The 57671-nt window shown below is 40.6% G+C and carries 59 protein-coding genes, 1 tRNA gene and 1 pseudogene (1 of these 61 running past the window's edge); 32 read left to right on the forward strand and 29 right to left on the reverse strand.

The window, feature by feature from the left end; genetic code table 11:
* Positions 1-342: 342 nt before the first annotated feature.
* A complete protein-coding gene (locus tag BM266_RS10140) occupies positions 343-540 on the forward strand; it encodes a hypothetical protein (RefSeq protein ID WP_093409136.1) in 198 nt (65 codons plus the stop codon).
* Positions 541-543: 3 nt separating this feature from the next.
* The gene (locus BM266_RS10145) at positions 544-1149 is read left to right on the forward strand and encodes an FAD-dependent oxidoreductase (protein ID WP_093409139.1); all 606 of its coding nucleotides are present in this window, start codon (positions 544-546) and stop codon (positions 1147-1149) included.
* Here BM266_RS10145 and BM266_RS10150 read toward each other — a convergent pair.
* The 4 genes from BM266_RS10150 to BM266_RS10165 form a co-directional block, all read right to left on the reverse strand.
* Complete coding sequence (locus tag BM266_RS10150; RefSeq protein ID WP_093409141.1) at positions 1141-1446, reverse strand: hypothetical protein; 306 nt, start codon at positions 1444-1446, stop codon at positions 1141-1143. The genes BM266_RS10145 and BM266_RS10150 overlap by 9 nt on opposite strands.
* A gap of 9 nt (positions 1447-1455) precedes the next feature.
* Positions 1456-3048, reverse strand: a complete 1593-nt coding sequence (locus tag BM266_RS10155; protein WP_394333123.1) for a S41 family peptidase — start codon at positions 3046-3048, stop codon at positions 1456-1458.
* Entirely contained in the window at positions 3045-3476 is a 432-nt protein-coding gene (locus tag BM266_RS10160; protein ID WP_093409147.1) for a deoxycytidylate deaminase, read from the reverse strand. Before BM266_RS10160 ends, BM266_RS10155 begins: the two co-directional genes overlap by 4 nt.
* Before the next feature lie 64 nt (positions 3477-3540).
* Positions 3541-4128: a HupE/UreJ family protein gene (locus tag BM266_RS10165; protein WP_093409149.1), complete on the reverse strand. Its 588-nt coding sequence runs from the start codon at positions 4126-4128 to the stop codon at positions 3541-3543.
* Between the two features lie 186 nt (positions 4129-4314).
* On the opposite strand from BM266_RS10165, the gene BM266_RS10170 reads away from it, so the two are divergent.
* The 5 genes from BM266_RS10170 to BM266_RS10190 all read left to right on the forward strand — a co-directional run bounded on the left by BM266_RS10170 (position 4315) and on the right by BM266_RS10190 (position 10290).
* Positions 4315-6027: a Na/Pi cotransporter family protein gene (locus BM266_RS10170; RefSeq protein ID WP_093409152.1), complete on the forward strand. Its 1713-nt coding sequence runs from the start codon at positions 4315-4317 to the stop codon at positions 6025-6027.
* A 453-nt stretch (positions 6028-6480) separates the two neighbouring features.
* Positions 6481-7941, forward strand: a complete 1461-nt coding sequence (nirK, locus tag BM266_RS10175; RefSeq protein WP_093409153.1) for a copper-containing nitrite reductase — start codon at positions 6481-6483, stop codon at positions 7939-7941.
* 10 nt (positions 7942-7951) lie between these two features.
* Entirely contained in the window at positions 7952-8746 is a 795-nt protein-coding gene (locus BM266_RS10180) for a formylglycine-generating enzyme family protein (RefSeq protein ID WP_245760419.1), read from the forward strand.
* Positions 8733-9344, forward strand: a complete 612-nt coding sequence (locus BM266_RS10185; RefSeq protein WP_093409409.1) for an SCO family protein — start codon at positions 8733-8735, stop codon at positions 9342-9344. The genes BM266_RS10180 and BM266_RS10185 overlap by 14 nt, the downstream gene beginning before the upstream one ends.
* Before the next feature lie 151 nt (positions 9345-9495).
* Complete coding sequence (locus BM266_RS10190; RefSeq protein ID WP_093409156.1) at positions 9496-10290, forward strand: cation efflux transmembrane domain-containing protein; 795 nt, start codon at positions 9496-9498, stop codon at positions 10288-10290.
* Between the two features lie 426 nt (positions 10291-10716).
* On the opposite strand, the gene BM266_RS10195 is transcribed toward BM266_RS10190, so the two are convergent.
* Positions 10717-10788, reverse strand: a tRNA-Arg gene (locus BM266_RS10195).
* A gap of 113 nt (positions 10789-10901) precedes the next feature.
* On the opposite strand from BM266_RS10195, the gene BM266_RS10200 reads away from it, so the two are divergent.
* The 3 genes from BM266_RS10200 to BM266_RS10210 all read left to right on the forward strand — a co-directional run bounded on the left by BM266_RS10200 (position 10902) and on the right by BM266_RS10210 (position 12734).
* Positions 10902-11207, forward strand: a complete 306-nt coding sequence (locus BM266_RS10200; protein WP_093409158.1) for a hypothetical protein — start codon at positions 10902-10904, stop codon at positions 11205-11207.
* Between the two features lie 116 nt (positions 11208-11323).
* Complete coding sequence (locus BM266_RS10205; protein ID WP_093409161.1) at positions 11324-12310, forward strand: DUF1028 domain-containing protein; 987 nt, start codon at positions 11324-11326, stop codon at positions 12308-12310.
* Between the two features lie 58 nt (positions 12311-12368).
* On the forward strand, positions 12369-12734 hold the full coding sequence (locus BM266_RS10210; protein ID WP_093409163.1) for a hypothetical protein: 366 nt from the start codon (positions 12369-12371) through the stop codon (positions 12732-12734).
* A gap of 73 nt (positions 12735-12807) precedes the next feature.
* Here BM266_RS10210 and BM266_RS10215 read toward each other — a convergent pair whose 3' ends face one another.
* Both BM266_RS10215 and BM266_RS10220 read right to left on the reverse strand, forming a co-directional pair.
* A complete protein-coding gene (locus BM266_RS10215; RefSeq protein WP_093409164.1) occupies positions 12808-14355 on the reverse strand; it encodes a M20/M25/M40 family metallo-hydrolase in 1548 nt (515 codons plus the stop codon).
* An 83-nt stretch (positions 14356-14438) separates the two neighbouring features.
* Complete coding sequence (locus BM266_RS10220) at positions 14439-15266, reverse strand: DUF5602 domain-containing protein (RefSeq protein WP_093409166.1); 828 nt, start codon at positions 15264-15266, stop codon at positions 14439-14441.
* A gap of 197 nt (positions 15267-15463) precedes the next feature.
* Between BM266_RS10220 and BM266_RS10225 the strand changes: the two genes are divergently transcribed.
* Both BM266_RS10225 and BM266_RS10230 read left to right on the forward strand, forming a co-directional pair.
* Positions 15464-17827, forward strand: coding sequence for a S9 family peptidase (locus BM266_RS10225; RefSeq protein WP_093409168.1), 2364 nt, complete (start codon positions 15464-15466; stop codon positions 17825-17827).
* Positions 17827-19053 (forward strand): cysteine desulfurase-like protein, encoded by a 1227-nt coding sequence (locus BM266_RS10230; RefSeq protein WP_093409170.1) that lies wholly within the window; start codon positions 17827-17829, stop codon positions 19051-19053. The genes BM266_RS10225 and BM266_RS10230 overlap by 1 nt, the downstream gene beginning before the upstream one ends.
* 59 nt (positions 19054-19112) lie before the next feature.
* Here the strand turns inward: BM266_RS10230 and BM266_RS10235 are convergent, their stop codons facing one another.
* Complete coding sequence (locus tag BM266_RS10235) at positions 19113-20255, reverse strand: cystathionine gamma-synthase (RefSeq protein ID WP_093409172.1); 1143 nt, start codon at positions 20253-20255, stop codon at positions 19113-19115.
* An 89-nt stretch (positions 20256-20344) separates the two neighbouring features.
* On the opposite strand from BM266_RS10235, the gene BM266_RS10240 reads away from it, so the two are divergent.
* The 3 genes from BM266_RS10240 to BM266_RS10250 are packed head-to-tail and all read left to right on the forward strand — an operon-like array spanning position 20345 to position 22351.
* A complete protein-coding gene (locus tag BM266_RS10240; protein WP_139220624.1) occupies positions 20345-21097 on the forward strand; it encodes a DUF3298 and DUF4163 domain-containing protein in 753 nt (250 codons plus the stop codon).
* 11 nt (positions 21098-21108) lie between these two features.
* On the forward strand, positions 21109-21462 hold the full coding sequence (locus tag BM266_RS10245; RefSeq protein WP_093409176.1) for an arsenate reductase family protein: 354 nt from the start codon (positions 21109-21111) through the stop codon (positions 21460-21462).
* Entirely contained in the window at positions 21455-22351 is an 897-nt protein-coding gene (locus tag BM266_RS10250; protein ID WP_093409179.1) for a DMT family transporter, read from the forward strand. The genes BM266_RS10245 and BM266_RS10250 overlap by 8 nt, the downstream gene beginning before the upstream one ends.
* A 92-nt stretch (positions 22352-22443) precedes the next feature.
* Here the strand turns inward: BM266_RS10250 and BM266_RS10255 are convergent, their stop codons facing one another.
* Entirely contained in the window at positions 22444-22932 is a 489-nt protein-coding gene (locus BM266_RS10255; RefSeq protein WP_093409182.1) for an acyl-CoA thioesterase, read from the reverse strand.
* Between the two features lie 85 nt (positions 22933-23017).
* Between BM266_RS10255 and BM266_RS10260 the strand changes: the two genes are divergently transcribed.
* The 4 genes from BM266_RS10260 to nadD all read left to right on the forward strand — a co-directional run bounded on the left by BM266_RS10260 (position 23018) and on the right by nadD (position 26126).
* Positions 23018-23986 carry a YheT family hydrolase gene (locus BM266_RS10260; RefSeq protein WP_093409184.1) on the forward strand — a complete coding sequence of 323 codons (969 nt, stop codon included), beginning with the start codon at positions 23018-23020 and terminating at the stop codon, positions 23984-23986.
* Positions 23987-24097: 111 nt separating this feature from the next.
* Positions 24098-24955, forward strand: a complete 858-nt coding sequence (locus tag BM266_RS10265; RefSeq protein ID WP_093409187.1) for a YicC/YloC family endoribonuclease — start codon at positions 24098-24100, stop codon at positions 24953-24955.
* A complete protein-coding gene (gmk, locus tag BM266_RS10270) occupies positions 24956-25549 on the forward strand; it encodes a guanylate kinase (protein ID WP_093409189.1) in 594 nt (197 codons plus the stop codon). It abuts the gene before it with no gap.
* On the forward strand, positions 25542-26126 hold the full coding sequence (nadD, locus tag BM266_RS10275) for a nicotinate (nicotinamide) nucleotide adenylyltransferase (protein ID WP_093409192.1): 585 nt from the start codon (positions 25542-25544) through the stop codon (positions 26124-26126). Before gmk ends, nadD begins: the two co-directional genes overlap by 8 nt.
* 18 nt (positions 26127-26144) lie before the next feature.
* On the opposite strand, the gene BM266_RS10280 is transcribed toward nadD, so the two are convergent.
* Positions 26145-26597 (reverse strand): hypothetical protein, encoded by a 453-nt coding sequence (locus BM266_RS10280; RefSeq protein WP_093409194.1) that lies wholly within the window; start codon positions 26595-26597, stop codon positions 26145-26147.
* Positions 26598-26949: 352 nt separating this feature from the next.
* Positions 26950-27453: a peptidoglycan-binding protein LysM gene (gene lysM, locus BM266_RS10285; RefSeq protein WP_093409197.1), complete on the reverse strand. Its 504-nt coding sequence runs from the start codon at positions 27451-27453 to the stop codon at positions 26950-26952.
* 350 nt (positions 27454-27803) lie between these two features.
* Between lysM and BM266_RS10290 the strand changes: the two genes are divergently transcribed.
* A complete protein-coding gene (locus BM266_RS10290; RefSeq protein ID WP_093409199.1) occupies positions 27804-28799 on the forward strand; it encodes an NAD(P)H-dependent glycerol-3-phosphate dehydrogenase in 996 nt (331 codons plus the stop codon).
* 25 nt (positions 28800-28824) lie between these two features.
* Here BM266_RS10290 and BM266_RS10295 read toward each other — a convergent pair whose 3' ends face one another.
* From BM266_RS10295 to BM266_RS10305, 4 genes are read right to left on the reverse strand one after another with little or no spacing between them, the layout of a single operon-like run.
* The gene (locus BM266_RS10295; protein WP_093409202.1) at positions 28825-29220 is read right to left on the reverse strand and encodes a hypothetical protein; all 396 of its coding nucleotides are present in this window, start codon (positions 29218-29220) and stop codon (positions 28825-28827) included.
* The gene (locus tag BM266_RS17090; RefSeq protein ID WP_175494789.1) at positions 29220-29387 is read right to left on the reverse strand and encodes a hypothetical protein; all 168 of its coding nucleotides are present in this window, start codon (positions 29385-29387) and stop codon (positions 29220-29222) included. The genes BM266_RS10295 and BM266_RS17090 overlap by 1 nt, the downstream gene beginning before the upstream one ends.
* A 55-nt stretch (positions 29388-29442) precedes the next feature.
* The gene (gene pheS / locus BM266_RS10300; protein ID WP_093409204.1) at positions 29443-30462 is read right to left on the reverse strand and encodes a phenylalanine--tRNA ligase subunit alpha; all 1020 of its coding nucleotides are present in this window, start codon (positions 30460-30462) and stop codon (positions 29443-29445) included.
* A 58-nt stretch (positions 30463-30520) separates the two neighbouring features.
* A complete protein-coding gene (locus tag BM266_RS10305) occupies positions 30521-30877 on the reverse strand; it encodes a hypothetical protein (RefSeq protein WP_093409206.1) in 357 nt (118 codons plus the stop codon).
* 46 nt (positions 30878-30923) lie between these two features.
* On the opposite strand from BM266_RS10305, the gene BM266_RS10310 reads away from it, so the two are divergent.
* A complete protein-coding gene (locus BM266_RS10310) occupies positions 30924-31469 on the forward strand; it encodes a CvpA family protein (RefSeq protein WP_093409208.1) in 546 nt (181 codons plus the stop codon).
* Between the two features lie 30 nt (positions 31470-31499).
* On the opposite strand, the gene can is transcribed toward BM266_RS10310, so the two are convergent.
* The 12 genes and pseudogenes from can to BM266_RS10370 form a co-directional block, all read right to left on the reverse strand.
* Positions 31500-32135 (reverse strand): carbonate dehydratase, encoded by a 636-nt coding sequence (gene can, locus BM266_RS10315; protein WP_093409210.1) that lies wholly within the window; start codon positions 32133-32135, stop codon positions 31500-31502.
* 41 nt (positions 32136-32176) lie between these two features.
* A complete protein-coding gene (locus BM266_RS10320; protein WP_093409212.1) occupies positions 32177-33739 on the reverse strand; it encodes a SulP family inorganic anion transporter in 1563 nt (520 codons plus the stop codon).
* Positions 33740-33899: 160 nt separating this feature from the next.
* Positions 33900-34187, reverse strand: a complete 288-nt coding sequence (locus BM266_RS10325; protein WP_139220625.1) for a hypothetical protein — start codon at positions 34185-34187, stop codon at positions 33900-33902.
* 79 nt (positions 34188-34266) lie between these two features.
* A complete protein-coding gene (locus tag BM266_RS10330) occupies positions 34267-35013 on the reverse strand; it encodes a tetratricopeptide repeat protein (protein ID WP_093409217.1) in 747 nt (248 codons plus the stop codon).
* Between the two features lies 1 nt (position 35014).
* Positions 35015-36769 (reverse strand): BatD family protein, encoded by a 1755-nt coding sequence (locus BM266_RS10335; RefSeq protein WP_093409220.1) that lies wholly within the window; start codon positions 36767-36769, stop codon positions 35015-35017.
* Positions 36770-36815: 46 nt separating this feature from the next.
* Positions 36816-37658: a tetratricopeptide repeat protein gene (locus tag BM266_RS10340; RefSeq protein ID WP_245760420.1), complete on the reverse strand. Its 843-nt coding sequence runs from the start codon at positions 37656-37658 to the stop codon at positions 36816-36818.
* A gap of 13 nt (positions 37659-37671) precedes the next feature.
* Entirely contained in the window at positions 37672-38721 is a 1050-nt protein-coding gene (locus BM266_RS10345) for a VWA domain-containing protein (RefSeq protein ID WP_093409414.1), read from the reverse strand.
* A gap of 5 nt (positions 38722-38726) precedes the next feature.
* Positions 38727-39731, reverse strand: coding sequence for a vWA domain-containing protein (locus BM266_RS10350; protein ID WP_093409222.1), 1005 nt, complete (start codon positions 39729-39731; stop codon positions 38727-38729).
* Positions 39731-41380: a DUF4381 domain-containing protein gene (locus tag BM266_RS10355; RefSeq protein ID WP_245760422.1), complete on the reverse strand. Its 1650-nt coding sequence runs from the start codon at positions 41378-41380 to the stop codon at positions 39731-39733. The genes BM266_RS10350 and BM266_RS10355 overlap by 1 nt, the downstream gene beginning before the upstream one ends.
* 6 nt (positions 41381-41386) lie before the next feature.
* Entirely contained in the window at positions 41387-42253 is an 867-nt protein-coding gene (locus BM266_RS10360; RefSeq protein ID WP_093409227.1) for a DUF58 domain-containing protein, read from the reverse strand.
* Positions 42254-42346: 93 nt separating this feature from the next.
* A pseudogene (locus BM266_RS10365) lies at positions 42347-43352 on the reverse strand (AAA family ATPase).
* 155 nt (positions 43353-43507) lie between these two features.
* Positions 43508-44341 carry a DUF4382 domain-containing protein gene (locus BM266_RS10370; RefSeq protein ID WP_093409229.1) on the reverse strand — a complete coding sequence of 278 codons (834 nt, stop codon included), beginning with the start codon at positions 44339-44341 and terminating at the stop codon, positions 43508-43510.
* 163 nt (positions 44342-44504) lie between these two features.
* Between BM266_RS10370 and BM266_RS10375 the strand changes: the two genes are divergently transcribed.
* The 7 genes from BM266_RS10375 (at position 44505) to BM266_RS10405 (ending at position 51296) form a co-directional block, all read left to right on the forward strand.
* A complete protein-coding gene (locus BM266_RS10375; RefSeq protein WP_093409231.1) occupies positions 44505-45254 on the forward strand; it encodes an SDR family NAD(P)-dependent oxidoreductase in 750 nt (249 codons plus the stop codon).
* 68 nt (positions 45255-45322) lie between these two features.
* Positions 45323-46459: an ATP-binding protein gene (locus tag BM266_RS10380; protein WP_093409234.1), complete on the forward strand. Its 1137-nt coding sequence runs from the start codon at positions 45323-45325 to the stop codon at positions 46457-46459.
* A gap of 1 nt (position 46460) precedes the next feature.
* On the forward strand, positions 46461-47189 hold the full coding sequence (locus BM266_RS10385; RefSeq protein ID WP_093409236.1) for a metallophosphoesterase family protein: 729 nt from the start codon (positions 46461-46463) through the stop codon (positions 47187-47189).
* A 163-nt stretch (positions 47190-47352) separates the two neighbouring features.
* Complete coding sequence (locus BM266_RS10390; protein WP_093409238.1) at positions 47353-48357, forward strand: acyl-ACP desaturase; 1005 nt, start codon at positions 47353-47355, stop codon at positions 48355-48357.
* A 108-nt stretch (positions 48358-48465) separates the two neighbouring features.
* Positions 48466-49407 (forward strand): EamA family transporter, encoded by a 942-nt coding sequence (locus BM266_RS10395; RefSeq protein WP_093409240.1) that lies wholly within the window; start codon positions 48466-48468, stop codon positions 49405-49407.
* A 31-nt stretch (positions 49408-49438) separates the two neighbouring features.
* Entirely contained in the window at positions 49439-50011 is a 573-nt protein-coding gene (locus BM266_RS10400) for a Crp/Fnr family transcriptional regulator (RefSeq protein ID WP_093409243.1), read from the forward strand.
* A gap of 166 nt (positions 50012-50177) precedes the next feature.
* The gene (locus BM266_RS10405) at positions 50178-51296 is read left to right on the forward strand and encodes an alkene reductase (protein ID WP_093409245.1); all 1119 of its coding nucleotides are present in this window, start codon (positions 50178-50180) and stop codon (positions 51294-51296) included.
* A gap of 77 nt (positions 51297-51373) precedes the next feature.
* On the opposite strand, the gene amaB is transcribed toward BM266_RS10405, so the two are convergent.
* Positions 51374-52927 (reverse strand): L-piperidine-6-carboxylate dehydrogenase, encoded by a 1554-nt coding sequence (amaB, locus tag BM266_RS10410; RefSeq protein ID WP_093409247.1) that lies wholly within the window; start codon positions 52925-52927, stop codon positions 51374-51376.
* A gap of 62 nt (positions 52928-52989) precedes the next feature.
* A complete protein-coding gene (locus tag BM266_RS10415) occupies positions 52990-53532 on the reverse strand; it encodes a 3-hydroxyanthranilate 3,4-dioxygenase (protein WP_093409250.1) in 543 nt (180 codons plus the stop codon).
* Positions 53533-53708: 176 nt separating this feature from the next.
* Between BM266_RS10415 and BM266_RS10420 the strand changes: the two genes are divergently transcribed.
* The 4 genes from BM266_RS10420 to BM266_RS10435 all read left to right on the forward strand — a co-directional run.
* Positions 53709-54785, forward strand: a complete 1077-nt coding sequence (locus tag BM266_RS10420; RefSeq protein ID WP_093409252.1) for an isoaspartyl peptidase/L-asparaginase family protein — start codon at positions 53709-53711, stop codon at positions 54783-54785.
* A 170-nt stretch (positions 54786-54955) separates the two neighbouring features.
* Positions 54956-55456, forward strand: coding sequence for a GbsR/MarR family transcriptional regulator (locus BM266_RS10425; RefSeq protein WP_093409255.1), 501 nt, complete (start codon positions 54956-54958; stop codon positions 55454-55456).
* A 14-nt stretch (positions 55457-55470) separates the two neighbouring features.
* Entirely contained in the window at positions 55471-56589 is a 1119-nt protein-coding gene (locus BM266_RS10430; RefSeq protein WP_093409257.1) for an efflux RND transporter periplasmic adaptor subunit, read from the forward strand.
* A gap of 6 nt (positions 56590-56595) precedes the next feature.
* Positions 56596-57671: the beginning of an efflux RND transporter permease subunit gene (locus BM266_RS10435; RefSeq protein ID WP_093409259.1), read on the forward strand. The gene runs 2083 nt beyond the window's last position; the window shows 1076 of its 3159 coding nt (coding positions 1-1076); its start codon is at positions 56596-56598; its stop codon lies beyond the right edge, outside the window.

The following is a 57671-nucleotide window of genomic DNA, read 5'->3' on the forward strand; positions in this document are numbered from 1 at the left end:
CACCTTAGAAAACTGGGATTTGATGTAAGGCTCACCCCGGTAGCCTAAAGATAAACCTGGAGCTCGTTTTTTTTACTAGGAAATTAAACCTGTGTATGAAATTGAGTCGAAAACTGGATAAGCACAAACACTTGTCGTAAAGAAAGGTAGCAATACCTTTTGGAAGCACGCATATGAAAATTTACATCTTTCTTATCCTTTTATAATCACGTACCTCTTAAATATAGATAAACCATTAAAATTGGGCCTATGGCACACTTTAATTAGTGAAAACCGATAATAGAGCAGCAAGCCCTACGGGAAGTTTTGGCCCCAATTGAAGAAATTTAAAATAAAACACATATGAAAATTTTAATTTATAGTATTATTTTACTAGCTATCGTTCTCATTGGCTATAGTTCTACTATACTTGATTTTAACAGCCTGTTTGAGGGAGATAGTTCCAAAGCTGTTATGGCAATTATTGCCAGTTTATGCGTGATTGTTTTAATGGTCATTCTATTGCTTTCCCGTAAAATATCTAAGAAACAAAACGCTTAATCTATGGATTTTGATGTGCTAATTATTGGCGGTGGTGCTGCAGGAATGTCTTGTGCTTTAATCCTGGGATCTGCCCTGGATAAAGATTTTGCGAAAGACAAGGAGGTGGGCGTCATTATGCACCAAAAAACCTCGCATCTGCAAACAGCGCTTTTTAATAATGTTTTGGGTATTCCCGCAGGTACTCCCGGCGCTAAGATCCTTAAAGAAGGGCCAAAACATTTGGCAGAGAACTATCCCGGGGTTGTACAGCTTCAGAAGGAAAAAGTAAAAGAAATTGTTTCTCAGGAAGAAGGCTTCAGCGTAATAACCAATAAGGGCACTTATTCGGCAAAAAATGTCGTAGTTGCTGTAGGCTATACCAATTCACTTACAATAAGGGGTATGGAGGAATATATTATTCCGCATAAAAAAACAAAAGCTGAAAAAGATCGCATTCAGCTTAAAAATGAAGATCACCTGGTAAAACCTGGCTTATATGTGGCCGGTACCCTTTCCGGTTGCCGAAGTCAGTTTGCAATTGCTTGCGGAAGCGGTGCCAGTGTAGCCACCGATATCCTAACGGACTGGAACGGGGAACACACCAAAGTTCACGATAAGTTAGTTTAAAAGAAAATACCCGATTAGCATAAGAGGTACAGAAATGAACATCAGGATTATAAACGCCCGGTGTAATTTTTTGTAGAGCAGCGCAGTTTTTAGTTTTTTGGTAAAATCTATATCGGGATGATTAGAGATCTGGTGTTTGATACATTCATCTGAAACATTGGAGCTGGTAACAAGTATTTCCTTCTGAAGAAACAATAAAGCACTGTTATCCAACAACCTGAAGCTTACAGCGATTATGAAGAAAAACAGGGGGGATACAATAAGAAAAATTAAGAAATTTTCATAGAGTTCGTTCACTGACGCAATTTATTGTTTTTTCTCAGACAATTCAATTACTTTTTCAATTATTTTATCCCCATTGTTTATCAATTTCTCAAAGGCATCGGTGCCGTAAAGTTGCGCAGCCATCGTAGCTTTAAGATACTTTTTCAGAACATCTTTATACCGGTAGACCCTTACATTGATATTTTCGGTTCTTCCAAACTGAAGAAAATCCCGAATCATTTCGTCACTAATCTCTATCTCTTCGTTAAAATCTTCTCTGGCAAGAGCGTTATAAAATTTCCGGTTCTTTTCTAATTCATCAAAGATAAACCGGCTCATCATACCGCTTTTATGCATCAGGATAATATTTTCCATTTCGGCATTGGTATCCCGCCCGACAAATACATCGGGGATAATCCCACCACCGCCGTAAACAACTTTACCTTCCGGAGTTTCATATCTAAGTGAATCGTCTACATCTATACTATCTATACTTTTAAATTCACCGTTTTCATAACGGTGCACATAGTCCTTAAAGTAAGATTCATTTCCATTATCATATGGTTTTTGTATAGAGCGTCCTGTGGGGGTATAGTACCTGGCAATTGTTAATCTTATTGCGCTACCATCTCCTAGTTCCATTTCCCGCTGTACAAGTCCTTTCCCGTAAGATCGTCTTCCCACAATTGTGCCTACATCGTTGTCCTGAAGCGCTCCTGCAACCACTTCACTGGCCGAAGCAGAATTCTCATTTATAATAACATACACGGGGGAATTTTCAAAAGCCCCTTGGCGATGGGCGTAGGTTTCTTCAATAGCACCACTTTTATTTTTGGTGTAGAGTATAAGTTTATCGTCTTCCAGAAACTCATCTGCAATATTGATAGCTTCTGAAAGATAGCCGCCGGGATTATCGCGGAGATCCAGCGCAATTTCTGTGGCACCTTGTTTTTCTAGCTTTTCCAGACTTTTTCTGAATTCCTTAAAAGTGGTTTCTGCAAAACGGTTAATCTTGATATAGCCTAGCTTATCGGTAAGCATATAAGCCGCATTTACACTCTTAATGGGGACTCTGCCGCGGCGAATTTTAAATGTAAGCAGGTCTTCAATACCTTGGCGAAGAACTTTTAAAGTCACTTTAGAATTCTCTTCACCTTTTAAGTATCTGGTAAGGGAATCGTTACTGAAATCTTTGTTGAATAGCTGCGCGTCATCTGCATAGAGAATACGGTCTCCACCCCTGATGCCTAATTTTTCGCTGGGTCCGCCTTCCAGGGCCTGGATAACCACAACAGTATCATTCACATTATAAAAACTCACCCCAATACCAACAAAATCTCCCTGCATATTTTCCGTGACATTGGCATATTCGGTTTGAGGGATATAAACCGAATGAGGATCGAGGTTTTCCAGGATCTTGTTTACCGTAATATCAACAATGCTGTCGGTATTCACGTCGTCTACATATTCATAATCTATGTAATCTATAAGTTTATTGAGTTTTTCTTTCTTAGGATTGGAGGAGAATAAACCTTCTGAAGGAGAGGAAAAATTAAGCTGTGTCCCGAGAAATATCCCCAGGGCGCAGGCCATTGCCAGTAACATTGGCGTATATATCTTGTAATTTCCTTTCAATCTTCCAAATCGTTTATTTGTTCAAGTTCCACTCCGGCTTTGCTTAAGAACTCAAGGCCTGAGTTGTCTTTGTAACCAATATGGTACACAAGGCGGGTAATTCCCGACTGGTGAATAAGCTTACTGCATTCTTTACACGGAGACATGGTAATGTACAAAGTTGCACCCTGGCAGGATTGGGTAGAGCCCGCTACTTTTAAGATAGCATTGGCTTCAGCGTGTAAAACATACCATTTGGTGTATCCTTCGTCATCTTCACAATAGTTTTCAAAACCGCTTGGAGTTCCGTTATAGCCATCAGAGATTATCATTCTATCTTTAACAATAAGTGCGCCAACCTGTTTGCGATTGCAGTGAGAAAGTTTACTCCATTCCCGGGCTATTCTTAAATAGGCTTTATCAAACTTAAGCTGTTTTATCTTATTCATAGTATATAGGCTAATAACCCATTGGGTTATAAAATATTGTAAGTGTGATTAACTGGCTAATTTATTAAATAGCTAGAAAATTTTCATGAAGTATGGGCAAAATAATTCCTATAACTATAGAAGAGACTACCAACACCCAATCCCGCTTCGATACCTGGAATATATTCTGAGCAATAAAAGCGAGAATCATAACACCAAGTACTACAATAATTTGAGCAGTTTCTATTCCGAGAGCAAATTCTATAAGAGGAAGAAAATAGCTGTCGGTATTGGAAGCTACCATCTTAAAATAGCTGGAAAAGCCGAGCCCGTGTATCAATCCGAAAAAAATCGTGGTGAAGTATAAAAGGTTTGCATTTTTATTGTGCTCTTTCCGTCCCGCAGTGAATATGTTATAGATAGCGGTGACAATTATCGTGACAGGGATTAAAAGCTCTACCCAGGCCGGGTCTACTTTTACGATTTCATAGACCGAAAGAAAAAGTGCCAGGGTGTGACCCAGGGTAAAAAGGGTGACCAGCCAAACGATCTTTTTCCAACTGGTAAAACTATATGCAGCCACCAGAACTATTAGAAAAAGGATATGATCGTAGGCTTGCCAGTCCAGAACGTGTTCCAGACCAAGCCTGAAGTACAACCAAAATTGGGACATAATAGTAGGGTTATGAAATGCCCGAAAATACAATATATTGGTAAAATGACAAAAGGAGCCCGAATTATAATGTTCCGGAAATAAGAGAAGTTATTTTAAGGTCTGCTGGCTTTCCCGCGCGAAAATGTGGAAGTAGAGTTTTTAAATCTATTACTTTAAGTATCTTTATTATACGCAAAAATAGATATGGAAGCTACCAGTTTTGATTTCTGGATGTTCGCAGCAGGCCTGGGGATTTTTCTCTTCGGGATGCATCATCTTGAGCAAGGGCTTAAAGGTTTAACCGGCAAAGCATTTAGAAAGTTGCTTCAGCGTTTTACCAATAAAAGTTGGAAAGGGATCATAACCGGCACCGTAGTTACTGCCATCTTACAGAGCAGCTCTATGGTTACCCTTTTAGTCCTGGCATTCCTGGGAGGAGGAATGATAGGATTAAAGAATTCCCTTGGGGTTGTGTTGGGGGCAAACCTGGGTACTACTTTTACCGCCTGGATGGTGGCTGCCCTTGGTTTTAAAATGAATATTGCCGACTTTTCCTTTCCTTTCCTGGCCGTAGGGATTTTAAGCTACCTGTTCTTAAATTCCAGGCCGGTTCTTAAAAGCCTGGGCGGTTTTTTAGTAGGCTTTGGTTTGCTTTTCCTTGGGCTTGATTTTATGAAGGACTCCATAGAAAGTATTGCTAATCAGATGGATATGACTGAAATTGCTTACTATGGTCTATGGGCGTTTCTTTTAGCTGGAATCGTTATTACCGCTTTATTACAATCGAGTTCTGCCTTAATAGTGATTATTTTAAGCGCACTAAATGCCCAACTTATTGATATTTTTCAGGCCGTTGCGATAATAATTGGTGCTAATATCGGTACAACAGCCACAATGATTATCGGTTCCCTGGGCGGCACTGCCGATAAAAAAAGACTGGCAGTTGCCCACCTGATCTTTAATCTGGTTGCCGGGATTTCTATCTTTTTCTTTATAGAAGAACTGGTGAATTTCACCTATTCTATCTTCGGGATAAACGACCCGTTGATGGAATTGGTTCTGCTGAATACCCTTCTCAACCTCTTCGGTATCCTGTTGTTTTACCCGTTTCTTAAGCCATTTACTAAATTTCTAAAAAGCCTGTTCGCCAAAGCCGTTCCTCAGGGAGAAACCTTATTCGTTAAAAATATTCCCCCTGAAGTGCCGGATGTGGCAATAAATGCACTGGATAAAGAGCTTAATCAAATATTCCTTTATACCGAAGAGTTTATTCTCGATTGCTTCCAATTAGGAACAAGGGATAAAAACAGGGAGTCGCAATGGAAAAAAATATTTAGCAGTGCCACAAACCTTACCAGGAAATATGAAAAAATTAAGCGTTTGGAAGACGAACTCACATTATATTATGCCCAACTCCAGGAGAAAAATCTTAATATTGAGGAAGCACGGCAACTCACTGCCAGTATGATGGGCTTACGATCTATGATCTATGGCGCCAAAGATATAAAGGATGTAATGCACAACATCAGGTTTATTCTGGATAGTGATGATAAACTGGGAACCGAAATTCTTAAAATGTTGAGCAACCATATGAGTATTCGATTAAAGGAAATTCGGGATTTTATAATTGCGGAGGAGGTTGAACCTGAATTGCAAGCTAGTCTTCCAACCGAATGGTTAAAGGAAAACGAGGATTTTTATAATGCAACCATAAACTATCTTTACGAGCATTTAACTCATCGTGGAAAAAATGCCGTGCCAGTTTCCACCTTAACCAATGTAATCAAGCAAAGCCATTCTGCGCTTGATAATCTATGTAGTTCCATTATTTACTGGAAGTTAGAAAAAGGCACAACCCTGGACAACTCTGAAACAGAAAAGGAAAAGCCGGAGGTTGAAAACCATGTTAGTTCTTAACCAGACATCCTGGCCACGATATAAACAGCAAGAAGAATACCACCCATGAGAAACAGAAATTTCAACAGATTTGCTAATCGATCATCTCTCATTATGTTAAGATTTAGAATTCTCTATAACATAAAGTAGGTCTGTCAGGAATCTTAAATTTACATAAATCATATTGTAAGACCTCGAATTCCAAAGAAAATTGCAGCTGCAAAGGTCGGACTTTAAATGGGAAGAGCTCCTACATAATCATTTCTGATCTTCAGTTTTAAAATAAAAATGGCAGTGTAAATATTTTATTGTGCTCTAGGTGTAGTTTAAGGATTTTAGAATTTAAGTAAATTTTTCGCTTTATAATGGCATATATTTATATATTTTTGCGCTTAGTTAAAAATTATATAGTTTTTTTGATAAAAAAACTCTAATTTTTAACTAACTCAACCTAGCTACCAACCAAAAATAATTATGGCAACACTGAATTTTAAACCTACTATCCTCACCTTATTTCTTAGTTCACTTTTAATACTATTTGCATCCTGTAAAAATGATGAAGACAATACCAAAGAGGCTGAAGAAATCGAAGTAAGTCAAACCATGAATGCCGAATTAACTGCCCCGCCACTGGTTCCTAAACCTACAGGCAGACGTAAAGCTAAAAAGCTGGTAGTCGATATGGAGGTTATTGAAGAAGAAAGTGAAATGACCGATGGGGTAAAATATGTTTACTGGACTTTTGACGGCACTGTTCCCGGAAGTTTCATACGTACTAAAGTTGGAGATGAAGTAGAATTTCATTTGAAAAACCATCCCGATAATAAATTACCGCACAATATAGATTTACACGCTGTTAACGGCCCAGGTGGAGGTGCCGAATCTTCATTTGTGGCTCCCGGACACGAAGTGGTATTCTCATTTAAAGTATTAAATCCCGGCTTATATGTGTATCACTGTGCCACAGCACCCGTTGGGATGCATATAGCCAATGGAATGTATGGCTTAATCCTGGTAGAACCCGAAGAGGGCTTGCCGGAAGTAGATAGAGAATATTACATAATGCAGGGAGATTTTTATACCAAAGGCAGCTTTGGAGAACCCGGTTTACAACCTTTCGATATGCAGAAAGCTATTGATGAAGACGCCGATTATGTGGTATTTAATGGGAAAGTTGGATCAATGACCGGGGATAATGCACTTACTGCTGAAGTGGGCGAAACCGTTAGACTTTATGTTGGAAACGGAGGTCCAAACCTGGTTTCTTCTTTCCACGTGATTGGAGAAATATTCGATAAAGTTTATGTTGAAGGCGGAGAGCTGGTTAATAAAAATGTTCAGACTACCTTAATTCCCGCCGGTGGTGCAGCAATAGTAGAGTTTAAAATCGAGGCCCCGGGAGAATATATTTTGGTAGACCATTCAATTTTCAGAGCATTTAACAAAGGCGCTCTTGCACAATTAAAAGCCGAAGGGAAAGAAAATAAAAAGGTGTTTTCAGGAAAGATCGAGGAAGGTATTTATCAGCCTGAAGGTGGAGGAATTCAGGAAATGCCGGTCGATGAAGATGAACTGGCCGCTTCCCGTCCATCAGACAATCCTGATTTAGAAGAAAAAATGGAACTGGGTAAAAACATTTACGGTCGTACTTGTGTGGCCTGTCACCAGGCTAACGGACAAGGAATACCCCAGGTGTTTCCTCCACTTGCCGAAGCCGATTACCTGAATGAAGATGTGAAAAGAGCTATAGATATCGTGCTTCACGGAAAATCAGGGGAGATCACGGTAAACGGAGAAACCTACAATAGTGTGATGACCGCTCAAAATATAAGTGACCAGGAAGTTGCCAATGTCCTGACTTATATATATAACAACTGGGGCAATAATGGCACCGAAGTTACCGAAGAAATGGTAAAAGCGCAGCGAAGGAATTAAAATGAGCTTAATGTATAAACCAGTCCTCTTAGGAATATGTTTTTTGATAATGGCCTCAGGTTTTTCACAGGAATCAGAAATGGCAGAAATAGAGGGTGGAACATACATTCCTCTCTACGGAAACGATTCTCTGCCCGTTAGTGTTGAAAATTTCAAAATAGATAAGTACCCGGTTACCAATAGGGAATACCAGATGTTTGTACAGGAAAACCCCAAATGGAAAAAATCTGAAGTCAAAGCCTTATTCGCCGATGCCCGGTATTTAGACCATTGGAAGAATGATACTGAACTGAAGTCTGATGAATTGGAGAATGCTCCCGTGACCAATGTCTCCTGGTTCGCAGCCAGGGCATATTGCAAATGGAAGGGAAAGCGCCTGCCAACTCTTGATGAGTGGGAATATGTAGCCATGGCCGATAAAGAAACTGCCGATGCACGAAAAAAGGATGGTTATAACGAATTTATCCTAAGCTGGTATGAAAAGCCAAAATCTTTTCACCAGGAGGTGGGAAGCACCTATGAAAATTACTGGGGTGTTTATGATATGCATGGAATGGTTTGGGAATGGACCGCCGATTTTAATTCGGTGATCATTTCAGGAGAAACAAGGCGTGATGAAAATCAGGATAACAATCTCTTTTGCGGAAGTGCAGCGATTGGTTCTTCCGATCTCATGAATTATGCGGCCTTTATGCGCTATGCCTTCCGAAGCAGTGTAAAGGGAAATTATTCCATCAGAAACCTGGGTTTCAGATGTGCACAGGATAGTAATGAAAAAGAAAATTCAGCCAATGAAGCTTTATAAATTGATGTTCCTTAGCATTCTGCTATTAGGGGCTTCCTGTAAAAATAACGAGGACAAAAGTGAAAAAAGCGAGCCGGTGGTCCAGGCTGAAGCCGAACCCCTACCGGAGATGAGTGTTTTTCAACTACCATCTTCCTGGACTACTCAGGAAGGGAAAGATATTCAGTTGGAAGAATTACGTGGTGAGGTGCTGGTTATGGTGATGATCTATACTTCCTGTCAGGCTGCCTGTCCAAGGCTGGTAGCCGATATGAGGAACATTCAGAAAAAAGTTTCAGAAGAAGCTAATAGAGAGACAAAGTATGTTTTTGTAAGTATAGATCCTGAAGTAGATACCCCCGAACGCCTAAAAGCCTTCGCTAAAGAGAACGAAATGGATAATGACCAATGGTTGTTCCTTCGGGGAGATATAGAGGATACCCGGGAGTTTGCTGCAGTGCTGGCGGTAAATTATAAACGCATTTCTCCAATGGACTTTTCACACTCCAATATTATAAGTGTTTTTGACAAAGACGGGGTTATGGTGCATCAGAAAGAGGGTTTAGGCACCAATGATACTCAAACTATCGATACTATCGAGCAGCATGCCATCGATTAATTAAACACTTCCTGCTAAACTTCACTGTAAAAATTTAGAGATTCCTAAGTATTTTTAATTCCGGATACTAATGAAAAGCTTTGTTGATGGGCATTGGCCCCGTTTAGATATTGTCTTACATTTATAGCCAATTCGGAAAGACAGATTACAAATGCAAAAAACGAATTTCGAAATCTCTAAAATGGACTGCCCTTCGGAGGAAAATCTTATCCGGATGAAGCTTGATGGAATTCCCGGGATTAAGAACCTGGACTTTGATATCCCCAACCGAAAATTAAGCGTTTTCCATATTGGTCAACCTGATCAAATCGAAAAATCCCTTCAGGAACTGAATTTAGGAGCACACAAATTATCCTCCGAGCCTACCGACCAAACGAATTTCGAAGAAAATTCAACTCAGAAAAAATTGCTTTGGACGGTACTCGCTATAAATTTCGCTTTTTTTATCATCGAAATGACTACGGGCCTGATTTCAGGGTCCATGGGATTGGTTGCCGACAGTCTGGACATGCTGGCCGATTCCTTCGTTTACGGAATAAGTCTTCTTGCCGTAGGCGGCACCCTTTCAAGAAAAAAGAGCATTGCGAACCTCGCCGGTTATTTCCAGATAATTCTGGCCGTTGTCGGATTTGCCGAGGTTTTGAGACGCTTTTTTATGGTGGAAGAACTCCCCGATTTCAATACTATGATCATCATTTCTATTTTTGCTCTTTTGGCAAACGCCTTTTCTTTGTATTTACTCCAGCAATCTAAGAGCAAAGAGGAAGCCCATATGAAAGCAAGTATGATCTTTACTTCAAACGATGTGATCATAAACCTGGGAGTGATTACCGCAGGTCTTCTGGTAAACTGGCTTAACTCCAGCAAACCCGACCTGATTATTGGAACCATTGTATTTATACTGGTTATTCAGGGCGCCATCAGGATACTTAAAGTTGGGAAGTAAATTGGTTTGTCTGCGCTATATGCGGAGATTTTGTACCTTTTCAATTAACACCTGAAACGGTAATGTTCCATAAACTGGGTATAGCCGTAAGGATCTTTGGCCTGTTCAGGTATTCCTGGTCTAAGAACTCATTTAGCTCCTGGCAGAATGGGTCTAAACTATTTAGTCGTTTCTTATTTGGATCCTACAGGTCTATATCAGCCTTTCGTTTCAGACTGATGTTTAACTTTTTTTTTAGCATAATACGGGCACAAATAGGTGTTTGACCCTGCTTAGCCCCTAGAGTTTATAAAAAGCATCGAAAATGTTGACGATTTGTGAACCAAAATGGATGATATCAATCAATATCACTTGATATCAAAAAAAACCAAAACCTTGAAAATCATATGATTAACAAGGTTTTGGTTTTGGTTAAAACACTCCCAGTAGCCTCGCCAGGAATCGAACCTGGATCTAAAGTTTAGGAAACTTCTATTCTATCCATTGAACTACGAGGCCGCACAAGGGCCACAAAAATAATAATGTTTTGAGAAAAAATTGAAATTCCCTCATAAAACTTCGCAAAGCATTTGGAAACTTTGTAATTTCAGTTTGAACTTAACTTTTGCATTATGAAATTACTCGCAACTATAAGCAGTTTCATCTTTTTATTTGCCAACACCTGTAATTCACCAGAAGGTCAAAGTAATCAACTGCAGCTTACCGGAACCCTTGAAGCTACAGGGATTACCTCTTATCAATATGGAAGTCATACCCTTACTACCGAAGATACTTTTTACGCGCTTCGAAGTGAAAAGATAGACCTCAGCAAATTTGAAGGCAAAACCGTTAGCGTTGAAGGAGAAAAAGTAGAAGGTTATCCCGTAGATGGTGGCCCCGATTATATTGAAGTAAACAATATCAAAGAAAAGGAATAAGCGGTTTCTTTAATACATCTGCTTTTTCCGGAATGAAGTTTTTTCAAGGATACATCCGAGTTGGCATCATACTCCTTAAAGAAGATTGCATACCTTTAATACCTAAATAATTAAAAATGAAAACAATTTTACTTTCGGCTATGGCCATTTTATTATGCCTGCCGGTTTTTTCTCAAAATCCAGGAGTTGAAAAAGAGGCATTTGCCCATACCTATTCTATTGTTGCCAGAGATACTGCTACCGGTGAAATGGCAGTTGGAGTGCAAAGCCATTGGTTTTCTGTAGGACCATTAGTAGCCTGGGGAAAAAGTGGCGTTGGGGTGGTTGCCACCCAATCTTTTGTAAACCCGGAATATGGACCGCGCGGACTTAAATTAATGGAAGAAGGGAAAACTGCAGTAGAAGCTTTAGAAGAAATCGCCAATTCAGATAGTGGACGGGAATACAGACAGGTGGCTTTTTTGGATAGCCACGGAAACACTGCAGCATTTACCGGCCAGAACTGTGTAGAAGCTGCCAGCCATATAACCGATGAAAATTTTTCGGTGCAGGCCAATATGATGCTTAACGAAGAGACTGTGCCGGCAATGGCAGAGAGTTTCAGCCGTAATTCTCATCTTCCCCTGGCTGAAAGGGTCCTAGAAGCCTTAAAGGCAGCCCAGGAAACAGGTGGTGATATCCGTGGAAAACAGTCGGCAGCCTTGATTGTAGTTGGAGCAAATAGAGTAGAAGAAAGCTGGAAAGATAAAAAGATAGATCTTCGGGTAGATGATCATGCTGAACCTATTAAGGAATTGGGGCGGCTCCTGAGAACCGCCCGTGCCTATGAATATATGAATCGTGGCGATCTTGCCATGGAAGATGGTGACGTAGATAAGGCTTTGGAGGAATATGGTGCCGCAGAAAAAATGTTCCCCGATAACCTGGAGATGCAATTCTGGAAGGCGGTAGCCCTGGCCAATGCGGGAGAAATTAAGGAAGCAAAGCCTGTTTTCGATAAGATCTTCAAAAAAGATAAAAACTGGCGTGAAATGTTAAAGAGATTACCAAAAGCCGGGCTCTTAGATGTTAGTGACGAAGAATTGAAGCAACTCACCGATTAGATTATTAATTCGCTGTCTTTCTTATTACCTTAGCAAATCAGGAAAAAATTTAACCCTTATGAAAAATTCAGCAACAAAAATATTACTTTCTATCCTTGTGGTAAGCTTCGGGCTTTTTACCGCTTGTAAGGATGAAGAAAAAACAACTGAAACCAGCAGAGAGACACCAAGTGTAAATTCCACTACTCAGGAAAGCAGCGCCAGTAGTTCAGAAGCTCCCGAATTGAATCCTAAACATGGGGAACCTTTTCACCGCTGTGATATTCCGGTAGGAGCACCTTTAGATCAGGCAGCCTCTACCCAGCAAAACACAAGTACTCAGTCTCCGGTGCGATTGAAGAGCTCAACTCCTAAGATCAATCCGCCTCACGGAGAACCGGGGCATTCCTGTTCAATTCCGGTTGGCGCACCTTTGGAAGGATAAAAATATCAGCAACATAAAAAAAATCCGTAGCTCATTAGAACTACGGATTTTTTTTTGGAAAATTCTTATTGATTTAATCCAGGCCTCCTCTTCGTGTCGCATCTTTTGGTTCCGGCCAGGTCATTTGCTCTCCCGTTCTTCTACTAACAGGAAGCACCCTTTTCTCACGGGAAGTCGTTTCAGGATCTTCACTCGCCATATAGGTTAGGATAGCAGTTAAGATCACGTTTCTTCTCACATCATCAAAAACGATCTTGTCGTAAGTGTCCAGGTTGGTATGCCAGGTATAGTTCCAGTAATTCCAGCTAAGCGAACTCAACATAAAACCTGGTGCGCCTGCAGCCACAAAAGAAGAATGATCTGAGCCTCCTCCGGAAGGCGTTCCGGGAAAAGTGGTTTCAATATCATACTTGATCTCATCCGGGACTGCTTCCATCCATCTTCCAAGGTAATCGTAAGCGTGCAGGAATCCCTGGCCGTTTATCCTGGCCACCCTTCCAGTACCATTATCCTGGTTAAATAACGCCTGAACATTCTCTACAATTTCAGGATTGTCTTTTACAAAGGCACGAGAACCGTTCAAGCCTTGCTCTTCACTCCCCCAATGTCCGGCAATAATAGTTCGTTTTGGGTTAGGATAAAGTTTCTTTAAAATTTTCATTGTTTCCATCATCACCACAGTACCAGTACCATTATCTGTCGCACCGGTTCCGCCATCCCAGGAATCGAAATGCGCAGAAAGAATAATATATTCTTCCGGTTTTTCGGTGCCTTCAATTCTCGCGATAGTATTAAATGCTGGTACTTCGCCCATATCTTCCGATTCAGCCACAATTCTAAGTTCAGGTTTATCGCCATATTCTGCAAGACGGTAAACAAGGCCGTAATCTTCCAGGTTCATATCAATAGTGGGAATATTTTGGGTGTAAGCCCCAAAAACTTTATTAGCTCCAAATCCGCGGGACCAGTATAATGTCACAATAGCAGCAGCACCTGCTTTTTCAAGGGCAAGGTGAAGACTTTTGTTATTGTGTCCGGTTTTTTCCATTTTTTCCCTCCAGGCCTGTTCCTGCTCCTCGCGCTGATCTTTCATTTTCTGAAAAGATTCCTCGGTGGCCCATTCTTCCCAGTTTTCATCGGGCCTCCCTGTAGGCTGGTACATGGAAGCCAGTACGATTTTGCCTTTTACTGATGTCAGATTCTTTACAAAATCAAGAGAATCAGAAGCTTCAGGAAGTAAAACTACTTCGGCCGTAACGCCCTTCCTTTTAGTAGAAGGACTCCAGGCCAGTTGGCGCGCCTGCAGGCTCTGAACTCTTGGCTCAATAAGATCTACGTGGGTAACTCCGCGCTCCCAGCCTTTCCAGGTTCCCCATTGCTGGTTTTCGGCAGAAATGCCCCAGCTTTCATATTTTTTCACTGCCCAATCGTGAGCATTTTCCATCTGTGGCGTGCCCACAAGTCTGGGACCAACAACGTCCATTAATTCATGGGCGAGTTGCTCTAAGTCAGAGTTCTCGTTGACTTCATTAATAATGTTTTCAACAACCCGGTCCTCTTGGGCAGAAATTGTCACTGAAACCAAAAAAGCACAGAGTACTGCGAGTAATTTGTTGTTCATTGCGTATTAATTTTATTTTTTCAAATATATCACAAAAAAAACCGCCGCAAGCGACAGTTTCTTTGTCAGGTATACATGAATAATTAATCTATCCAGATCATATCGAATAAAACAATCCTGTACTCCTTTTTGGTTTCATCATAACTTATTCGGTAACGGGTAGGATAAAACACCTCGCTTACCTGATATTTTTCCGGTTGTGGGATTTCAAAACTTTCATCCAGTCTTTCCTGCAGGTATTCCATAGTGATCATAGGCTCAAGAAAAATAAACGCCCCATCATAAGAACCATAAAGAAATGTTTGTGAAAATAAACCGCCTTCTTCAAGTTCAGGAGCATCTTCGCTCAACCAGTGTTTCCCCATATAAAGTTCATAACCGGGACCCGGAAAATAGCTAACAGGCCAGTATTGGAGCTCAGGAAGAATTTCGGCTTTTTCATCGTCGGTGATTTCCATTTTTTCTTCTTCCGATATCATGTAAAAATGAATATCAAAATGAGGGAATTCGTAAAAGAATGGTTCATGGCCTTCTACCATCCAGCCAAGATCTATATGATCGAAAGGTAGTTTATCTGCTTTCTTATGAATTTCCAGGCTAAATTCCTCAATATGTGAAGGTAATCTATCCAGTACTTTTTCTGACATTTTTAACCCAATCTCCACCGGATCTCCTTCGTGGCTCATGGTAACAAGGCTGCGAACTACACCATTTCCAAAAAGAACTGCCGGGCCGTAAAAGGTATTGGTTTTTTCAGCTTTTTCAGCTTTTTTCTCCATCTCCAGATTTACCTCGTCGATCTGAGTAGCAGGCAAATTTTCCTGCTCACAAGCAGTAAAAAGCAATAAAAGAAATGGAAAAATGTAAAGCAACTTTCCAAAAGTAATTTCATTATTTAAAAATTTTTTCATAATACAAATGTTTAGTTATCAATGTTTTAAATATAAAAAAAATGAAAAATGGATGCAAAATATAACTTCCTGTTGCTAGGAAATTACAGGAAAACCCGTAACAAAATTTTAACTATATTGGCTCTTCAATCATAAAAATCAACAAACCTCAACCATTGTAAAATTCCCGGGCTAACGCCCGCTTATCTCTTCCTTTTATGAAAAAAAACTCACTCCTATTCCTTTTATTTATTGCTTTCGTACCTGTATTTGCGCAACAAAGTGATCTCTCGGTAGAAAAAATAATGCAGGATCCCTCTTGGATGGGAACTTTTCCCGAAAATATTAAATGGGGCTACGATAGCCAGAATATTTATTTTAATTACAATCCTGAAGGGAATCCGGGAGATTCCCTCTATAAAATCAATGTTCAGAATAAATCTGCCATCCGGAAAGTAAGCCTGGAAGAACGCAGAGAAATGATTCCCGGTGCAGGCGATTTTAATAAAAAAAGAACAAAAAAGCTCATTATTAAAAATGAGAGCCTGGCCATTGCCGATCTTAAATCCGGTGAGATTACCCAGCTGATTGACCTTTCAGAAGAAATCGAAGGTCCACAATTCATGGCCGATGAGAATCTTGTGACTTTTACCTCAGGAAACAATGCCTATCTCTTCGACCTAAAAAATGCCCGGATCGATCAACTTACTAAAATTGAAAAAGGCAAAAAGAAAGAAGAAAAAACCGAGGACACTTCTGAAAAGGATGATTGGGTTAAAGAAGAAAACCTGGAACTTCTCAGGATTGTAAATGAAAGAAAGATTAAAAAAGAAGAAACAGAAGCCCACCGCAAGGCAGTTGCCGAAAAAGAAGATTTCACTTTTTATCTTGAAGATCGTACAATTAGCAATCTACAGGTGGCACCCAATGCAAAATATGCTACTTTCAACCTCATTACCCGTAAAAGCAGTAAAAGCACCGATGTGCCTAATTACGTTGATGAATCTGGATATACAGTTAATCTACCTGCCCGGTCAAAAGTTGGAGAGGATGAGATTACCGTAGAACTGGCTATTTATAATTTTGAGAAGGATACAGTTTTTATGCTAAATACTGAATCTCTTCCGGGTCTGGAAGACCTGCCCGATTATACCGAAGACTATCCCGATCGCGACTGGGAGAAGATGGAAAGAGAAGTGATTCCCTCCAGAGCTTATTTTTCTGATAATGGAGAAAAAGCGGTGGTTAATATCCATTCTAAAGACAATAAAGATCGCTGGATAGTTTCAATAGACCTTGAGAACGGCGAATTAAAAAATCTGGACCGCCAGCGTGATGAAGCCTGGATCGCAGGTCCCGGTGTGGGCTACACTTTTTACGGCGGAGGCACATTTGGCTGGCTTCCCGATAACAAACATATTTATTTCCAAAGTGAGGAAACAGGTTATTCTCACCTCTATTTACTCAACGTAGATACCGGAAATAAAAAAGCCCTTACCAATGGGGAATTTGAAGTTTTTAATCCCGAATTATCCAATGATAAAAAACACTGGTTTTTGACGACTTCGGAAGTCGGTCCTGGGGAACGCCATTTTTACAAGATGCCGGTAATGGGTGGAAAAATGGAAAAGTTAACCCAGATGGAAGGGAATAATGAAGTTCATCTTTCACCAGACGGGAAATATATGGCCATCAGGCATTCATACAGCAACCAACCCTGGGAGTTGTATCTTAAGAAAACCCGTGCCAATGCCGAAGCTGAAAAATTAACCGAAGGACAAACAGAAGAATTCGCTTCCTACCAATGGCGCGAACCTGAAATGATTGAATTTGAAGCTGAAGACGGCGCTATGGTCCCTGCAAGACTTTACGCACCAACCGAAGCAACTAAAAACGACGCGGCCGTAGTGTTTGTTCACGGTGCAGGTTATCTTCAGAATGTGCATAAATGGTGGAGTAGCTATTTCAGGGAATATATGTTCCATAATCTTTTAACCGATCTTGGTTATACCGTTATCGACATAGATTACAGAGGGAGTGCAGGTTATGGCCGTGACTGGAGAACAGCGATCTATCGCCATATGGGCGGAAAAGATTTGAGTGACCAGGTAGACGGAGTTAGATATCTCATAGAAAATCATGGCATTAATCCTGAGAAAGTTGGGATCTACGGTGGTAGTTACGGTGGCTTCATCACCTTAATGGGAATGTTTAATGAACCTGAAACTTTTAAAGCAGGAGCCGCGTTGCGCTCGGTGACCGATTGGGCACACTACAATCATGGGTACACCTCCAATATTCTGAATGAACCTTCCAAAGATCCAATCGCTTATCGTAAATCTTCGCCTATTTATTTTGCTGAAGGACTGGAAGGAGACCTCTTGATCGCCCACGGAATGCTGGATGTAAACGTTCATTTTCAGGATGTGGTAAGGCTTGCTCAACGCCTTATAGAACTCGGAAAGGATGACTGGGAGATGGCGGTTTATCCTGTGGAAGATCACGGTTTTGTAGAACCGAGCAGCTGGACCGATGAATACAAGCGTATTTTAAAACTATTTAACGAAAGCCTCCTGGAGTAATGGACATCAATTTTGTACGCCGGCAATTTCCGGCACTGGAACAGGAATTCACATATATGGATAACGCCGGGGGCTCCCAGACCCTCTCTAAGGTAGCCGAGAGAATAAGCGGTTATCTTTTGCATCATAATGTACAGTTGGGTGCTTCTTATAAAGTTTCCAGAGAAGCCGGAGAGAAATTGAGTTACGCAACCAATGAGGTTGCAAAATTTATTAATGCCTCCTGTCCTGAAGAGGTTGTGATAGGGCCATCCTCCAGTATGCTTTTACGCATTTTAAGCCTTAGCCTAAGCAAACAATGGCAGGAAGGGGATGAGGTAATCGTCACCAACACCGATCACGAAGCCAATGTCTCCCCCTGGACCGATCTCGAAGAGAAAGGTATTAAGGTAAAGATTTGGAAAGTAAACCCCGAAACCCTGGAACTGGATCTTTCTGCACTAAAGGAATTGCTTTCTAAGCGTACCAAGTTGGTTGCAGTAAATCATGCCTCAAATGTACTTGGGACGATTAATCCTATAAAAGAGATCACTGAGATTGCACACAAAGCCGGAGCATTGATTTGTGTTGATGGAGTGGCTTATGCACCCCACAGGCAAGTAAATGTAAAAGAATTGGATGTAGACTTTTATGTCTTTAGCTGGTATAAAACCTACGGCCCCCACCTTGCTGTTATGTACGGAAAATATGATTTACTGTATGAAATGGACGGGATAAACCATTATTTTTTCGGCAAGAAGGATGTGCCTTATAAGTTTCAGCCGGGAAATTTCAATTTTGAACTCACCTACAGTCTACTGGGAATTACCGAATATTTTGAGGAATTCTACCGGGAGCATTTCCGCAGCACAAAAAAATTAGATACTCCTGAAAAGCTGGCCAAAAGCTTCGATATTATCGCCAGGTATGAAGAAAGGATAAGCACCCCTTTATTGACATTTCTTAATGAAAATCCTGAAATAAGAATTATAGGTTATCCAGAAGCCGATAGAAATAAAAGGGTGCCTACCATCTCTTTTGTGCATTCCAAAATGAAAAGCGACGAAATTGTAAAACAGGTAGATGAGCATCGCATCGGAATCAGGTTTGGGGACTTCTATGCTAAAAAGCTTATACAAGATCTCGGCCTGGAGAAAAAAAATGGGGTGGTGAGAATAAGCCTGGTACATTACAATACCGCCGATGAAGTGAAAAGACTGATTGAGGTATTGAAAAAGATCCTTTAAAATAAAAAGCCGCGATCTCAGAATTTGAAATCGTGGCTTAATTTTATAAAAAACCTTTGTTATCCCAGGGCCTGTTTTAGATCTTCAATTAGATCTCCCTCATCTTCCACGCCTATACTAAGACGAATAAGGGAGTCTACAACTCCGATCTTTGCTCTTTCTTCCTGTGGAATTGAAGCGTGCGTCATACTGGCCGGGTGCCCGGCAAGAGATTCCACTCCACCAAGAGATTCTGCAAGAGTGAAAACTTTAAGGTTTTCCACTATTTTTGTGGCGCTTTCCAAGGTATTTTCCTTGGTGGTAAAAGAGATCATTCCGCCGAAATCTTTCATCTGCTTTTTAGCGATATCATGATTAGGGTGATCTTCAAAACCAGGCCAATACACTTTGTCAACTTTTGGATGGGTCTTCAGGAATTTAGCAACTGCTTCCCCGTTTTCACAGTGTCTCTGCATACGCAAGTGTAGCGTTTTTATTCCGCGAAGCACCAGAAAACTATCCTGAGGGCCGCAAACCGCACCACTGGCTTTCTGAATAAAATATAGTTTTTCAGCCAGGTTCTTATCGTTCACCACAAGAGCGCCCAATACCACATCACTGTGCCCACCAAGATACTTTGTCGCGCTGTGCATCACGATATCTGCACCTAAATCCATTGGCTGTTGCAAATAGGGCGTAGCAAAAGTATTATCTACCGCAAGTAATAAGTTGTGTTTTTTGGCGATTTTAGAAGCCGCTTCGATATCGATGATATTCATCATTGGGTTGGTTGGTGTTTCCAGCCAGATGAGTTTTGTATTTTCATTAATATACTCCTCGATTTTCGATGCATCCTGCATCCCGATAAAATGAAATTTAATCTCAAAATTCTCAAAAATAGTAGTGAAAAGTCGGTATGAACCTCCGTAAAGGTCATTGGTAGAGATAATCTCATCGCCTGGTTTGAATAGTTTCATCACTGCATCAATCGCAGCGAGACCGGAGCCAAATGCCAATCCAAACTTTGCATTCTCAATACTGGCAAGCGACTTCTCCAAAGCTGTTCTTGTAGGATTACCGCTTCGGGAATACTCAAATCCCTTGTGCCCACCGGGGGTGCTTTGTGAATATGTACTGGTTTGATAAATTGGTGGCATTACCGAGCCGTATGCGGGGTCTGTATTTTCCTGTCCGCCGTGTACTGTTTTGGTATTAAATTTCATATCTACTGTGTCTAAAGCAAATGTAGCATAGCTGTTGGGCAATAACAAAATTGGCTGTACCTTTATATTTCAATTTAACAGCCATAAAATTGAAAAAACTACTCTCTATTTTCAGCCTTATCTTTCTTTTTTCTGCCTGCGAGCAGGAAGCTGAAAGTCTCGAATTTTTAAATTATTCAGTAGAAAGAAGTGCCGATAACTGTGATCCTGAAACCGAAAAATGCAGTTTCATAGACCTGAATTTCCCTGTAGCTTCGGGCACTGAAAACCGGGAGAAGCAGATCAATAAAGAGATCGAAAATCATCTTAGCTATATTTTGGGTTATGAAGATGAACCCAATATAGGTTCAGTAGAAGATATGGCAGATATCTTCATCCAGAATTACGAAATGACCAAAAAAGATTTCCCCGGATATAACACTCCCTGGGAAGCCACTATTTATGGTGAAATTAGCTATGAATCTGATAAGCTAGTCTCCATTCAGTTTAATTCTGAAGTTTTTGAAGGCGGGGCCCATGGCTACAGTAGTATCACCTGGCTGAATTTTAACCCTGAAACCGGAGCAATTTATTCCCAGGATGAACTTTTTGCCGAGGACTTCAAAGCCTTTATAGAGGATATATTCAGAAAAGAACAGGGAATTCCGGAAGGCGAACCCATCAATAGTACAGGTTTATTTTTCGAAAATGATAAATTTCATCTTCCGCAGAATATAGGTTTCAGCAACACTAAAGTTATTCTCTATTACAATGCCTACGAGATTGCCGCCTACGCCGATGGCCCATACCGGATGGAGTTCCCTCAAACTGAAATTTCAGAATATATAAAGATTGAATTATAAGGTATTTCAAAATGAAAAAGATCTATCACCTCTCTACCTGCGATACGAATAAAAGAATCCTTAAAGAACTCGATCCTCCTGCGGCTTTTAAGCTTCAGGATATAAAAACGGAAGGGATCACCGAAGAGCAGATCGATGAGATGCAGGAGCTCGCCGGAAGTTATGAAGCGCTTTTCAGCAAACGAGCAAGGCTCTACAGGGAAAAAGAACTACACCTGGAAGAACTCACCGAAGACCGCTATAGAAATCTTATTCTGGAACACTACACTTTTCTGAACCGTCCTGTAATTATTAACAACGATGAGATCTTTATAGGGAATTCAAAAAAAACGGTGGAGGCTGCGAAAAAATCGATAAATGAATAACAGAGCCCTGGCAATTATTGCAGCAACTATTGCCAGTGCTATTTACGGGGTAAACCATACTTTAGCCAAAGGGGTGATGCCCGTTCACATCGAGCCATTGGGATTTATATTCCTTAGGGTTTTTGGTGCAGCAATCCTTTTTTGGGCAATTAGTTTCCTCGGGCCACGAGAAAAAATAGCGACTTCAGACTGGCCAAGAATACTGGGTAGTGCCGTTTTTGGGATGGTGATAAATATGCTGTTCTTTTTTAAAGGCCTAAGTCTTTCCACGCCTATTAACAGCTCTGTGATTGTGACGCTTTCCCCGGTGATGGTCCTTATCCTGGCTTCTATTCTGATTAGAGAACGCATCACCTTATTAAAGAGTATCGGGATAATTGTTGGGCTTGCGGGAGCACTAATTTTGGTTCTTTTTAGTGCTGATACCGGCAGCAATGCGCCTAATATTCCTATGGGAAATGTGCTGTTTATCGTTAACGCCTTTTCCTACGGACTTTATCTGATTCTTGTAAAACCCTTAACCGCAAAATACCATCCCTTTACCCTTATGAAGTGGCTTTTCCTGATTGGTGTTTTTATAAATTTCCCCATCACTATTGGCGAATTTACCGATGTTCAATGGAGTAGTTTGCCCTTTGACGCCATCTGGAAAATGGCTTTCGTGGTAGTGGGAACCACTTTTTCAACTTATTTGCTGAATATTTATGCGCTAAAACAACTTTCAGCTTCCACCATAAGTGCCTTTATTTACCTGCAACCGCTTATCGCAATTGTTTATGCCATAAGTACAGGCGCCGATTCGCTGAATCTCACCAAGGTGGTTGCCGCCCTATTGGTGTTTGCCGGGGTTTATATGGTTACCAAAAAGAAAACCGAATTAAGAGCTTAATCATGGATCTCGGGACAAGCCCACAATTATGAATCGGAAAAAATTTTATAACTCGAAGCGAGCCTCGGGGGAATTAAACCCTCAATGAGGGATTAAAGTTGATGCGGCTCAATATGCTGTGGCCGTTTCCCGTACTTGCGAGTGTCTTCTTTAGTTAATATCCTGAAATCTTCAGTGTGGGAAAGACTATTTAGGTTTTGATACAATTCCGGGGGAAGTTTGGTAAGTTTTCGTTCTTCTAAGTCTATCCAACTCCCCATCATCTCGCAGCTGGCGAAATTCCGGCCCTTATAATCGTAAAAGTTGTGAAGGAATTCGAAATACATCCCGTCTTTTGATAAGCCCTTTAATTCCAATGTCACTTTAACCGGGTGGCCGGCAAAAACTTCTTTAAAATAATAAACGTGCTCATAAAATACTACGGGACCCAGATTATATTTGACCAATTCTTCCTGCCCAAAACCGTTCTCCATTAAAAAGCTCATTCGGGTATGGCTCATAAAATTTATATAGGCAGTGTTAGCCAGATGACGGTTGGCGTCTGTATCGCTCCAGCGGATATCAAATTCTTTAATGTACATCAGTAATTTTTTAATAAATCTAACAAATTATATTATGCGTGCATAATTATTGTGCTTAAAATTAATTTCCTGAAATTAGCCGCAAATGCCATTGATAAAAAGCACATATACCGCCCCACGAATATTCCGAAATCCCCATTTTTCGACAATTTATTCGTCTACCTTGAGAAAAGTGGCTTTTAGCACCAGTCAGCGTGATCGCGTAGAACTTGAAGACGGAGATTTTCTTGATCTCGATCGCAGTTTTTCTTCTGAAGGAAACCACAAGAGGCTGGTAATCCTCCTTCACGGCCTGGCAGGAAATGCCCAGCGTCCTTATATGAACGCCATGGCGCGCATTTTTGCTGAAGCCGGTTGGGACACAGCCGCGATGAATTTCAGAGGTTGCAGCGTAGAGATGAATAGGCTTTACCGTAGCTATAATGCTGGGGCTACCGAAGATCTCAAAGCAGTGATAAATCATATCTTAGCTGAAAACAGGTATTCTGAGATCGCTTTGGTCGGATTTAGTCTGGGCGGGAATTTAATGCTAAAGTATTTAGGGGAAACTTCAGAAATACCTTCGGAAATAAAATCGGCGGTGGCGATATCTACTCCCTGCGATCTGGGAGCTTCATTGGAAGAGCTCAGCCAAACCCGAAATATTATCTATTCAAAACGTTTTGTGCGAAACCTTAAAAAGGAATTATTCCGGCGCCATCTGGCTTTCCCGGAGAAAATTTCCAAGGAAGAGATCGCCGGCTGCAAATCCTTGCGCGATATTGACGAGCTATACACCAGTCGGGCACACGGTTATAAAAATGCCGCAGATTATTACAAGAAGTGCAGCTCGCTTCATTTTTTACCTAATATTCAAATTCCTACTTTACTCATCAATGCTGAAAACGATTCCTTTTTATCGGCAACTTCCTATCCTGTAGAAATTGCAAAAAATTCTAAAGATCTTCATCTTGAGATCCCGGCACACGGAGGGCACGTAGGATTTATTCAAAATAAAAAAACCTATTATCACGAAGAGCGGGCCCTGGAATTTGTACAGAACTTTTCAGAATAAATTTTGCAATAAAATTGAAAATCTTCAGAAACGGGGAATTTTAAAATAGCCTTTAGGTCGCTTTGCACTGCTTTAGAATTGATTATCTTTGCGCAAGCTTAAAAATCACCTATGATTCAGTCAATGACAGGTTTTGGAAAAAGCGTTACGCAACTTCCGGCCAAAAAGATTACCGTAGAGATCAAATCTCTAAACAGTAAAAATCTTGATGTAAACGCACGCATCCCATCGCAATACCGCGAGAAAGAACTTCAGCTTAGAAATACCATTTCCAAATCCCTCACCCGGGGAAAAATAGATTTCTCTCTTTTTGTAGAGATCACCGGCGAGGAGACTACTGCAGCGGTTAATCCGGGAGTGGTGCGAAATTATATCGAACAATTAAAACAAATTGTTGACGGCGATGAAACCGAATTGCTAAAAATGGCAGTGAGAATGCCCGATGCTTTAAGTACTGCCCGTGAAGAAATTAACCAAAGCGAATTTAAGGCTATCGAAGAAGCCGTAATAGAAGCCCTGGAAGAGATCAATGATTTCAGAAATGCTGAAGGCAAAGCCTTGGAAAAAGATCTCAAGCTTAGGGTTGAAAATATTGACCGTTTGCTTCAGGAGGTCATTAAAATTGATCCCGAAAGAGTGGAAGCAGTAAAGGAACGCCTTAAAAAAGGGGTAGCCGATCTCAAGGAAAATGTTGATGAAAACCGCTTTGAACAGGAATTGGTTTATTATATCGAAAAATTCGATATCACTGAAGAGAAGGTAAGACTGGAAAACCACCTCGATTACTTTAAAGAAAGTATCGATTCTGACGATTCCAACGGGAGAAAACTGGGCTTCATCTCTCAGGAAATGGGTCGCGAAATCAATACTATTGGCAGCAAATCCAATTATGCCCCGATGCAACAATTGGTTGTGCAGATGAAAGATGAGCTGGAAAAGATAAAAGAACAACTCTTAAACGTACTCTAAATGAGCGATGGTAAACTTATCGTGTTTTCGGCGCCTTCCGGCTCGGGAAAGACCACGATAGTCCAACATTTATTAAAGCAGAAGGAACTTAACCTGGAATTCTCCATATCGGCGACATCTCGTGAGCCCCGGGAAGGCGAGGTAAATGGACAACATTATTACTTCCTTTCTACCGAAGATTTCAAGAAAAAGATAAAAAACGATGAATTCCTTGAATGGGAAGAAGTCTACCGTGACAACTTCTATGGCACTTTGAAAACCGAGGTAGAACGAATCTGGGCAAAGGGAAAAAATGTAATCTTTGATATTGATGTGGTTGGAGGCCTTGATATAAAAAACATCTACCCGGATAATACCCTTGCAGTTTTTGTAAAGCCGCCAAGTATAGAAGAATTAAAGATCCGACTTAAGAAGCGCAAGACTGAGACTGATGATAAGATTAATATGCGGGTGGCTAAAGCATCGATAGAACTTGCAACGGCACCCCAATTCGATTTTATTATTGAGAATCATCATTTGGGAACGGCTCTTAAAGAAGCCTATGATCTGGTAGCCACTTATGTGAACGCAAAAAAGCCCGGGGAAAATGAATAAAAAGGTAGGCCTGTTCTTCGGTACTTTTAATCCGGTTCATATTGGCCATTTGATCATCGCTAATCACATGGCAGAATTTTCTGATCTGGATGAAGTCTGGTTGGTGGTTACCCCTCACAACCCTTTTAAAAAGAAGAGCAGCTTACTGGAAAATCATCATCGCCTGGAAATGGTCTATAAGGCTTGCGAAGGCTACGAAAATTTAAAGCCCAGTGATATCGAATTTGCTCTACCCCAGCCCAATTATACCGTAACTACCCTGGCCCATCTTCAGGAGAAATATCCTACCAATGTGTTTTGCCCGATCATGGGGAAAGACAACCTGAAAAGCTTTCATAAGTGGAAGAATTACGAGGTGATCCTGGAAAATCACCAGATCTACATATATCCGAGAATTGCCACGGGAAATTCAGAAGATAAGTTTTTAGACCATCCAAAAATAACCCGGGTTGCAGCCCCGGTGATGGAAATTTCTTCAACTTTCATTAGACGAGCGGTAAAAGAGGGAAAAAATATAAAACCAATGCTGCCAGCAGCAGTTTGGGATTACATTAAATTGATGAATTTTTACAGGTAAACCTTCTTTAAGTAACCTCTACATTCTTTTTATAAATAATTTTCCGTTTTCTTTTTTAAGTAGGTATAGATTAACATAACCTGCCAATTCATGGGTTTTATGTCCAGCCAATAGGATAGCCTGATCTAATTTAGAATTAAAAGCTATTCGTGAAATAGTGACCATTTGAGAATATCTGCCTACATAATCTTCCAAAGAACTTCCAAAAATTAATTGATGGCCTTTTTCACTTTTTATCCATCCGGTATTTATTGTTTTCTCCTGTAGGGTATTTAATATTTTTACCAGGAAATCATACTCTTCGTAAACTTCAGGTAATTTTATCCGGGATGAAACTTTGAACATAGTCGTATCTACTATAAGCTTTACTTTTACTTTATTAAGGGAATCTATGTTTATCTTTATAGCCGGGGATCCCTCTTTGGGGGGTGGTGGAGGTATTGGAAAAGGCATTGCCATTTCATCTATCATTAAAGATATTATTTCACCTTCTTCAGCTTTAATTTTATCCTGAGCATTAGAGGTACAGGAAAAAATATGGAAAAGATAATGAGCAAAATTAATTTTTTATTAATCATTGCAGGTAATATTAAAATTCATGGTGACTTCATTTTTACTTTAACTTCAAACTAGCAAGCTTATCTTTAGAAATAATCCCTCCATTGAGAAGGGATTATTTCTAAAGATAAAGACTGTTTAAAAACCTTTTTTGGCCGTTCAGTTTAGCTGATTGAACCTACTTTTTTCATCGTGGAACTACAAGCTGTAGGACGTCGTCTGCCCTCAATGTAACCGCCTCAAAACTTTTAAACAGTCTTAACTTTTATTTCTTTTCCAGGTGCGGCACTCTAAGTACCTGCCCGGGATATATTTTATCGGGATCTTTAAGCATTGGCTTATTGGCTTCAAAGATCACAGGGTATTTCATAGCATCACCGTAATGTTCTTTTGCGATTTTGCTTAAAGTATCTCCCCGCTCAACCGTGTGAAATTTGGCTTCCGGTTCGGTTTTATCTACCGTCATCCTGTCGTCAACCTTCGCGATACCCTCTGAATTTCCTACCACCAGCACTACTTTCTCTTTGGTGCTCTGGTCCTCAGCCTTCCCGGTCACCGTTGCAACATCATCGTCGATCTTAATACTTAAATTTTCCACCTGTAATTTAAGATCTCGTAGTGTGGTCTCTAATTTTGAGGCTGCTTTGGCATTTTCACGTTCTGCTTTTTCACGCGTATTCTCTGTTTTTTCGGTTGGCTTTTCAGCTTCTTTTTTATCCCGGCCAAAGATCTTTTCTCCGGCGTCTTTTATAAATGAAAACACACCCATTTTTTCCTAATTTTATTAGTTTACAGTAAATTACAAAAGCAAAAGCATTCTAATTCCAAAAGTCATCCTAAAATTTTGTTAGATTTCTAACCAAAAAACGCCGGAAGACCATCAGATCCAACGGCGTTTTTCAAACTAAATAACCAACCAAAAAAACTAAGAAAATCCATTCTTCTCCTTTTTGGAATAAAGAACAGGTAAATAACGGACTGCTTTTCAGAAGATTGCTTCCTATGTTTATTTTAACATGTTAAAGTTTAACCCAATACTTATTATCCCTTATTACATCCAATTTCCACGGTTTCTTTATCCTTTTATTTTGTTTATTTTTGGCAATAGAAAATCTAATTATGGAAAAATCTCCTTCTTTTGCCGTTATCGGCGGAGGCAGCTGGGCGACTGCAATTGTAAAAATGCTTAGTGAAAACGTAGACACCATCCATTGGTATATGCGAAGCACGTATGCCATTGAGCACCTGAAGAAACAGGAACACAATCCTAATTATCTTAGCTCGGTAGAATTTGATATCAATCAGCTCGATCTTAGTTCTGATATAAACAAAACCGTGGAAGCGGCAGATTATCTCATCTTTGCCATTCCTTCGGTCTTTCTGAAAAGAGAGCTAGACAATCTTAAAGTTTCCCTGGAAGGAAAAGTGATCTTCTCGGCAATTAAAGGAATCGTTCCCGAAACCAGCCTCATTGTGGGAGAACACTTTGAAGAATATCATCATGTGCCGGCAGACAATATTGGAGTGATTACCGGCCCCTGTCACGCCGAGGAAGTTGCCCTGGAGCGGCTCTCATATCTCACGATTGCATGCACCGATGAAGAAAAAGCAAAGGTGATTGCCAAACACCTAAGCAGTGAATACATAAAATGCAAGATAAGCGATGATGTCACGGGAACCGAATATGCCGCGATGCTTAAAAATATTTACGCAATTGCCGCAGGTATAGCGCACGGACTTGGATACGGAGATAACTTCCAAAGCGTATTGATGAGCAACGCCATCAGGGAGATGAAGAAATTCATCAAGAAGGTACATAAGATGAAACGTAACATCAATGACTCGGCCTATCTTGGAGATCTATTGGTAACAGGATATTCCGTATTTAGCCGCAACCGTATGTTCGGAAATATGATCGGGAAAGGCTATACCGTGAAAAGTGCTCAAATGGAAATGAGTATGATCGCAGAAGGTTATTATGCCACAGAAAGCGCTTATAAGATCAATCAGGAAAAAGGAGCGAGAACTCCAATTATCAATGCAGTTTATGGGATTCTTTACGAAGACAAGAACCCAAAAAAGGTATTTAAAAAGCTCGCAGAAAAGCTGAATTAATTCTGAATAAAATTTAAAGGTTAGGTTATTTCAGCAAGATTCCTTTTTCAGGAATTAAGGGAAGTTCGCGCAGCGCCTTATCATTGATGGTATTTTTTCTGAAGAGAAATTTCTTTTCGAACATCTTATTTTCAGCGAAAAAAGTCACCTGAAATTCATTATTTAAGGCCAGCACTTCTTCCTGGAGAAATTCGACCTTGGCAAAAGATTTAGGAGGAAGCTTTTCAATTTTATGCCGCATCACCGAGGTCTGGTCTTTTTCTGAAAAACCCCGACTAACGATAAGTACCATATCCAAGGCATCGTCGCGGTCATTAATAAGGTAAGCATTCCATTCTTCAGCCCGAAAGTCTTTGTTGAATTGTTTGACGGCTGCCAAATAAACTCCATTAACTTCAGGTATATCGATATCTTTTTTCACTAATCCTGAATCTTGTTTTTTGCCCAGATATATAAGCCCCAAAGTATGAGTGCAGCAACTCCTAATAAAATAGCTCCTAAGGCCAGTTCAATAATTTCTACAACCACTAAAATAATAATGACGGCCAGGACGATAATACCAAGGATGACTAAACCAACTGTTTTCATAAGTTCTTATTTCTTTACAAGTTAATCATCCCGGGAGAATTTCCGAAGAAATTTTTTAAATCGAAGATTTAAACTGCTCCAGGAATCGCACATCGTTCTCATAAAACATCCTGATGTCACCAATTTGGTAGAGCAGCATCGCAATTCTTTCGATTCCCATTCCAAATGCAAACCCTGAATATTCGGTAGGATCGATATTACAGTTTCTAAGCACATTTGGATCTACCATCCCACAGCCCATAATTTCCAACCAGCCGGTACCTTTGGTAATACGGTAATCGGTTTCGGTTTCAAGCCCCCAATAGATATCAACTTCGGCACTGGGTTCGGTAAAAGGAAAATAAGAAGGTCTGAGTCTTATTTTTGATTTCCCAAAAAGCTGCTTTGTGAAATACAATAGAGTTTGCTTAAGATCGGCGAAGCTTACGTCCTTATCTATATACAGACCTTCTACCTGGTGGAAAATACAGTGGGAACGTGCCGAAATAGCCTCATTTCTAAAAACCCGCCCGGGAGAAATAGTCCTGATTGGCGGTTTGTTCTCTTCCATATACCTAACCTGCACCGAAGAGGTGTGGGTACGTAACAAGATGTCAGGATCAGTCTGGATAAAGAAAGTATCCTGCATATCGCGGGCCGGATGATATTCAGGCAGGTTTAATGCGGTAAAGTTATGCCAGTCGTCTTCGATCTCTGGTCCTTCAGAAACGTTAAAACCAACATTGGAAAAGATCTCGATAATCTGGTTTTTTACGATAGATATCGGGTGCCGGGCACCAATTTCTATTGGCTCGGCAGGTCGGGAAAGATCGCCATAAACCCCTTTTTCTTCCTGCTTGCTCTCCAAAACCTCTTTGAGGGAAGTCACCTTGGCTTCCGCAGCCTGCTTCAAAGCGTTTACCGCCTGACCGAAATCCTTTTTCTGCTCATTAGGCACCGATTTGAATTCGGCGAAAAATCCGTTCAAAATTCCTTTTTTTCCAAGGTATTTTATACGGAAAGCTTCGATCTGGTCGGCAGTTTCAGCATTAAAAGCTTCAACTTCAGCAATATGTTCCTTTATTTTATCTATCATGGATGCTTTTCTTTTTCAGAAGGGCAAATTTAATAAAAATGAATTTTTCAGCAGGGATTTAATCTATATAACCATTCTGAATAAAATATTGCACAATGGCTTCTTTCATCAATACGCTTTGTTCCCCGGCTTTAAGTACAGGTAATTCCTCCAGAGTTTTATAATGCGGCCAGCCGTCTTCATCATAATAATCGAATTCATAATAACCATAAGGTTCCAATAGCCTGCAAATGGCAATATGCATAAGATCAATTTTATGGTCTTTTTTGAACTTGCGGTGCACTTGCCCTAGCTCCTGTACCCCTATCACGTAAATAATAGCGTCAAGCTCCATTAATTCTCCATCTGCAAACTGCGCTGAAAGCTTATGTTGCAATCCTTCCCAGCGTTCTTTTAATTGTTCGTCTCTTGCCATAGCGCAAAGATAATATCTTACTTATTGAAATTACTATATTTGAAGTATGAATACAATAGATATTGTTCTTGCCCTTATCCTGCTCTACGGGTTGGTTAGGGGATTCTTCAGGGGCTTGCTCGCAGAAGTGGCCTCACTGGTAGGGATTGTGGTAGGAATTTACGGAGCAATCCATTTCTCTTATCTTCTTGCCGATTTCTTTTCAGAAAATATGGGCTGGGATACTCAATATGTAAACCTTATTGCTTTTGCCATCACCTTTGTTTTAATTGTTTTTTTTATTTCCCTCGCCGGCAGAGTACTTACTAAAATTGCTGCTTTTGCAGCTTTAGGTCTGGTTAATAAATTTCTGGGCGGTGCCTTTGGTCTAATAAAAGTTGCTTTCCTGGCCAGTGTGGTGATAATGTTCTTTAAAGCTACCAATGAAGAAATTGATATTATTTCTGAAGAAAGCCTGGAACGATCTGTTCTTTATGAACCCATTGAGAGCATTGCGCCAATGCTGTTGCCTTCTATATTAAGGGAGGCCGAAAAACGAGACATTCTGGAGGATTTCGACGAAATCACTAAAAAAACAGAGGCCCGGAATTAACCAGGCCTCTAACAGAATATTTAAGTCAAATTATATATTCAACTGGTAAATGCTTGCCAACTGACTGTTGTTCTCTACAGTTACTTCAAGGTCCTTAATAATCCCGGAACCTACACCGTACACCCAACCGTGCAATTGTAGACCTTGACCCTTTTGCCAGGCACTCTGTACAATTGATGTCTTGGAAAGATCGTAAACCTGTTCCTTAACATTCAGTTCAACATATCTGTCCTGACGCTCTTTTTTATCTTCAATGGCATCAAGTTCATCCTTATGAAGCCTGTACACATCTTTTATATGTCTCAGCCAATTATCGATAAGTCCAATGCTTTCGTTGCCCATTGCTGCAGCTACACCACCACAACCGTAATGCCCGCAAACAATCACGTGTTTTACCTTAAGGGCATTTACGGCATAATCAAGTACGCTAAGCATGTTCATATCGCTGTGCACTACCATATTGGCAATGTTACGGTGAACAAAAACCTCACCCGGTTGTGCACCTATGATCTGGTTTGCAGGCACCCGGCTGTCTGCACACCCTATCCAAAGCACCGGAGGTTGCTGTCCCTCGGCAAGCTTTTTGAAATAATCGGGGTCTTCGCTGAGTTGGCTTTCTACCCACTTTTTATTGTTTTCTTTTAGTTTTTTATAAAATGCATCCATAGCTAAAAATATTTTTAAGTATTTAAATTAGTGTAATTAGTTTAAACCGGCATGTCCAGACCAAAGAATTTTCTATAACTATCGGGGTTCTCAACAGTGCCCCGGTCTGAAATTAGTTTAATGGTGATATTTTTTCTTTTTGCCTTGATAGCAAATTCATCCAGAATCTCGAGGATATCATAATCCAGCACCCTGGTTTTTGAAATATCAAGTCTCACGGTGGCTCCCTCAGGCAGCGCATTGAGTTCCCTGATAATAGCTCCTTTATTCAGAAAGGTGACTTCTTCTGCCAGAGTGATCTGATATTGTCCATCGGGAATATCATAACCTTCTTTATGAAGAAAGTGAGAGTTTTTATAACTGTTTATTAGAATAACAGAAATTCCTACTAATAATCCTAGCCCAATTCCCATAAGCAAGTCGGTAAACACTACTCCGGCGACTGTTATCACGAAAGGTAAAAACTGAGATTTTCCTAAAGTATACATTTGTTTGAACAAAGCAGGCTTGGCCAGTTTATAACCAACTATTAATAATACAGCTGCCAGTACGGCAAGCGGGATCATATTAAGCAGGGTTGGAATGGCGATAATAGAACCAAGGATTAAAAAACCGTGCATTATAGTTGACAGTTTTGTTTTACCCCCCGATTGCGTATTCGCCGAGCTCCTAACAATTACCTGGGTAACCGGAAGTCCTCCAATCAAACCTGAAACCATATTCCCCGTCCCCTGTGCAAAAAGCTCTCTGTTTGTAGGAGTCGTTCTTTTTTCAGGATCGATCTTGTCAATAGCCTCAACACTTAACAGGGTCTCCAAACTGGCTACGATAGCGATGGTAATAGCCACGATCCAGATTTCAGAATTTCCAATTTGAGTGAAATCAGGAAGAGTGAATTGTGCAAAGAAAGAAGGAACATCATCAGGAACCGGCACAGCTACAAGCTGATTGTCACCTATTCCAAATGCACCGGCAGGAACGAGTAGATAATACAACACTCCAAACGCCACAGCCACCAAAGATCCCGGTACCAGTTTAAAGATTTTATGCTTATGCACCAGGATCTTCTCCCAGGAAAGAAGTAATGTTAAAGCCACAAGAGTTAAAATAACAGCTCCGGGGGAAATCATTTGTGCAAACTGCCCAAAAGCAGCCATAATTCCGTCCCCATAATTGAAAAATTCAATATTTTCTCCATTAAGGCCGAATACATTCGGGATTTGTGAAATAGCAATGGTAATTCCAATGCCGGCCAACATACCTTTGATCACGGAAGAAGGGAAATAATAACCGATGATTCCGGCTTTTAAGACCCCTAGAATAATTTGGAAAGCTCCGGCAATTACTACGGCTAGTAAAAAACTTTCGAATGCACCCAGGCTTTCAATAGCACTAAGTACAATAACTGCCAGACCAGCTGCCGGACCACTTACTCCAAGTTGTGCACCGGAGAGAGCACCAACTACTATCCCCCCGACCATACCCGCGATCAAACCGGAAAATAGTGGCGCACCACTTGCCAGGGCAATACCCAAACACAAAGGAAGAGCAACAAAAAATACAACTATACTGGCAGGAAAATCTTTATTAAAATGTTTAAACATATATACAGGTTTATAAAGGAGGCTATAGCTCTCCTTAAATCTTATCTTTAATTTAAAAAATGAAAACTCAAGGATTGGTGCGAAAAAATCACACAATATTTTGTGCCCGCGTGGCTAAAACAAGATACGGGTATACAAAAATCCTTGAAATACGAAAAGATTAAACCTGTTTAGGAGGTGGTGATATTACATCAATACAAACCACGGGATACGCTTCGGCGTAATAATGCCCGGGATTTTTTTGTTCCTGAAGAAAGTGAATACTATCGTAATTAGAATGGGAATCCTCCAGGTGAAACTCAAGATTGATCTGGGTCTTGGAACTCTCCTCTTCATTTACGCTAAAAGCCATAGAAACATCAGCCGATTTATCTATCAGGACAACCAAGGTAGGAGTAGCCAGAAAGGTCACGAATAAAAAGGCTAATATGTAAACTGTTTTTTTCACTCCGGGCAAAAATAGTATTCCTATAAGGAAATCAGTATACCTTATTGATAATTTATTATTAAGTGAATATCAATATTTCTTATAGTTTCCTCAAGTTATCATTAAGGGTCCACCCCTGAGTACCATTAGCAAGTTCCAATTTAACCCAGTCCTGATAATCTTCGAGGACCCTGGCCTTAGTACCTTCGTGAAGTGTAAAAGCATTCCCGGCACGTTGACTAGGTTCATTTCTTACTTCAGCCTCTTCCACATAAATAATGGCAAATTTGTTGCTTAGCTGAATTTCCTGTTGCTGGAAGGCAAAAAACACTGATGCAGCCATCAAAACAAACATTAAAACCGCTCCTCCAAAGAAGATTCGCTTAGCCAGGGGTTTGGTGTTGAAATAATAGATCACGAAGAAAACTGCAAGCAGTACTGAACTAATGATGGCCAAAACTCCCCAGGTATTGTATGAAAACAGAGAAATAAGCTTATTTACAGATTTAGAAAAACTTGAGTTCTCAACCTCTGGAATAGCATCCAGCGTCATATTACGTGCGAATTCAAGATTGTTTTGTACGTCCTCATCATTAGGATCAAGCTGAAGGGCTTTTTCATAATAATAGATACTGGGCCCTACATTATTAAGCTTATAATGTGAATTTCCCAAATTATAATAAACCGGGACCGAGGTCTCATCATTCGCGATGATCTGTTCGTAAAGGGAGATTGCTTCCTCATAATTTCCCTCAGCGTATTGAGCGTTCGCCTTTTCAAAGAGTGCTTCGTTCTGAGCCGGCATTACCCAGGAAATAAAAAATATGAGGTAGATTAAATTTTTCATATTAAAGCTGTTTATCCAGGGTTGAAATTACCGTAACGGCCTTATCGTAATCCTGCTCCATACTTACCTGCGAAGCCGGCGTATATCTCGCGAACTCACAGCTTTTAAGCAAATTGGTGAAAGCCATAATATCTTCATCATTTATACCCTTTTCCTTTAAGATGGCACTTATCTTTTCCTTGCTCATATCTGAAGTCTGAATATGGAGTTTAGCCTTCAGATAATTATGTAATGAACGCTCCAGCGCTTCATAGAATTCCTTCTGATCACCTAATTTTTTCTTTGCTTCTGACAGGTACTTCCTGGCCAACCTGTCAGCTTTTTTTATGCGCTGGCCTTTTTCATCTCCCGCTATCTCCTGTCTTTTTCTTCCGAAGAAAATAAGCAAGGGAATAGCAAGAATTGGAAGGGCCAGGCTGCCCCAGAATACCGGGGAATTAAAAAATGAAGACTGTCCTATTGGCTGTAAATCTGGTTTTAATTTTATATACCTGAATTGATCTGAAGGCAAAGTCACTCCGCTACTACCTCCCTGTCTTCCCGCAATTGAAGAAGCCGCAGGACCACGTTTTACATCTATCAGGATTTCTTCAGAAGTAAGTCTGTGATAGGATTCGGTTGTAGGATCGAAATACGAAAAACTCACAGGTTTGATAGGGTATTTCCCCTTTTGAGTGGGAACTATCGTATAATTTTCTGTAATGGTTCCTTCCTGCCCTCTTAAACTAACATTTACATTTTCGCTGCGTTCAGGGTCATACACCTCAAGAGAAGAAGGTAATTCCAGAATCGGAAGTTCAAAGAGGTTTAAATTTCCATTTCCTCTCACCTCAACAGTGGCTTGTAGTGATTCGGAGGCATCTAATTCGGTTTTGCTGGCCTTAACATTAAAACTAAATTTCCCCACCGCCCCGGTAAAATCAAGAGGTTTACCTTCATTAGGGAGCGGTTTCACCTCCAGTTTTCTGGTGCTGGAGCTCACGGTTTTATTGATCGTTTTATACAATCTACGCCCAAAGAGATCTCTGCGCTCTCCGGGAACATCTACCGAAATGGAAAGGGTAAGCGGCTCAATTTCCAGTTCCCCTGTTTTCTGCGGATAAAGAATACTTTTACGCAATTCCACATAGCGGTAAGGTTCGCCTTGGTATTCACCATTTTCCACCCTCAATTCCCTTATGTCTATATTCTGGCTCCAGAAATCGGTGAAATTAGGACTGTCAACCTCTCGCCAATCACTAACACTAATGTTGGGGCTCACATATAACTTATATACCACGGTAATTGCCTCATTAAGGTAGGGATCACCTTTTGATACTTCAGCAACAAGATGAAGGTTTTCAGCCGCCGCAATTTCAGCATCATTGCCATCAGTAGGCGTATCTACTGCTGCTGTCACCTCAATATCTACAGGGGAAGTCTTATAGGTGGTTTCATCTACTATGATTTCTGCCTGACCAATGGTTTTATTTCCCCTTGATTTTGGTTGAAGAAAAAATGAATAGGTCTTGGAATATGAGCGTTTACCATTAACAAAGCTCTGACTCACCGACTGATTTGGACCACCTACAACAGTAAATCCCTCAAATGACGGCGGTCTGAAGTTATCGCCATCTTTATTCATTTCAAAATCAACCCTCAAACGCTCATTAACTCCAAGCTTGTTTTTGCTAACCTTAGCTTCAAACTTCACCTGAGCCTGCACGCTCGCGGCCATTAGAAATAATATGCTTATTAATAGATATTTTAATTTCATATAAATGTAAAAACCCTCTTTTTCGGCTTTCTTTCCTGCAAAAATTTTACCAATCTTTATCAGTCTTCACTTTAGCACCTTTTGCCTTTTCGGCATTTATCTTATCCTGAACTTTGCGTTCTTCATTATTCATCGCCTCCAGCAAGCTTTTTATTTGTTCAGGAGACAGTTGTCCCTGCTGGGGTTGAGGTTGAGGCTGTGGCTGTTCCTGCTGATCGCCTCCCTCGTCCTGCTCCTGTTCCTGGTCTCCTTCGCCCTCATTTTCATCTTCCTGCTGGTCACCCTCATCTTCCTTTTCTTCCTGTTCGCCTTCATCATCAGATTCCTGCTCATTCTCACCATCGCCTCCCTGGTCTTCCTGATCCTCTTGCTGTTCCTGATCCTGGTTATCACCTCCTTCGCCATCATCCTGGTCATCCTGCTGCTGTTGTTCTTCCTCCAGCATCTTCTTGGCTAAGGCCAGGTTATAACGCGTCTCCTCATCCCTGGGATTATTCCTAAGGGCATCCTTATAAGCCTCTACAGCTTCCTTATATTTTTTCTGCCTCATAAAAGAATTCCCTAAATTATGGAAGGCTTTATGCTTCGTTTCTTTCGAATCGGCAATTTCCCCCGCCTGATTTAATCGCTCTCCGGCTTCAGAGGGCTTTTCTTTGTTATAATAGAGATTCCCTAAATTATATTTAGCTGTAGGATTGTCTGGATCTTTGGCAATAGCCTTGCGATATGCGGCTTCCGCAGATGCAAAATCATTTTCTGAAAGCGCATCTTCGGCCTCCTCTAAATACATTTCGGCTTCACGCTGGTCTTTTCTGTTATTTTCCTGGGCCTCTGCCTGAGACCCGAAAAATATTATCAGCAACAGCAAAACAGGTTTTATTATGTTCATATGGTTGCTCATTTTATTTCCCCTCTTTTTTCTTTCGCTCATTAAACAAGTTAAGCTTCCTTAACCAAGCGGTTTTTCGCTCCAGAAGAAAGATATCCAATAATAGCAAAATTACGGCCAAACCTAGAAACCATTGAAATTGAGATTTATATTCAGCAAATTGCCGCGCCTCGAATTCGGTTTTCTCAATATCCTGAAGAGCATCCATCACCTGGGTTATCACCTCTGAAGTCACCCTGCCATCTATATATTTCCCATTAGTCGCAGAAGCTATATCTCTTAAAGTTTCAGGATTAAGCTTGGTAATCACCGTTTCTCCCTGAGCATCCTTTTTGTAATTCTGAATTACGTTATTCCGTTTAATTGGGATAGGACCACCTTTCTCTGTACCTACTCCAATGGTAAAAACCCGAATTCCCGCATTTGCAGCTTCTTCAGCAATATTGTCGGTATTTCCCTCATGGTCTTCCCCGTCACTGATTATAAAGAGAACCCTGTTGGTCTGCCCTTCTTCATCATAAAAAGTAGTTGCCAGCTTTATCGCCTCGCTTATAGCCGTTCCCTGAGAGGAAATCATATCTGAATTTAACGCCTGCAGAAACATTTTTGCCGAAGCATAATCGGTTGTGATAGGTAACTGAGGAAAAGCGCTTCCGGCATAGGCTATAAGCCCTACGCGGTCACTTCCCAGATTATCCAGAATCTGTCGCACCAGTTGCTTCGATTTATCAAGTCGGTTAGGCGCGATATCTTCAGCTTCCATACTCTTGGAAACGTCTATAGCAAAAACAATATCCACCCCTTCCCGCTTCACGGTTTCCATTTGAGAGCCTATCTTCGGATTGACCAATGCAATTACCAGGCTTCCTAAAGCAAAAAGAATAAGCAGCATCTTTAGCCAGGGTTTAAAACCCGAGCGGTTTGGGCTAAGCTGAGAAAACATAGAAGGATTGGCAAACTTTCGGCGGGTGCGTTGCTGCCAGATCCTGTAAGCTAGGAAAACGAGCAGTACCACCGGCAGCGCCAGCAATAACCAAAAATATATTTTCTCTTCTAATAACATATTCATTAAATAAAACTCCTGAAAATCGTATACCTCAGTAATATTTCAAACAATAGCAAAGCTCCTGCCAACAATATCAAAGGGCGATATTTTTCATCATAATTATAATACCTGAATTCTTCTATCTCCGTTTTTTCCAAACTATCTATCTCATCGTAGATCTCTTCCAGTTTTTCATTATTGGTAGCCCGGAAATATTTTCCGCCGGTATCGGCTGCTATTTGTTTCAATAATTCTTCGTCTATTTCTACCTGGACATTCCCGTATTGAAATCTGCCATTTGGCAAAATACCAATGGGGGATAAAGCGGTACCATTGCTTCCCACACCAATGGTATAGGTTTTTATTCCATATTCCACCGCGAGTTCGCTGGCAACTTTGGGATCTATAAAACCTGAATTATTAACCCCGTCGGTTAACAAAATTATCACCTTGCTTTTTGCTTCACTGTCCTTTAACCGGTTAACCGAAGTCGCTAATCCCGAACCAATGGCAGTTCCGTTCTCTAAAATATTGTTGTATTCTATTTCCTCCAGGGCCCGCATTACTATACCCTTGTCGCTGGTAACCGGAGTTTTGGTGTAGCTCTCTCCTGCATACAAAACCAGGCCTAATCTGTCGGCTGGCCTTCCTTTTACAAATTCTATTGCCACCTCCTTCGTAGCCTCCAACCGGTTCGGTTGAAGATCCCGTGCCAGCATACTCGCCGATACATCTACTGCAATTATAATATCTATCCCCTGGGTACTGCTGGACCTTGTTGACACGTCTACCGTTCGGGGTCGAGCCATTCCAACAATAATTAGTGCCAGCGCAAGAAGCCTTAATACAAGAAGAATAGGTCTTAATTTTGCCAAAAAAGAGCTTTTAGCCTTAAATCCACCCAGACTGGAGATCTTCAATTCGGCGGTTTGGCGGTGTCGCTTCCAAAGATACCAGGCTATGCCCGGCAGCAGCACTAGCAGCAGCCAGAAAAATTCCGGGTTTTCGAAAGTGATATTATTGAACATTAATTGCCTTCTTTATTAAATTCAACCGAATCGATTATACGTTGCGTAATTTCTTCAGCATAGGTATCTCCTTCGTTATGGATCACCATAATTTGTTCGAAACCGCTATTTTCTACAAAATTCAGAATTTCATAGGCATTGGTAACCGCTCTGCCGGTTACCGGATCCTCAATTTCCAGGGTTCCGAAGATCCTGATTCCCTCAACACCACTTAAGGTACTGAATTCCTCTTCTTTCATTATGATATTTCGGGCACCCTGTTGTTCCAGCATCGTATAAATTCCATCTACAGATTTTTCCAGATCAAAATCTGTTTCTCCACTGAATTTCACCGTAGTGAGCGAAGTGTAGAAATTACTTACCGGACTCCCATACACAAAGGTTTCGCTGCCGAGCATCATTTGCTTTGTCTCCTCGGGAAGCTCGAGTTCTTTGCGAATTAAAACTTCGGGCGTGGTAATCATTACCGAAGGATCTCCATATTCACTGCGAATCCATTCTCCTTCCAGCAATTCTTTTGTGGGATGCCCTAGCAAGCTATCTCTTACCTCATCAAAACCTTTAGAAATGATAAATGCCCCTATGGCGCCAATAATTACAAGGGAAGCCAAAATAGCTGCTATTATTACTCTTTTTTGTTTTTTCTTTCTTTCCCGCGCTTCCCGGTAAGCTTCATCTTCCCTGATTTCTTCTTCAGAAGGTTCCGGGATGGAAGTCTTTACTTCTTCTATGATGTCACCTATTCGTGATCTATCAGATTTAGCGGTAATTATATCAGGTCTGGAATTAGCGAATTTCGCCAGATCGGCACGGCTAAGAATAACTTTTAAATCCTTGATGGTCTTTTCATCCAACTCAAGTTTACCCGCATTTTTATTCAATTCGAGATAAGCTATTAACTCTGAGGTAGTACTTTCCAGGGCACGATCATAGACTTCCCGGTCTAAATATTTTCTGGCAGAAAATGTAAGCTGAGAATAATATTCCTTCACTTCCCTTTTTTCTAACAGACTTGAATTATCAAGTTGTTGCAATTCCAGAATTACCTGCTCATAAGGCGGAAGCTCTTTTTCTGCCTCTTTCTTTTGTTTTATTCGGTAGAGATAAAAAACAAGTCCGGCCAAAACAAGAATAACCAAAAGCCACCAGACCCAGGAAGGTATTTTGAAACTCCCGGGGATTTCTACTGAAGGTTTAATGGGGTACATTTTCTGGCGGGTGGTATCTACCTCCACATTTGCCACCTCAATAAGCATAGAATCGGTAAAGAATTCACGATCGTTAATGAGCACTTTTTGCTGCGGGATTACATAGCCTCCCGAATCGAACTGCGTGAGACTATATTCCTTAAGCAACCTGAAACGATCTTCCAACCTTGTGGTATCAGCCTTGAAACTCTCCACCATTTCCAAAGGAGAGAAACTATCTCCTTCAGGAAATACAACCAGGTTTGAAGAATCTGTTTCAACCTGGATGCTGTAAAGGATTTGTTCTCCAATCTTTATCGTTGAAGTATCAATTTCAGCATTTATCTGGGTTTGTTGAGCATAGGAAAATACAGGAATGAGCATCAATAAAAAAAGAACAATCCCTGATAAGAGCTTGCTCCTTTTCTCATTTTTATATTTTCTTTCTATCAAGTTCATCATTGTTTTCTATCCCCTGCGTTTAAAATAACCCAGTAATTTGGTCACGTAGCTTTCATCTACTCTTGTGTCTATAGTACCCGCACCACTTAACCTGAAACTCTCTGTAAAATAATTCTTTCGCTTCCGGTAGAATTCAGCATAATTGTTTCTAACCGATTTCGAACCTGTATTCACAGTGAGGTATTCTCCTGTTTCTTCGTCCTGCATCTGGACAATCCCCAGGTTTGGAATCTCCTCTTCTCTGCGATCATAAACCCGAATCCCGGTAAGGTCGTGTTTATTCGCGGCGATCTTTAATGTATGCTGATATTTGTCGGCAATAAAATCTGACAGCAAAAAAACAATAGCTTTTTTCTTCAATACATTGGAAAGGTATTTTAAAGCCCCGGCGATATTGGTTTTCTTGCCTTCCGGTTTGAATTCTATCAGCTCTCTGATAATCCTCAGCACGTGAGAGCGACCTTTTTTAGGCGGAATATAAAGCTCGATCTTATCGGTGAAAAGCATCAAACCAATCTTGTCGTTATTCTGAGTGGCAGAAAAGGCGAGGGTTGCAGCAATTTCGGTGATCACCTCTTTTTTGAACTGGGATTGCGTCCCGAACATTTCAGAGCCTGAAACATCTACCATAAGCATCAAGGTAAGTTCGCGCTCTTCTTCAAAAACCTTTACGAAGGGCTCGTTATAGCGGGCGGTAACATTCCAGTCTATACTTCGCACATCATCGCCAAACTGGTATTGCCTTACCTCGCTAAACGTCATTCCCCTACCTTTAAAAGCCGAGTGATATTCCCCACCAAACACGTGGTCACTCAACCGGCGGGTCTTTATCTCTATTTTCCGTACTTTTTTTAGTAGTTCTTTGGTATCCATTTTAGCCCTTTCCCGAGCCCACTTCAAGGAAAGCAGAAATTTGAAAGTTTGTAATTAAGTGAATCAGAAAAATTCCCAAACGGGAATGGAGGTCTAAGGCACCTCTATTTCGTTCACAATTTTATTGATAATATCTTCTGAAGTGATATTTTCAGCCTCGGCCTCATAGGTGATTCCAATTCTGTGGCGCAATACATCGTGTACTACGGCACGAACATCTTCAGGAATTACATAACCGCGTCTTTTGATAAAGGCATAACATTTAGCCGCCATTGCCAAATTGATACTACCTCTGGGAGACGCACCAAAATTAATTAGTGGTTTAATCTCTTCCAGTTTATATTTTTCAGGAGTACGCGTGGCAAACACGATATCGAGTATATATTTTTCTATTTTTTCATCCATATAAACCTCCCGAACTGCCTCCTGGGCACGCAGAATTTGCTCCAGACTTACTACTGGATTCACTTTTGGAAAAGCTCCCTTTAGATTTGATCTAATAATAAGCTGCTCCTCGGCCATCTGAGGGTATTTAATAACCGTCTTAAGCATAAAACGGTCTACCTGAGCTTCTGGCAGTGGATAAGTTCCTTCCTGTTCTACCGGGTTTTGGGTAGCCATTACCAGGAATGGTTTATCCAGTATAAAAGTTTCATCTCCAATAGTCACCTGCTTTTCCTGCATTGCCTCCAGCAAAGCCGACTGCACTTTGGCAGGAGCTCTGTTAATTTCATCGGCAAGCACGAAATTAGCGAAAACAGGACCTTTTTTTTATGCTGAAATCATTCAGTTTCATATTATAGATCATCGTACCAATAACATCTGCCGGTAAAAGATCGGGGGTAAACTGAATTCTACTGAACTTACCATGAACAGCCTGGGAAAGCGTATTTATGGCCAGTGTTTTAGCTAAACCGGGGACTCCTTCCAGCAAGATATGTCCCTGTCCTAAAAGTCCGATAAGCAAGCGTTCCACCATATCCTTTTGTCCTACAATCACCTTATTCATTTCGGTGGTGAGGATGTCTACAAAAGCACTCTCCCTCTCAATTTTCTCGTTCAAGTTGGAAATATCTACTGAAGCCTCATTTTCTATCATTCTTATTTTTTTAACGGGAGTGAATATACATACTTCTAAATACGCGCGCAAATTGAAAAATCTTTGTCATTTTGGCTGTTAAGAGATGGTTAAAAAAAGAGCGACCATATTGGCCGCTCCTTTAGTTAAATCAATAAAGAAAAAGGTTTTTCTTTTTACTCTGTACCATCAAGAAAAACAGTTTCAAGATCGGTAGTGCCATCGGCTTCTACAACTACATCATTAATGGTAATCATAGAGTAGCCACTGGCTTCTTCAGGAGTAATAGTTACTTTATAAGTTCCTGCAGGTAAGGCGTGCAATACGAACGCACCATTATCTGCAGTATAGGCAGAAATGGTATTAGTTCCATTTGTTGCAGTTACCAATACACTGTATTCAGTAGGATGGACTTCACCTACGATCTCGCCGGTATCTGCATAGGCCGAAAGTCTGATTACAGGTTTTAGGATCAAACCTCCGTTTCCGGTTTCAACGATAGACTCTTCTACATCAAAATCAAGAAGGAATTCATAATGCTCTCCGGCTTCCAGTTCCTGATTTAGATTTAATTTTAATCCTGACTGTTCGGCGCTAGGTGTAGCTAATGGTATCAGATCTCCATCAATCTCAACAAAATTATCTGGTCCAAGTACCAGTCTCATTTGACTTACGAATCCGGCAGGGATCTCAGAATCTGCAAGTAACTGGGTCATACCTCCGGTTAACTCAAGCAAGTCATACTGACCTGCTTCAACATCATCAAGGCTTAACCAACCTTCTTCATCAGTTACCCCCTGTTCTGCTTCCACCTGAATCATGACATCCTCTACATCAACAATAACAGCATCATAATCACCGGGAGCATCTGTCATTCTCACGGTCACTCTTGCATTTTCTTCAGTAATAGCATCATCGGTATCATCATCGCTACAGCTGGTAAGGCCTAAACCTAAAACCGCCAAAAAAATTGCGGGTTTCAGGCTCCATTTTCTAAAAGATCTTTTCATAAGTAGAATTTTTTATTGTTCGTTGGTTCGATAACGGATAAGAAGAGATTTCATTTTGTTACTATAATATTATTAACGAAATTTAACAGGCTTTAACCCTATGTTAAAAATACAAGCTCATAGTTCGTTTAATTAATAAGTACTTTTAAATTAAAAAAATACAATGAAAACTGCTTTAATAACCGGTGCTTCCAGTGGAATAGGCCGCGCAACTGCAAGGCTTTTGGCCCGGGAAGAAATACAATTAATCATCTGCGGAAGAAGAAAAGATCGCCTGGCCGAACTCAGGGACGAACTCCAGAAGTTGGTTCCGGTTCATGTACTGCGTTTTGATGTTCGGGATAAAAATGAGGTCTTTAAAAATATTAAGCACCTTCCTGAAGAATTTCAGAAGATAGACATCCTCGTTAATAATGCCGGAAATGCACATGGCCTGGATCCCATTGAAAGTGGCAATACCGATGACTGGGATGCGATGTTGGATATTAATGTAAAGGGACTTTTATATGTAAGTAAGGCAGTGATTCCTGGAATGATAGAAAGAAAGAACGGTCATATCATCAATATTGGCTCTACTGCAGGGAAAGAAGTTTACCCAAACGGAAATGTGTATTGCGCCAGTAAACACGCGGTTGACGCTCTTAATCAAGGAATGCGAATAGACCTTAATAAATACAAGATAAAAGTTGGTGCTGTAAACCCCGGTCTTACCCAAACCGAATTCAGCGAGGTGCGTTTTAAGGGAAATACGGAAAAGGCAAAAAAAGTCTATGAAGGATATAAAGCTTTAGAAGCCCAGGATATTGCTGAAATTATCTACTTCATGATAAGCCGCCCAATACATGTGAATATTGCCGATCTTACTGTGATGCCTACAGCGCAGGCCAACAGCACTACGGTAAATAAGGATTGATGTTTATACCCTAAAAATAATAGAAATATAAAAGAAAGATTTCCGTCTTCGTGGAAATGACTGTTTTTATGATCAACAAACGCCTTTTAATCAAAAACCTACTCGCTCATAGCAACGAAAACAGCTTTTATGACAAAAAGCTGCGACTCAATATTGGAGAAAGAGAAGGAAAGGCCAAGTTTTTAAAGCATGTTTCTGCCCTGGCAAATTCAAACCCTGAGAACAATTCCTATATCGTGATTGGGGTTAAGGATGCTGACAATTCTATTGTAGGTGTAGATTTCTTTGACGACAGCAAGATTCAGAATCTTGTTAATGCCTACCTTGGAAATCCACCTTTAATCTCCTATGAAAATATTCCGTTTCCCCATCTACCCTCTCAGCTGGTGGTAGGCCTGGTTACCATAAGACCAAATCATGGTAAGATATGTTCTCTGCAAAAAAATATCTGGAAATACTACAGAGGCTCAGTATTTAAAAGGGAGGGAAGCATAAGTATGCCTAAAACTGTCGAAATTGAAATAGAGAATGTTAATTTGGAAATAGTGACTTCTATAGAAAATCATTCTCATAATAATATTGAGCTTACTTTAGATGGAGTTTTCGATTTTTTGAATAAGCGCCAGGATTTTAAGGCCACCTATAAGGTTTTTAAGGAGTATTTTGTAGTATGCTGGGCAGGAAAAGAGAAAAAAGGAAAACAAGGCACTTATTATTCGAGGGTTGATATCGAGTTGATCAATGAACAAGTGAAGCTCTTTTATTCAGAATTAGATGAGGTGAGCATCACTACTACTAAAGACCAGTTCAAAATTCTGGAGTTTGTTCACCTGGGATTGCACGATAGTTTTAAATATTATCCACTGGAAGAGGTGATTATTGAATTTAAGGATAATATGAGTTACGAGATAGAAAGCAAGCTGCTTTTTCAACCTCCTAAATTCGACAAAAAAGTTTTGTATCATATTTACAACAGCAATAATAGCCTTCTGGAAAAACTAAAAAAAGACAGGTCATTGAGTAAACACGAAGAGAAAGATTTAATTAACCTTCCTTCAACATATCTTCTCTGCTATTTTAATAATTTTGAAAACGCAATTAATAAACTTGAAGAATCCAGGTTGCATTTAAAGAAATACAGTCAAGAGGCTTACAATAATTACAAGGAAACCAGCAGGATCCTTAGAAAAGTAAAATACAATTAAAATGGGCCGAAGCATTGCCATAGGAGATATACATGGAGGGTTAAGAGGCCTTGTTCAGTTGCTTGAACGTATAGATATAACTCCTGATGATGAGCTTATTTTTTTGGGAGATTATGTAGACGGCTGGAGTGATTCAGCTAATGTGGTTTCTTATCTCATTAAACTCGCCCAACAAAACACCTGTCTCTTTATTCGCGGAAATCATGATGACCTCACCTATCGCTGGCTTAAAACTGGAGAATTGAATGAACAATGGTTGCAACATGGGGGCCAGACGAGCATTGATGCCTACAGAAATTTTTCAGAAGAGGAAAAAAAGCAGCACATAGAATTTTATGAGCAGATGCTAAATTATTATATCGACAAACAAAACAGACTGTTTGTACACGCGGGATTTACTAATCAGCACGGTCCGGAGACCGAATACCACGAATCAGGTTTCTACTGGGATCGTACCCTTTGGGAAACAGTACTTTCTCTGGATAAAAAAATAAAAGCCAACGATAAATATTATCCCAAAAGACTTCAGCTCTTTGAAGAGATTTTTATAGGCCACACCCCGGTTACCCGCATAGGGGAGACAACCCCCGTCCACATAGCCAACGTCTGGAATATAGATACTGGTGCCGCCTTTAACGGACCTATTTCTGCAATAGAAATAAATACCAAAGAAATATGGCAAAGCGACCCTGTTTGTGAACTCTATCCTGAGGAAAAAGGCAGAAATTAAGACTTTCTTATAACAAATCTACATCTTTGAATTATATATTTGTAATTCAAGGATTTTAGCTTTTATTTGTTGGCTATTTAAAAAACATAGAGTTCAGCACAATTCTTGTTGATAATATATTAACCAACAACATTGTTATGATGTTTGTGTAAATTATTTGAAAATGGCCCTTAGTAATATTAGATTAGAAGTAATGCAAACCATTGAAAAGCAAGTAGATGGTTTTATAGATCAATATCTCATCCCCGTTGAAGATATCTGGCAACCCACCGACCTGTTGCCAAATTTGCAAAAAGAAAATTATGCCGAAGATATTGACCAAATTCGTGAGGAGGCCAAGGAACTTGGATATGATTTCTGGGTGGTTTTAGTAGCCGATATGGTAACCGAAGAGGCTCTCCCAACCTATGAATCCTGGTTAATGGATATGGAGGGAGTAAAGCAACATGGGAGATCAAAAGGAGAATCAAACAGTTGGGCAAAATGGGTACGTCATTGGACAGGAGAGGAGAACCGCCACGGAGATACCCTAAACAAATATCTCTACCTTTCGGGTAGGGTAAATATGAAGGAAATTGAAAAAACCACTCAATACCTCATCAACGATGGTTTTGATATTGGAACCGGTCGCGATCCTTACCGAAATTTTGTTTATACCAGCTTCCAGGAGCTGGCCACCAATATTTCTCATAAACGAGTGGGACAACTTGCCAAGAAAAAAGGAAATAAAATGCTGGCAAAAATGTGTAACATTATTGCCGGAGATGAGATGAGGCATTATATGGCCTATCGCGAATTTGTAAAAACTATTTTTGAGCATGATCCAAGTGAAATGATGTTGGCTTTTCACGATATGATGAAAAAAAAGATTGTTATGCCTGCGCAGTTTATACGTGAAAGTGGTGAGGACATAGCCACAGCTTTTGAGAATTTCTCTAATGCGGCACAGAGGCTTGGTGTTTATACCACCGAAGATTATATAAGCATCCTGAAAACCCTTAATAATTACTGGGAAATCGATAAAATGCGGGGCCTTACCGACGAGGCTCAGAAAGCCCGTGATTACCTGATGAAATTACCAGACAGAATGACCAGGGTTGCAGAAAGAATGGCAATACCACAGGATCAACATAAATTCAAATGGGTTGAACCAAACGGAACGCTTTAAAAAAGCTGAAAAATATAATAAGAACCGCTTTATCAAATTAAAGCGGTTTTTTTATTGCCGTACTTAAGGAAGTTTATTCATAATATTGCAGATGATTAGCATTTTCCAATGAGTAATTCTTCAAATCCGCTGCTGGTTATCCTGGCCTTTTTTTCCATCTACTTCATCTGGGGCTCTACCTACCTTTTGAATAAGATCGCGGTTACCGAACTGCCTCCCTTTATGTTAGCCTCAACACGGTTTATCACTGCCGGACTGCTTATTTTTCTCATTTGCAAAATCCTGAAAATAAGTCTTGCAATAACCCGAAGGCAACTACTAAACACCATTATTGCAGGATTTCTCTTTTTAGCTTTCGGAAACGGGATTGTAGTCTGGGCCTTAAAATATGTTGACAGTGGCTTTGCCGCCTTGGAAATTTCAGCACAGCCCTTGGTGGTGCTCATAATGATGAGGGCTTTCCAGGGAAAAAAGATTCTGCCTATGTCAATGGTGGGTGTGTTTTTGGGAGTTATTGGGATTTACCTGCTTGTTAGTCAAAACCAAGTCACCAATCAGGAAAATTCCTGGTTAGGAATAGGAATGATCTTCCTTTGCTTGCTTAGCTGGTCCTATGGAAGTCTTTTTATAGGCAAAGCGAATTTACCCACCAATCACTTTGTTAATACCGGATACCAGATGTTCACTGGCGGAATCATCCTGCTTCTGGGAAGCCTGGCATTTGGAGAGAGTTGGAGCTGGCCAACAACCTGGAGTGATCCAACCAGGTATTCGATGTTGCTGCTTATTCTCTTCGGAAGCATTGTAGCCTTTACCGCCTTTAATTATTTATTGAAAGTAGTTTCTCCGGAAAAAGTAGCGACTTCAACCTACGTCAATCCAATAATAGCTCTTTTTCTTGGCTGGTATTTTTTAAATGAACAAATCACCATGCAATCTGTCGTTGCGGCGGCAGTTCTGTTAACCGGGGTATATTTTATAAACACCAAGAAAAAACTGGTTATGTTTTCGAGATTTTCACCGCGTTTTGGTAAAAAACTAAACCAATAAGTTTTAAATTGTCCGCTAAAATTTCTTCCCAATGTATTCCCAGATCCTCGATCATATTTCAAGAGATATTTCTTTAACCCATTCAGAGGAAGAGGAATTCACAGGAATACTTTCAGAAAAGAAGATTTTAAAGAAAGAATTGCTCATCCGACCTGGAGACAAGGTAGATTCAGAATATTATGTAGTGAAAGGCTGTCTCAAGGCTTATTACCGGGACCAGGCAGGGGAAGATCACATCATCCAGTTTGCCATTGAAGACTGGTGGATAAGCGATTTTGAAGCGTTTTTTAAAAATACCCCAGCCGAACTTTATGTTGAAGCCATAGAAGATTCGGTGTTGCTCAGTATAGACAAGGCTTCCTTGGAATTGCTTTACCAGCGCATCCCTGCATTTGAACGTTTCTTTAGATTGAAAATCACCAATGCCTTTGTAGCCCTGAGAACCCGTATTCTATCTTCTCTTCAGAAAACGGGAAAAGAACGCTACCTGGAATTCTGTAAAACATATCCGAAAATCGAAAAACGCGTACCCAACTATCACATCGCGAATTACCTAGGCCTTAAACCCGAAAGCCTGAGCCGAATTCGCAAGGAATTGACCTGACTTAACATTTTTTAACCACGCTGCTTAACATACATCAAGCATTTGAAGGCTATTGAGGTCTTACCTTTGTCGATCGGTAAAATGAAGGGGATTTTTCTTTCATTCTGCTGAGGCTTTCTTTTCGGAAGGCCTTGAAAATGAAAATTTTAATTTAAAAAATCACATAATGAGCAAGAAACAAGCTTTGTTAGAACCTTATAATCTGAATGGTCTGGAATTACCAAACCGTGTTGTTATGGCGCCCATGACCAGAAGCCGGGCCACTAATTCTGAAAACAAACCTACGGGAGAACTTCAGGGAGAATATTACAAACAAAGAGCCAGTGCCGGACTTATCATTGCTGAAGGATCACAGATTTCTAAACGTGCAGTAGGTTACGTAAACACTCCCGGAATTTACTCTCAGGAGCAGGTTGAAGGCTGGAAAGAAGTCAACCATAAAGTACACGAAGCTAATGGAAGAATTTTTCTTCAGTTATGGCATGTAGGCAGAATGTCTCACCCCGATTTCCATAATGGAGAGTTGCCTTTGGCACCTTCAGCATTAAATCCCAACGATAAATCTTTTACTCCTGAAGGTTTCAAGGATACCGTAACTCCAAAGGCGATGACTATTGAAGAGATCAAAGAGACTGTTCAGGATTTTAAAAATGCTGCAAGAAATGCAATGGAAGCCGGCTTTGATGGAGTTGAAATTCACTCGTCCAATGGATATTTACTCCACCAATTCTTCAATGCGACTTCAAATCACCGAACCGATGAATACGGCGGAAGTATAGAAAACAGGGCGAAAATTCTTTTTGAAGTAATCGATGCGATCAAAGAAGTAATGCCTGAAAATAAAATAGGTCTTCGTCTGAATCCTTCCCTGAACGGTATTTTCGGGATGACAATGGATGAGGAAACAATTCCAACTTTTGATTATATCATTAAAAAGCTGAATGATTACGATTTGGCCTACCTGCATTTATCTGAGCCATTTAATGATGTTTCGGACATTCCTTATGCTGAAACTGAGATCGCTAAACGCTACCGACCAATGTATAATGGGACAATAATAATTAACGCAGGTTTTGACCAGGAAAGCGGGAACAGAGTAATTGAAGAAGGCAACGCCGATCTTGTAGCTTTCGGAAAACCTTTCATTTCAAATCCCGATCTTGTAGAGCGCTTTGAGCAGAATATTCCCTTAAGTGAATACAATCAGGATACTTTCTACACTCCCGGAAAAGAAGGCTACCTGGATTATGAAGCAAAAACAGAAAGAGCTGAAGCATTGCAGTAAACTGTTTACCTTTCTAGAATGAAAAAATCCCGCGAAATGCGGGATTTTTTGTTTTCTATTAAGCTCCTGACAGAAACTTAAAGATCAAACTTAATACCTTGTGCCAATGGCAACTCAGTTGTATAGTTAATGGTATTCGTTTGTCTTCTCATATAGATCTTCCAGGCATCAGATCCACTCTCGCGTCCTCCACCGGTATCTTTTTCTCCACCAAAGGCTCCACCTATTTCAGCTCCTGAAGTCCCAATATTCACATTCGCGATTCCACAATCTGAACCTTCCACGGAAAGGAATCTTTCAGCTTCTCTCAGGTTGTTTGTCATAATTGCTGAAGAAAGACCTTGTACTACACCATTTTGAAGCTCAAGAGCATTCATAACATCTCCTGAATATTTCATGATATAAAGCACCGGTGCAAAGGTTTCGTGTTGTACGATCTCAAAGTGATTTTCAGCTTCAGCGATAGCAGGTTTTACATAGCAACCGCTTTCATAACCTTCACCTTCCAGCACTCCGCCTTCAACAAGAATTTTCCCACCTTCTTCTACAACTTTATCCAGGGCGTGCTGATAATTTTTTACAGCATCTTTATCGATAAGAGGCCCCACATGATTATTTTCATCCAGTGGATTTCCGATGCGAAGTTGCTTGTATGCAGTTACTATAGCATCTTTCACCTTATCATAAATAGATTCGTGAATAATGAGCCTTCGGGTAGAAGTACAACGCTGTCCACAGGTTCCAACCGCTCCAAATACAGCACCTATGACAGTATTCTTTATATCGGCGTCAGGAGTTACGATAATGGCATTGTTTCCGCCTAATTCAAGAAGGGATTTTCCAAGTCTTGCAGCAACAGCCTGGGCTACTATTTTCCCCATTTTTATGGATCCCGTAGCCGAAATTAGCGGCACGCGTTTATCATTGGTCATCATCTCTCCCACACGGTAATCGCCGGTAATAAGTGACGAAATTCCAGCTGGCACATTGTTTTCTTCAAAAACTCTGGCTGCGATATTTTGGCAGGCCACAGAAGTAAGCGGAGTTTTTTCCGATCCTTTCCAGATACAGGCATCACCACAAACCCAAGCTAAAGCCGTATTCCACGACCATACTGCTACCGGGAAGTTAAAGGCTGAAATAATTCCAACTACTCCAAGCGGGTGATATTGTTCGTACATTCTATGCCCAGGGCGCTCAGAATGCATGGTAAGTCCGTGCAACTGGCGGGAAAGTCCTACTGCAAAATCACAGATATCAATCATTTCCTGCACTTCCCCCAGCCCTTCCTGGTATGATTTACCCATTTCATAGGAAACCAGTCTTCCGAGAGGTTCTTTTAGGCGGCGAAGTTCGTCGTTAAATTGTCTTACCACTTCCCCACGTTGCGGCGCAGGCATGGTTCTCCATTCCTTAAAACCTTTTGTGGCGGTTTCAATTACTTTTTCGTAATCTTCCTTAGTGGTAGCTTTCACTTTCCCAATAAGCGCTCCGTCTACAGGAGAATAGGATTCTATAATCTCACCGTTACTAAAAAAGTCTGTCCCGGTAGAAGTTCCGTTGTTTACATCGTTTAATCCTAAATCTTTCAGGGCTTGTTTAATCCCAAATTTTTCTGCTATTTCACTCATTAATCCTTAAGTTTTAATCTGTTCTTTTGTGTGTTCTTTGCGAAAATAATAAAAATAAAGCGCTAATCCTCATCAGAAGTAAAACGCTTGTCTACCGGCATCACTTCCCCACATTTATCACAGGTCCTTAGCTCCTTGCTTCCGTAGAAATGCTTAAAATGCTTTAAAAAATCGGTTTCAATATTGTTAAGCTGAAAATAAACCTCATATAATTTATTATTACAGTTATCACAAAACCAAAGTAATCCATCTTTTGTATCCGGGTCGGTTCTTTTTCGCTCTACCACCAATCCAATGCTGTTTTCTTGTCTTTCGGGAGAGTGTGGTACTTTTCCCGGATGCAGGTACATATCGCCCGGGCCGAGTTTCATTGTTTTCTTCTTTCCGTCTTCCTGAATGTGTACCTCGATCTCACCTTCCAACTGATAGAACAACTCCTCTGTCTCGTTATAGTGGTAATCCTTGCGGGCATTTGGCCCGGCCACTACCATCACGATATAATCTTCAGATTCACGGTAAAGGTTACGATTGCCAACAGGTGGCTTCAGACTTTCCCGGTTCTGTTCAATCCATTTATTCAGGTTAAAAGGTTTATTTACAGCCATAATTTAGTTTTTTGCAAGTTTAAAATTACACATTCTACCTCACAAAGCCGGTCGATTATTTTCTTTTTTAAGGTATAGGTTTTCTCCTTCTCGTATGGAATCAACATGCTTGATTGGTCTTCGGCTGGCGGGCTGGCGCAAAATTTCTTATCTTCGGGATAAAATAACCAACAACGATGAAAAAAATATTTCTATTACTCAGTTTATCCCTGTTTTTTGCCTGTAATTCTTCAGAAGAAAAAGAAATACCGGAAGAAGTTTCCAAAGAGGAACTAAGTAGCGACATCAATGATAATTTCGGAATCGTAATTCACGGAGGCGCCGGAACTATTGTTAAAGAAAACATGACCGATTCGCTGGAAAAGGCATATAAAGACAAATTGGAGGAAGCCATCAGGGTAGGGCACGAGATCCTTGCCAACGGCGGTACAGCGATGGAAGCCGTACAGCGTACCATAAATGTTATGGAAGATTCCCCGCTTTTCAATGCGGGAAAAGGAGCGGTTTTTACCAATGCTGAAACCAACGAACTTGACGCCTCACTAATGGACGGAAAAACGCTTAATGCAGGAGCCGTTGCAGGAGTAACCACCGTTAAAAATCCGATAAACCTTGCCTGGGAAGTGATGGAGAATTCAGAACACGTAATGATGGCCGGTAAAGGTGCCGAGCTTTTTGCGGAAGAACGCGGGATGGAAATCGTAGATCCTGAGTATTTTTATACAGAGAACCGATTTCGAAGCCTTCAGCGTTTAAAGGAAATGGATACTGAAGAAACCGAGCTGGATCACGACCAAAGCGCAGCCTTTGTTGATCCTTTTATTAAGGATTCAAAATATGGCACTGTGGGTTGTGTAGCCCTGGATAAAGATGGAAATCTTGCTGCCGGAACCTCAACGGGAGGAATGACCAACAAAAAATGGGGGCGTATTGGAGATGCTCCCATAATTGGTGCCGGCACTTATGCTAACAATAAAACCTGTGCGGTTTCCGCCACAGGTTGGGGTGAGTTTTTTATTCGCGGAGTAGTGGCGCACGATATTTCGGCTTTAATGGAATACAAAAGACTAAGCCTGGAGGATGCTGCAGAGGAAGTGATCCAGAATAAAATTCCAGATCTTGGTGGTAATGGCGGGATTATCGCAATAGATTTTCAGGGAAATATAGCTATGGAATTCAATACCGCCGGGATGTATAGAGCACACATGAATAAAAACGGAGACCTGGATATTGGTATTTACGGTGCGGAATAATTTATTCTGAATTAAAAAATTCAATAATATTGATAAGCCTCATTTACAGAAATGTAAATGGGGCTTTTTATTATTGAATTATGTGAGTTAAAATTTTAACATCAATTTAGGTTTCGATTAGTTCTGTTTTTCCCGAACTAATCATATTTTTGCAGCCTTAAAATCATTTGATGAACAAAGCACAGTTAGAAGAAATGAAAGATCGCCTGGTTGAAAAACTTGGCGTACAGCTTGAGAAAGAACACCAGCTGGCTCCGGTATCAGCAAGGATTTTCGCAACAGTTATAATGAGTGGAAAGCAAGGGATTACTTTTGACCAGTTAGTAAAAGATCTTCAGGCAGGTAAGAGTACCGTTTCTTCCCACCTTGAAAACCTACAGGTGAGTAACCGTATTGAATACTATACAAAACCGGGAGATCGCAAACGCTATTTTATAGTGAACCCGGCACTTATGAAAAACTATATTAACGAACTCACGACCAAATGGGAGGCTCAAAGATCGGTGCATCAGGAGGTTCTGGAATTCAAACGCTTATCCAACGAAATAAATAAAGGTACAACCGAAACACAGTTCGATCTTGAATTTCAACAGAGCCTGTTGACCTTCTTCGATGAGGCCTCTGAAGCCCTGGAGAAATTAAAATTAAGACTTAAATCCCAAGATAAATAACAATCACAGAACGAATGAAAAAATTAATCTATTTCAGTTTTATAATCAGTACCCTGATTTTAACTTCCTGTAAGAATGGGGAAGCTAATCAACAACAAACTCAGGGGACCATGCCTTTCCCTGTAGTTGAAGTGCCAACAAAAACGGTTACAGGATACATTACATATCCGGTTAGCATAGAAGGAACTGTAAACAGCGGGGTAAGGGCAAAAGTAACAGGTTATATTACCGATGTACTGGTAGATGAGGGTGAAAAAGTTAGTAAAGGGCAAACCCTTTTCAAATTAGAAACTCAATCTCTAAGCCAGGATGCCGGAGCAGCCCAAGCCAATGTAAATGCAGCCCAGGTGGAAGTTGACAAATTAAAACCTCTGGTCGAAAAGAACATAATAAGCCCGGTACAGCTTGAAACAGCCAAAGCCCGACTTGCCCAGGCAAAAGCCAATTACAACAGCATCGCGGCTAATATCGATTATGCAAATATTAAAAGCCCGGTAGATGGATATATAGGTTCCATCAGCTTTAGAGAAGGAGCTTTAATAAGCCCCGGAGACTCTGCCCCACTAACCCGAATTTCAAATACAGAGGAAGTTTTTGCTTTCTTTTCCATGAATGAAAGAGAATATCTGGACTTCCTCAGAAATACTGAAGGTGTAGATACTTCAGAAAAATTAAAGAATTTTCCACCGGTGGAACTGGAACTTATTAACGGAGAAATCTACGAAGAAACCGGTACTATTGAAACAGTTTCAGGACAGATAGATCCGGCCACTGGGACCGTAAGTTTCCGGGCAAAATTTCCTAATCCCAGCGGAATACTTTCCAATGGGAGCAGTGGAAAAATCAGGATTCCAAAGACCTATAAAAATGTTCCTGTGGTTCCGGAAGTCTCAACTTTCGAACAACAGGGAATGGTTTACGCATACAAAGTGGAAAATGACAGTTTAGCGATTTCAACGGTAATTGAAGTTAAAGACAGGCTTAATAATTTAATCATCGTTTCCTCCGGCCTTAAAGAAGGTGATGTTATAGTGGCCAAAGGAGTTGGTAAACTTCGCAATAACACCCCCATAAAACCACAACCGGTACCTTTTGATAGTATAGCCAATACTTTGAAACCCGTATTTAAATAAGAAAACATGTTAAGAACATTTATAGACAGACCGGTTTTATCTACGGTAATTTCCATTATAATTTTGATTCTGGGGTTTTTGGCAATAAACTCCTTACCGGTTACCCAATATCCAGATATTGCTCCCGCTACCGTCCAGGTGAGGGCTAATTATCCCGGCGCCAATGCCGAAACAGTACTTGAAAGTGTTATTATTCCCATAGAGGAACAAATTAACGGGGTAGAGGATATGGATTATATCACCTCTACAGCCAGTAACAATGGTAGTGGGACAATCAATGTGTTTTTTAAGGAAGGAGTAAATCCCGATATCGCGGCAGTAAACGTACAAAACAGGGTGTCTCGTGCAACTCCATTATTGCCCCGTGAGGTTGCTCAGGCCGGTGTTATTACTCAAAAACAGCAAACCAGTGCCCTGATGTTTCTCACGGTCAATTCTGATAATGAGAATTATGATGCTACTTTTATCCAAAATTATCTAAACATCAACGTACTTCCGGAATTACAACGAATTAACGGGGTAGGAGATGTCAACATTTTTGGAGCTAAAACCTATGCGATGCGGATCTGGCTGCAACCAGAAAAACTCCAGGCTTATAACCTGATCCCCGCTGATGTAACTGCGGCAATCAATGAACAGAGTTTGGAAGCTGCTGCCGGAGCTATTGGTCAGAACAATGCCCAGGCCTTTGAATATGTGATAAAATACGGGGGACGATTTAAAACGGCCGAACAGTATGAAGATATAATTATAAAAGCTCTGGATAACGGAAGATTCCTGCGTGTAAAAGATGTTGCCCAGGTAGAACTGGATGCTCAGGGATATAATGCCATTTCTAATGCCAATGGCAAACCGGGAGTTAGTATGGGTATTTACCAAACTGCGGGTTCAAACGCTCAGGAAATCATTGAAAATATTCATGAGAAAATGGACGAATTGGAGAAAAATTTTCCGACTGGGATGGCGTATTACGTGAATTTCGATACCAATGAATTTCTCAATGCCTCTATTAACAAGGTAACAATAACCTTGCTAGAGGCCTTCCTTCTTGTATTTCTGGTTGTATTTATCTTCCTGCAGGA

This window comes from Salegentibacter flavus (genome assembly GCF_900115145.1).
GTDB lineage: Bacteria > Bacteroidota > Bacteroidia > Flavobacteriales > Flavobacteriaceae > Salegentibacter > Salegentibacter flavus.

Excerpts from the sequence above, each read along its gene's own strand:
- BM266_RS10345 (WP_093409414.1), bottom strand. The coding sequence starts at position 38,721 with ATGTTATTAGAAGAGAAAATATATTTTTGGTTATTGCTGGCGCTGCCG.
- BM266_RS10235 (WP_093409172.1), bottom strand. The coding sequence starts at position 20,255 with ATGAAATTTAATACCAAAACAGTACACGGCGGACAGGAAAATACAGAC.
- BM266_RS10245 (WP_093409176.1), top strand. The coding sequence starts at position 21,109 with ATGAAAAAGATCTATCACCTCTCTACCTGCGATACGAATAAAAGAATC.
- BM266_RS10375 (WP_093409231.1), top strand. The coding sequence starts at position 44,505 with ATGAAAACTGCTTTAATAACCGGTGCTTCCAGTGGAATAGGCCGCGCA.
- BM266_RS10320 (WP_093409212.1), bottom strand. The coding sequence starts at position 33,739 with ATGTTTAAACATTTTAATAAAGATTTTCCTGCCAGTATAGTTGTATTT.
- BM266_RS10430 (WP_093409257.1), top strand. The coding sequence starts at position 55,471 with ATGAAAAAATTAATCTATTTCAGTTTTATAATCAGTACCCTGATTTTA.
- BM266_RS10330 (WP_093409217.1), bottom strand. The coding sequence starts at position 35,013 with ATGAAAAATTTAATCTACCTCATATTTTTTATTTCCTGGGTAATGCCG.
- BM266_RS10250 (WP_093409179.1), top strand. The coding sequence starts at position 21,455 with ATGAATAACAGAGCCCTGGCAATTATTGCAGCAACTATTGCCAGTGCT.
- can (WP_093409210.1), bottom strand. The coding sequence starts at position 32,135 with ATGGATGCATTTTATAAAAAACTAAAAGAAAACAATAAAAAGTGGGTA.
- BM266_RS10180 (WP_245760419.1), top strand. The coding sequence starts at position 7,952 with ATGTATAAACCAGTCCTCTTAGGAATATGTTTTTTGATAATGGCCTCA.
- BM266_RS10350 (WP_093409222.1), bottom strand. The coding sequence starts at position 39,731 with ATGTTCAATAATATCACTTTCGAAAACCCGGAATTTTTCTGGCTGCTG.
- BM266_RS10425 (WP_093409255.1), top strand. The coding sequence starts at position 54,956 with ATGAACAAAGCACAGTTAGAAGAAATGAAAGATCGCCTGGTTGAAAAA.
- BM266_RS10290 (WP_093409199.1), top strand. The coding sequence starts at position 27,804 with ATGGAAAAATCTCCTTCTTTTGCCGTTATCGGCGGAGGCAGCTGGGCG.
- BM266_RS10420 (WP_093409252.1), top strand. The coding sequence starts at position 53,709 with ATGAAAAAAATATTTCTATTACTCAGTTTATCCCTGTTTTTTGCCTGT.
- BM266_RS10335 (WP_093409220.1), bottom strand. The coding sequence starts at position 36,769 with ATGAAATTAAAATATCTATTAATAAGCATATTATTTCTAATGGCCGCG.
- nadD (WP_093409192.1), top strand. The coding sequence starts at position 25,542 with ATGAATAAAAAGGTAGGCCTGTTCTTCGGTACTTTTAATCCGGTTCAT.
- pheS (WP_093409204.1), bottom strand. The coding sequence starts at position 30,462 with ATGATAGATAAAATAAAGGAACATATTGCTGAAGTTGAAGCTTTTAAT.
- BM266_RS10215 (WP_093409164.1), bottom strand. The coding sequence starts at position 14,355 with ATGAACAACAAATTACTCGCAGTACTCTGTGCTTTTTTGGTTTCAGTG.
- BM266_RS17090 (WP_175494789.1), bottom strand. The coding sequence starts at position 29,387 with ATGAAAACAGTTGGTTTAGTCATCCTTGGTATTATCGTCCTGGCCGTC.
- BM266_RS10400 (WP_093409243.1), top strand. The coding sequence starts at position 49,439 with ATGTATTCCCAGATCCTCGATCATATTTCAAGAGATATTTCTTTAACC.
- BM266_RS10225 (WP_093409168.1), top strand. The coding sequence starts at position 15,464 with ATGAAAAAAAACTCACTCCTATTCCTTTTATTTATTGCTTTCGTACCT.
- BM266_RS10340 (WP_245760420.1), bottom strand. The coding sequence starts at position 37,658 with ATGAACATAATAAAACCTGTTTTGCTGTTGCTGATAATATTTTTCGGG.
- BM266_RS10140 (WP_093409136.1), top strand. The coding sequence starts at position 343 with ATGAAAATTTTAATTTATAGTATTATTTTACTAGCTATCGTTCTCATT.
- BM266_RS10185 (WP_093409409.1), top strand. The coding sequence starts at position 8,733 with ATGAAGCTTTATAAATTGATGTTCCTTAGCATTCTGCTATTAGGGGCT.
- BM266_RS10395 (WP_093409240.1), top strand. The coding sequence starts at position 48,466 with ATGAGTAATTCTTCAAATCCGCTGCTGGTTATCCTGGCCTTTTTTTCC.
- BM266_RS10260 (WP_093409184.1), top strand. The coding sequence starts at position 23,018 with ATGCCATTGATAAAAAGCACATATACCGCCCCACGAATATTCCGAAAT.
- BM266_RS10165 (WP_093409149.1), bottom strand. The coding sequence starts at position 4,128 with ATGTCCCAATTTTGGTTGTACTTCAGGCTTGGTCTGGAACACGTTCTG.
- BM266_RS10305 (WP_093409206.1), bottom strand. The coding sequence starts at position 30,877 with ATGGCAAGAGACGAACAATTAAAAGAACGCTGGGAAGGATTGCAACAT.
- BM266_RS10415 (WP_093409250.1), bottom strand. The coding sequence starts at position 53,532 with ATGGCTGTAAATAAACCTTTTAACCTGAATAAATGGATTGAACAGAAC.
- BM266_RS10160 (WP_093409147.1), bottom strand. The coding sequence starts at position 3,476 with ATGAATAAGATAAAACAGCTTAAGTTTGATAAAGCCTATTTAAGAATA.
- BM266_RS10355 (WP_245760422.1), bottom strand. The coding sequence starts at position 41,380 with ATGATGAACTTGATAGAAAGAAAATATAAAAATGAGAAAAGGAGCAAG.
- BM266_RS10360 (WP_093409227.1), bottom strand. The coding sequence starts at position 42,253 with ATGGATACCAAAGAACTACTAAAAAAAGTACGGAAAATAGAGATAAAG.
- BM266_RS10310 (WP_093409208.1), top strand. The coding sequence starts at position 30,924 with ATGAATACAATAGATATTGTTCTTGCCCTTATCCTGCTCTACGGGTTG.
- BM266_RS10170 (WP_093409152.1), top strand. The coding sequence starts at position 4,315 with ATGGAAGCTACCAGTTTTGATTTCTGGATGTTCGCAGCAGGCCTGGGG.
- BM266_RS10205 (WP_093409161.1), top strand. The coding sequence starts at position 11,324 with ATGAAAACAATTTTACTTTCGGCTATGGCCATTTTATTATGCCTGCCG.
- nirK (WP_093409153.1), top strand. The coding sequence starts at position 6,481 with ATGGCAACACTGAATTTTAAACCTACTATCCTCACCTTATTTCTTAGT.
- BM266_RS10200 (WP_093409158.1), top strand. The coding sequence starts at position 10,902 with ATGAAATTACTCGCAACTATAAGCAGTTTCATCTTTTTATTTGCCAAC.
- BM266_RS10145 (WP_093409139.1), top strand. The coding sequence starts at position 544 with ATGGATTTTGATGTGCTAATTATTGGCGGTGGTGCTGCAGGAATGTCT.
- BM266_RS10210 (WP_093409163.1), top strand. The coding sequence starts at position 12,369 with ATGAAAAATTCAGCAACAAAAATATTACTTTCTATCCTTGTGGTAAGC.
- BM266_RS10255 (WP_093409182.1), bottom strand. The coding sequence starts at position 22,932 with ATGTACATTAAAGAATTTGATATCCGCTGGAGCGATACAGACGCCAAC.
- BM266_RS10230 (WP_093409170.1), top strand. The coding sequence starts at position 17,827 with ATGGACATCAATTTTGTACGCCGGCAATTTCCGGCACTGGAACAGGAA.
- BM266_RS10220 (WP_093409166.1), bottom strand. The coding sequence starts at position 15,266 with ATGAAAAAATTTTTAAATAATGAAATTACTTTTGGAAAGTTGCTTTAC.
- gmk (WP_093409189.1), top strand. The coding sequence starts at position 24,956 with ATGAGCGATGGTAAACTTATCGTGTTTTCGGCGCCTTCCGGCTCGGGA.
- BM266_RS10265 (WP_093409187.1), top strand. The coding sequence starts at position 24,098 with ATGATTCAGTCAATGACAGGTTTTGGAAAAAGCGTTACGCAACTTCCG.
- BM266_RS10380 (WP_093409234.1), top strand. The coding sequence starts at position 45,323 with ATGATCAACAAACGCCTTTTAATCAAAAACCTACTCGCTCATAGCAAC.
- BM266_RS10280 (WP_093409194.1), bottom strand. The coding sequence starts at position 26,597 with ATGATAGATGAAATGGCAATGCCTTTTCCAATACCTCCACCACCCCCC.
- amaB (WP_093409247.1), bottom strand. The coding sequence starts at position 52,927 with ATGAGTGAAATAGCAGAAAAATTTGGGATTAAACAAGCCCTGAAAGAT.
- BM266_RS10390 (WP_093409238.1), top strand. The coding sequence starts at position 47,353 with ATGGCCCTTAGTAATATTAGATTAGAAGTAATGCAAACCATTGAAAAG.
- lysM (WP_093409197.1), bottom strand. The coding sequence starts at position 27,453 with ATGGGTGTGTTTTCATTTATAAAAGACGCCGGAGAAAAGATCTTTGGC.
- BM266_RS10385 (WP_093409236.1), top strand. The coding sequence starts at position 46,461 with ATGGGCCGAAGCATTGCCATAGGAGATATACATGGAGGGTTAAGAGGC.
- BM266_RS10370 (WP_093409229.1), bottom strand. The coding sequence starts at position 44,341 with ATGAAAAGATCTTTTAGAAAATGGAGCCTGAAACCCGCAATTTTTTTG.
- BM266_RS10405 (WP_093409245.1), top strand. The coding sequence starts at position 50,178 with ATGAGCAAGAAACAAGCTTTGTTAGAACCTTATAATCTGAATGGTCTG.
- BM266_RS10190 (WP_093409156.1), top strand. The coding sequence starts at position 9,496 with ATGCAAAAAACGAATTTCGAAATCTCTAAAATGGACTGCCCTTCGGAG.